This window comes from Vagococcus lutrae (genome assembly GCF_023299185.1).
Classification (GTDB): Bacteria; Bacillota; Bacilli; order Lactobacillales; family Vagococcaceae; genus Vagococcus_A; species Vagococcus_A lutrae.
This window is the reverse complement of sequence record NZ_CP097017.1, coordinates 346,028-403,698: the sequence shown is the minus strand read 5'-3', so window position 1 is coordinate 403,698 and position 57,671 is coordinate 346,028. Positions and strand designations below refer to the sequence as shown.

The 57,671-nt window shown below is 37.3% G+C and carries 58 protein-coding genes, 1 tRNA gene and 1 other RNA gene (2 of these 60 running past the window's edge); 43 read left to right on the top strand and 17 right to left on the bottom strand.

What is annotated here, in order from left to right:
- From obgE to nth, 11 genes are all read left to right on the top strand, one after another.
- Positions 1 to 142, top strand: partial view of a GTPase ObgE gene (obgE, locus tag M2919_RS01930; RefSeq protein ID WP_023606277.1) — the 3' end only. The gene continues 1,166 nt to the left of window position 1, outside the view; the window shows 142 of its 1,308 coding nt (coding positions 1,167-1,308); the start codon falls outside the window, past its left edge; it ends in the stop codon at positions 140 to 142.
- A gap of 79 nt (positions 143 to 221) precedes the next feature.
- Positions 222 to 1,166, top strand: a complete 945-nt coding sequence (gene rnz, locus M2919_RS01925) for a ribonuclease Z (RefSeq protein WP_248849066.1) — start codon at positions 222 to 224, stop codon at positions 1,164 to 1,166.
- Positions 1,163 to 1,951, top strand: coding sequence for an SDR family NAD(P)-dependent oxidoreductase (locus M2919_RS01920; RefSeq protein ID WP_248849065.1), 789 nt, complete (start codon positions 1,163 to 1,165; stop codon positions 1,949 to 1,951). The genes rnz and M2919_RS01920 overlap by 4 nt, the downstream gene beginning before the upstream one ends.
- A gap of 15 nt (positions 1,952 to 1,966) precedes the next feature.
- Positions 1,967 to 2,368: a LapA family protein gene (locus M2919_RS01915; RefSeq protein WP_248849064.1), complete on the top strand. Its 402-nt coding sequence runs from the start codon at positions 1,967 to 1,969 to the stop codon at positions 2,366 to 2,368.
- Between the two features lie 145 nt (positions 2,369 to 2,513).
- Positions 2,514 to 3,482 (top strand): CobW family GTP-binding protein, encoded by a 969-nt coding sequence (locus M2919_RS01910; RefSeq protein ID WP_248849063.1) that lies wholly within the window; start codon positions 2,514 to 2,516, stop codon positions 3,480 to 3,482.
- Positions 3,483 to 3,504: 22 nt separating this feature from the next.
- Positions 3,505 to 5,079 carry a zinc ABC transporter substrate-binding protein AdcA gene (locus M2919_RS01905; protein WP_248849062.1) on the top strand — a complete coding sequence of 525 codons (1,575 nt, stop codon included), beginning with the start codon at positions 3,505 to 3,507 and terminating at the stop codon, positions 5,077 to 5,079.
- Positions 5,080 to 5,153: 74 nt separating this feature from the next.
- On the top strand, positions 5,154 to 7,463 hold the full coding sequence (recJ, locus tag M2919_RS01900) for a single-stranded-DNA-specific exonuclease RecJ (RefSeq protein ID WP_248849061.1): 2,310 nt from the start codon (positions 5,154 to 5,156) through the stop codon (positions 7,461 to 7,463).
- 11 nt (positions 7,464 to 7,474) lie between these two features.
- On the top strand, positions 7,475 to 7,987 hold the full coding sequence (locus M2919_RS01895; protein WP_126761207.1) for an adenine phosphoribosyltransferase: 513 nt from the start codon (positions 7,475 to 7,477) through the stop codon (positions 7,985 to 7,987).
- Between the two features lie 92 nt (positions 7,988 to 8,079).
- Complete coding sequence (locus M2919_RS01890; RefSeq protein WP_248849060.1) at positions 8,080 to 8,697, top strand: lysozyme family protein; 618 nt, start codon at positions 8,080 to 8,082, stop codon at positions 8,695 to 8,697.
- Positions 8,698 to 8,714: 17 nt separating this feature from the next.
- Positions 8,715 to 9,440, top strand: a complete 726-nt coding sequence (locus tag M2919_RS01885) for a DnaD domain-containing protein (RefSeq protein ID WP_222317699.1) — start codon at positions 8,715 to 8,717, stop codon at positions 9,438 to 9,440.
- Positions 9,440 to 10,096 carry an endonuclease III gene (nth, locus tag M2919_RS01880; protein ID WP_023606267.1) on the top strand — a complete coding sequence of 219 codons (657 nt, stop codon included), beginning with the start codon at positions 9,440 to 9,442 and terminating at the stop codon, positions 10,094 to 10,096. Before M2919_RS01885 ends, nth begins: the two co-directional genes overlap by 1 nt.
- A gap of 28 nt (positions 10,097 to 10,124) precedes the next feature.
- On the opposite strand, the gene M2919_RS01875 is transcribed toward nth, so the two are convergent.
- Entirely contained in the window at positions 10,125 to 12,344 is a 2,220-nt protein-coding gene (locus tag M2919_RS01875) for a PBP1A family penicillin-binding protein (RefSeq protein WP_248849059.1), read from the bottom strand.
- 15 nt (positions 12,345 to 12,359) lie between these two features.
- Positions 12,360 to 12,953, bottom strand: coding sequence for a Holliday junction resolvase RecU (gene recU, locus M2919_RS01870; RefSeq protein WP_248849058.1), 594 nt, complete (start codon positions 12,951 to 12,953; stop codon positions 12,360 to 12,362).
- Between the two features lie 57 nt (positions 12,954 to 13,010).
- On the opposite strand from recU, the gene M2919_RS01865 reads away from it, so the two are divergent.
- The 5 genes from M2919_RS01865 to M2919_RS01845 all read left to right on the top strand — a co-directional run bounded on the left by M2919_RS01865 (position 13,011) and on the right by M2919_RS01845 (position 17,186).
- Positions 13,011 to 13,562, top strand: coding sequence for an SLOG family protein (locus M2919_RS01865; protein ID WP_248849057.1), 552 nt, complete (start codon positions 13,011 to 13,013; stop codon positions 13,560 to 13,562).
- 98 nt (positions 13,563 to 13,660) lie between these two features.
- Positions 13,661 to 14,023 carry a cell division regulator GpsB gene (gpsB, locus tag M2919_RS01860; RefSeq protein ID WP_248849056.1) on the top strand — a complete coding sequence of 121 codons (363 nt, stop codon included), beginning with the start codon at positions 13,661 to 13,663 and terminating at the stop codon, positions 14,021 to 14,023.
- 18 nt (positions 14,024 to 14,041) lie between these two features.
- An RNA gene (gene rnpB / locus M2919_RS01855) (RNase P RNA component class B) lies at positions 14,042 to 14,415 on the top strand.
- A 109-nt stretch (positions 14,416 to 14,524) separates the two neighbouring features.
- Positions 14,525 to 15,676, top strand: coding sequence for a THUMP domain-containing class I SAM-dependent RNA methyltransferase (locus M2919_RS01850; protein WP_376715811.1), 1,152 nt, complete (start codon positions 14,525 to 14,527; stop codon positions 15,674 to 15,676).
- A gap of 13 nt (positions 15,677 to 15,689) precedes the next feature.
- Entirely contained in the window at positions 15,690 to 17,186 is a 1,497-nt protein-coding gene (locus M2919_RS01845) for a carboxypeptidase M32 (protein WP_248849461.1), read from the top strand.
- A gap of 35 nt (positions 17,187 to 17,221) precedes the next feature.
- Here the strand turns inward: M2919_RS01845 and M2919_RS01840 are convergent, their stop codons facing one another.
- Both M2919_RS01840 and M2919_RS01835 read right to left on the bottom strand, forming a co-directional pair.
- Positions 17,222 to 18,397, bottom strand: a complete 1,176-nt coding sequence (locus M2919_RS01840; protein WP_248849054.1) for a dicarboxylate/amino acid:cation symporter — start codon at positions 18,395 to 18,397, stop codon at positions 17,222 to 17,224.
- Between the two features lie 89 nt (positions 18,398 to 18,486).
- Positions 18,487 to 18,882, bottom strand: a complete 396-nt coding sequence (locus tag M2919_RS01835) for a ribonuclease HI family protein (RefSeq protein ID WP_248849053.1) — start codon at positions 18,880 to 18,882, stop codon at positions 18,487 to 18,489.
- 77 nt (positions 18,883 to 18,959) lie between these two features.
- Here M2919_RS01835 and M2919_RS01830 point away from each other — a divergent pair, with 77 nt between their 5' ends.
- Positions 18,960 to 19,394, top strand: a complete 435-nt coding sequence (locus M2919_RS01830; RefSeq protein WP_248849052.1) for an EbsA family protein — start codon at positions 18,960 to 18,962, stop codon at positions 19,392 to 19,394.
- Between the two features lie 14 nt (positions 19,395 to 19,408).
- Here M2919_RS01830 and M2919_RS01825 read toward each other — a convergent pair whose 3' ends face one another.
- Complete coding sequence (locus M2919_RS01825) at positions 19,409 to 19,630, bottom strand: cold-shock protein (RefSeq protein ID WP_248849051.1); 222 nt, start codon at positions 19,628 to 19,630, stop codon at positions 19,409 to 19,411.
- Positions 19,631 to 20,086: 456 nt separating this feature from the next.
- Between M2919_RS01825 and M2919_RS01820 the strand changes: the two genes are divergently transcribed.
- The 21 genes from M2919_RS01820 to M2919_RS01720 all read left to right on the top strand — a co-directional run bounded on the left by M2919_RS01820 (position 20,087) and on the right by M2919_RS01720 (position 43,096).
- Positions 20,087 to 20,473, top strand: a complete 387-nt coding sequence (locus M2919_RS01820) for a hypothetical protein (RefSeq protein ID WP_126761179.1) — start codon at positions 20,087 to 20,089, stop codon at positions 20,471 to 20,473.
- Positions 20,470 to 21,171 carry a CBS domain-containing protein gene (locus M2919_RS01815; RefSeq protein ID WP_126761177.1) on the top strand — a complete coding sequence of 234 codons (702 nt, stop codon included), beginning with the start codon at positions 20,470 to 20,472 and terminating at the stop codon, positions 21,169 to 21,171. Before M2919_RS01820 ends, M2919_RS01815 begins: the two co-directional genes overlap by 4 nt.
- Positions 21,155 to 21,637, top strand: coding sequence for a signal peptidase II (gene lspA, locus M2919_RS01810; RefSeq protein ID WP_248849050.1), 483 nt, complete (start codon positions 21,155 to 21,157; stop codon positions 21,635 to 21,637). Before M2919_RS01815 ends, lspA begins: the two co-directional genes overlap by 17 nt.
- A gap of 3 nt (positions 21,638 to 21,640) precedes the next feature.
- Positions 21,641 to 22,543, top strand: coding sequence for an RluA family pseudouridine synthase (locus M2919_RS01805; RefSeq protein ID WP_248849049.1), 903 nt, complete (start codon positions 21,641 to 21,643; stop codon positions 22,541 to 22,543).
- Between the two features lie 209 nt (positions 22,544 to 22,752).
- The gene (gene pyrR, locus M2919_RS01800; protein WP_168413889.1) at positions 22,753 to 23,283 is read left to right on the top strand and encodes a bifunctional pyr operon transcriptional regulator/uracil phosphoribosyltransferase PyrR; all 531 of its coding nucleotides are present in this window, start codon (positions 22,753 to 22,755) and stop codon (positions 23,281 to 23,283) included.
- A 136-nt stretch (positions 23,284 to 23,419) separates the two neighbouring features.
- On the top strand, positions 23,420 to 24,712 hold the full coding sequence (locus tag M2919_RS01795) for a solute carrier family 23 protein (RefSeq protein ID WP_248849048.1): 1,293 nt from the start codon (positions 23,420 to 23,422) through the stop codon (positions 24,710 to 24,712).
- Positions 24,713 to 24,736: 24 nt separating this feature from the next.
- Positions 24,737 to 25,663: an aspartate carbamoyltransferase catalytic subunit gene (locus M2919_RS01790; protein WP_126761168.1), complete on the top strand. Its 927-nt coding sequence runs from the start codon at positions 24,737 to 24,739 to the stop codon at positions 25,661 to 25,663.
- Between the two features lie 3 nt (positions 25,664 to 25,666).
- The gene (locus M2919_RS01785) at positions 25,667 to 26,965 is read left to right on the top strand and encodes a dihydroorotase (RefSeq protein ID WP_248849047.1); all 1,299 of its coding nucleotides are present in this window, start codon (positions 25,667 to 25,669) and stop codon (positions 26,963 to 26,965) included.
- Positions 26,962 to 28,047 carry a carbamoyl phosphate synthase small subunit gene (locus tag M2919_RS01780; RefSeq protein WP_168413886.1) on the top strand — a complete coding sequence of 362 codons (1,086 nt, stop codon included), beginning with the start codon at positions 26,962 to 26,964 and terminating at the stop codon, positions 28,045 to 28,047. The genes M2919_RS01785 and M2919_RS01780 overlap by 4 nt, the downstream gene beginning before the upstream one ends.
- Positions 28,040 to 31,219 carry a carbamoyl-phosphate synthase large subunit gene (carB, locus tag M2919_RS01775; RefSeq protein WP_248849046.1) on the top strand — a complete coding sequence of 1,060 codons (3,180 nt, stop codon included), beginning with the start codon at positions 28,040 to 28,042 and terminating at the stop codon, positions 31,217 to 31,219. Before M2919_RS01780 ends, carB begins: the two co-directional genes overlap by 8 nt.
- A 20-nt stretch (positions 31,220 to 31,239) precedes the next feature.
- Positions 31,240 to 32,028 (top strand): dihydroorotate dehydrogenase electron transfer subunit, encoded by a 789-nt coding sequence (locus M2919_RS01770; RefSeq protein ID WP_248849045.1) that lies wholly within the window; start codon positions 31,240 to 31,242, stop codon positions 32,026 to 32,028.
- Positions 32,025 to 32,942, top strand: coding sequence for a dihydroorotate dehydrogenase (locus M2919_RS01765; protein ID WP_248849044.1), 918 nt, complete (start codon positions 32,025 to 32,027; stop codon positions 32,940 to 32,942). The genes M2919_RS01770 and M2919_RS01765 overlap by 4 nt, the downstream gene beginning before the upstream one ends.
- Before the next feature lies 1 nt (position 32,943).
- Positions 32,944 to 33,657 (top strand): orotidine-5'-phosphate decarboxylase, encoded by a 714-nt coding sequence (gene pyrF / locus M2919_RS01760; RefSeq protein ID WP_248849043.1) that lies wholly within the window; start codon positions 32,944 to 32,946, stop codon positions 33,655 to 33,657.
- A 1-nt stretch (position 33,658) separates the two neighbouring features.
- On the top strand, positions 33,659 to 34,291 hold the full coding sequence (pyrE, locus tag M2919_RS01755) for an orotate phosphoribosyltransferase (RefSeq protein ID WP_248849042.1): 633 nt from the start codon (positions 33,659 to 33,661) through the stop codon (positions 34,289 to 34,291).
- 25 nt (positions 34,292 to 34,316) lie between these two features.
- Complete coding sequence (locus M2919_RS01750; RefSeq protein WP_248849460.1) at positions 34,317 to 35,033, top strand: carbonic anhydrase family protein; 717 nt, start codon at positions 34,317 to 34,319, stop codon at positions 35,031 to 35,033.
- Between the two features lie 105 nt (positions 35,034 to 35,138).
- Entirely contained in the window at positions 35,139 to 36,971 is a 1,833-nt protein-coding gene (locus M2919_RS01745; protein WP_248849041.1) for a cation:proton antiporter family protein, read from the top strand.
- Between the two features lie 162 nt (positions 36,972 to 37,133).
- Positions 37,134 to 38,033 carry a phosphate ABC transporter substrate-binding protein PstS family protein gene (locus M2919_RS01740; RefSeq protein WP_248849040.1) on the top strand — a complete coding sequence of 300 codons (900 nt, stop codon included), beginning with the start codon at positions 37,134 to 37,136 and terminating at the stop codon, positions 38,031 to 38,033.
- An 88-nt stretch (positions 38,034 to 38,121) separates the two neighbouring features.
- Complete coding sequence (locus tag M2919_RS01735) at positions 38,122 to 38,841, top strand: response regulator transcription factor (protein ID WP_248849039.1); 720 nt, start codon at positions 38,122 to 38,124, stop codon at positions 38,839 to 38,841.
- The gene (locus M2919_RS01730) at positions 38,838 to 40,568 is read left to right on the top strand and encodes a sensor histidine kinase (protein WP_248849038.1); all 1,731 of its coding nucleotides are present in this window, start codon (positions 38,838 to 38,840) and stop codon (positions 40,566 to 40,568) included. Before M2919_RS01735 ends, M2919_RS01730 begins: the two co-directional genes overlap by 4 nt.
- 67 nt (positions 40,569 to 40,635) lie before the next feature.
- Positions 40,636 to 41,838, top strand: a complete 1,203-nt coding sequence (locus M2919_RS01725) for a chloride channel protein (protein WP_248849037.1) — start codon at positions 40,636 to 40,638, stop codon at positions 41,836 to 41,838.
- Between the two features lie 106 nt (positions 41,839 to 41,944).
- Positions 41,945 to 43,096, top strand: coding sequence for an amidohydrolase (locus tag M2919_RS01720; protein WP_248849036.1), 1,152 nt, complete (start codon positions 41,945 to 41,947; stop codon positions 43,094 to 43,096).
- A 32-nt stretch (positions 43,097 to 43,128) separates the two neighbouring features.
- Here the strand turns inward: M2919_RS01720 and M2919_RS01715 are convergent, their stop codons facing one another.
- Both M2919_RS01715 and M2919_RS01710 read right to left on the bottom strand, forming a co-directional pair.
- On the bottom strand, positions 43,129 to 43,728 hold the full coding sequence (locus tag M2919_RS01715; protein WP_248849035.1) for a class I SAM-dependent methyltransferase: 600 nt from the start codon (positions 43,726 to 43,728) through the stop codon (positions 43,129 to 43,131).
- Positions 43,729 to 43,981: 253 nt separating this feature from the next.
- On the bottom strand, positions 43,982 to 44,461 hold the full coding sequence (locus M2919_RS01710; RefSeq protein ID WP_248849034.1) for a hypothetical protein: 480 nt from the start codon (positions 44,459 to 44,461) through the stop codon (positions 43,982 to 43,984).
- Positions 44,462 to 44,785: 324 nt separating this feature from the next.
- Between M2919_RS01710 and M2919_RS01705 the strand changes: the two genes are divergently transcribed.
- From M2919_RS01705 to M2919_RS01690, 4 genes are read left to right on the top strand one after another with little or no spacing between them, the layout of a single operon-like run.
- Complete coding sequence (locus tag M2919_RS01705; protein WP_248849033.1) at positions 44,786 to 46,186, top strand: PTS mannitol transporter subunit IIBC; 1,401 nt, start codon at positions 44,786 to 44,788, stop codon at positions 46,184 to 46,186.
- Positions 46,187 to 46,217: 31 nt separating this feature from the next.
- A complete protein-coding gene (locus tag M2919_RS01700) occupies positions 46,218 to 48,287 on the top strand; it encodes a BglG family transcription antiterminator (RefSeq protein ID WP_248849032.1) in 2,070 nt (689 codons plus the stop codon).
- Between the two features lie 30 nt (positions 48,288 to 48,317).
- Positions 48,318 to 48,746 (top strand): PTS mannitol transporter subunit IIA, encoded by a 429-nt coding sequence (locus tag M2919_RS01695; protein ID WP_248849031.1) that lies wholly within the window; start codon positions 48,318 to 48,320, stop codon positions 48,744 to 48,746.
- A 1-nt stretch (position 48,747) separates the two neighbouring features.
- Entirely contained in the window at positions 48,748 to 49,908 is a 1,161-nt protein-coding gene (locus M2919_RS01690; RefSeq protein WP_248849030.1) for a mannitol-1-phosphate 5-dehydrogenase, read from the top strand.
- A gap of 35 nt (positions 49,909 to 49,943) precedes the next feature.
- Here M2919_RS01690 and M2919_RS01685 read toward each other — a convergent pair whose 3' ends face one another.
- Genes M2919_RS01685 through M2919_RS01670 form a run of 4 tightly spaced genes read right to left on the bottom strand, consistent with a single transcriptional unit; the run spans position 49,944 to position 52,840 of the window.
- On the bottom strand, positions 49,944 to 50,603 hold the full coding sequence (locus M2919_RS01685) for an amino acid ABC transporter permease (RefSeq protein ID WP_023606229.1): 660 nt from the start codon (positions 50,601 to 50,603) through the stop codon (positions 49,944 to 49,946).
- Positions 50,604 to 50,623: 20 nt separating this feature from the next.
- Positions 50,624 to 51,271, bottom strand: coding sequence for an amino acid ABC transporter permease (locus M2919_RS01680; protein ID WP_248849029.1), 648 nt, complete (start codon positions 51,269 to 51,271; stop codon positions 50,624 to 50,626).
- Positions 51,272 to 51,283: 12 nt separating this feature from the next.
- Positions 51,284 to 52,090: a transporter substrate-binding domain-containing protein gene (locus M2919_RS01675; protein ID WP_248849028.1), complete on the bottom strand. Its 807-nt coding sequence runs from the start codon at positions 52,088 to 52,090 to the stop codon at positions 51,284 to 51,286.
- An 18-nt stretch (positions 52,091 to 52,108) separates the two neighbouring features.
- The gene (locus tag M2919_RS01670; RefSeq protein ID WP_023606226.1) at positions 52,109 to 52,840 is read right to left on the bottom strand and encodes an amino acid ABC transporter ATP-binding protein; all 732 of its coding nucleotides are present in this window, start codon (positions 52,838 to 52,840) and stop codon (positions 52,109 to 52,111) included.
- Positions 52,841 to 53,162: 322 nt separating this feature from the next.
- Here M2919_RS01670 and M2919_RS01665 point away from each other — a divergent pair, with 322 nt between their 5' ends.
- The gene (locus M2919_RS01665; RefSeq protein ID WP_023606225.1) at positions 53,163 to 53,354 is read left to right on the top strand and encodes a hypothetical protein; all 192 of its coding nucleotides are present in this window, start codon (positions 53,163 to 53,165) and stop codon (positions 53,352 to 53,354) included.
- Positions 53,355 to 53,472: 118 nt separating this feature from the next.
- On the opposite strand, the gene M2919_RS01660 is transcribed toward M2919_RS01665, so the two are convergent.
- The 6 genes from M2919_RS01660 to M2919_RS01635 all read right to left on the bottom strand — a co-directional run.
- Positions 53,473 to 53,545, bottom strand: a tRNA-Ala gene (locus M2919_RS01660).
- 64 nt (positions 53,546 to 53,609) lie between these two features.
- On the bottom strand, positions 53,610 to 55,406 hold the full coding sequence (locus tag M2919_RS01655) for an acyltransferase family protein (RefSeq protein ID WP_248849027.1): 1,797 nt from the start codon (positions 55,404 to 55,406) through the stop codon (positions 53,610 to 53,612).
- A 195-nt stretch (positions 55,407 to 55,601) separates the two neighbouring features.
- Positions 55,602 to 56,642 (bottom strand): AI-2E family transporter, encoded by a 1,041-nt coding sequence (locus M2919_RS01650; protein ID WP_222317792.1) that lies wholly within the window; start codon positions 56,640 to 56,642, stop codon positions 55,602 to 55,604.
- 23 nt (positions 56,643 to 56,665) lie between these two features.
- Positions 56,666 to 56,902 carry a YozE family protein gene (locus M2919_RS01645; protein ID WP_222317796.1) on the bottom strand — a complete coding sequence of 79 codons (237 nt, stop codon included), beginning with the start codon at positions 56,900 to 56,902 and terminating at the stop codon, positions 56,666 to 56,668.
- Complete coding sequence (gene msrA / locus M2919_RS01640; RefSeq protein WP_248849026.1) at positions 56,895 to 57,422, bottom strand: peptide-methionine (S)-S-oxide reductase MsrA; 528 nt, start codon at positions 57,420 to 57,422, stop codon at positions 56,895 to 56,897. Before msrA ends, M2919_RS01645 begins: the two co-directional genes overlap by 8 nt.
- Positions 57,423 to 57,432: 10 nt before the next feature.
- A protein-coding gene (locus M2919_RS01635; protein ID WP_248849025.1) for a YpmS family protein crosses the window boundary here: on the bottom strand, positions 57,433 to 57,671 show its 3' portion. The gene runs 403 nt beyond the window's last position; 239 of the gene's 642 nt are visible here — the last part of the coding sequence; its start codon lies beyond the right edge, outside the window; it ends in the stop codon at positions 57,433 to 57,435.

Below are 57,671 nucleotides of genomic sequence, written 5' to 3'. Positions count from 1 at the left end.
AAACTTCGACCGCGATGAGAGTGTCATGCGTTTTGCAAGACAGTTACGTGGGATGGGTGTCGATGAAGAGTTACGCTTACGTGGTGCAGTTGACGGTGACCTCGTTCGAATCGAAGAGTTTGTATTTGAATTTGTTGATTAGTTGAAAATGAATGAAAGAATTCTGTGGTAAGCATAGAATTCTTTTTTCACTTATGATATGAAAAGAAAGTAGGGATGTTATGGAGTTAGAATTTTTAGGGACAGGTGCTGGAGTTCCTTCAAAACAACGAAATGTCACGAGTATCGCACTAAAGCTCTTAAATGAACGTAATGCTGTATGGCTTTTCGACTGTGGCGAGGGAACGCAACAACAAATACTCCGTACGGCTATTCGCCCACGTAAAATAGAGAAAATCTTTATCACGCACTTACATGGCGATCATATTTTTGGTTTGCCTGGTCTTTTAAGCAGTCGCTCTTTTCAAGGTGGCGAAACGCCTTTAACAATTATTGGTCCTAAAGGGATTAAAGAATTTGTCGAAACAAGTCTGCGTATTTCTGATAGTCGTTTGAAATATGATTTGATTTTTAATGAGATTGACCAAACAGGCATTATATTCAAAGACCATCAGTTTGAAGTAACCTGTCTTCCTTTAGATCACCGAATTACTTCTTATGGGTTTAGAATACAAGAGGCTGATCACCTGGGCGAATTGTTGGTTGAAAAACTACAAGAAGAAGGCATTACATCAGGCCCTATATATGGGAAGTTAAAAAATGGGGAGACCGTTACTTTAGAAGATGGACGTGTACTAGACGGAAACGACTTTGTCGGACCACGTCAAAAAGGACGTATCGTCACAATATTAGGGGATACTCGTGTGCATCCAAATGCTTATACGCTAGCTTCAGAAGCAGATGTTTTAGTCCATGAAAGTACTTTTAAACATGACGAAGAGAAAATGGCTAAGGCGTATTATCACAGTACGTCGGTACAAGCGGCTAAAATTGCGAAAGAAAGTGATGTCAAACAGTTACTACTAACCCATATTAGTGCCCGTTATTTAGGTCGGGATGTCGCTGCTTTGCAGAAGGAAGCCCGTCACGTTTTTGCTAACACACGTGTGATGCAGGATTTTGATGTGATAGATATTCCGTTTATTAAAGAGGGGGAACGACCATGACGCTAGATAACCGAGTTGTGATGATTACAGGTGCTTCTAGTGGATTGGGAGAACAAATCGCTTACGCTTCTGCAAAAAAAGGCTATCGCTTAGTTTTAGCTGCCAGAAGATACGAGCAGCTAGAAAAAGTCGCAACCAAGTGTCTAACTCATGGCGCGTCTTCAGTTAATATCTATACTTTAGATATTGGTAAGATTGAAACAATCGACCGTGTTTATGCTCAAATCAAAGAAGACGTCGGTCAAGTTGATATCTTAGTGAATAATGCAGGCTTTGGTCTATTTGAAGAATTAATTCATATCGACCTAAAAACGATACAAGAAATGTTTAATGTCAATGTAGTAGGACTAATTTATCTCAGTCGAATCGTCGTCGCTGATATGCTAGCTAAAGGACGAGGTCATTTGATTAATATCGCGTCTCAAGCAGGAAAAATGGCCACACCTAAGTCTACAATTTATGCGGCGACAAAACATGCGGTTCTTGGTTTTTCTAATGCTTTACGCTTAGAAGTTAAACCCTATGGTGTTCAAGTGACAACGGTAAATCCCGGACCCATAAAAACTGATTTTTTCGAACGCGCTGATAAGACCGGTCATTATTTGGACGATATGGGGATTTGGGTCTTAGATCCGAGTAAATTAGCCAATAGAATTGTGGCAAGCTATGATCATACGACTCGAGAAATTAATGCACCGTTTCTAATGAATCTGGGTGCTAATTTTTATACATTGTTTCCTCATCTAGGTGATTTTTTGGCAGGAACCGTCTTTAATAAAAAGTAAAGAGGAGTGATAAGGATGAAAAATGGAACACGATTTTTTATAGGTTTTGTCTTTTTAGTTTTAATCATTATTTTTGCGGTCATTAATACTGATGTCGTACATATTAATTTTGGAATTATGGCGGTTGCTATGCCTTTAATTTACGTCATTTTAGGGTCAACTGCAGTGGGTGCCATTATCGTCTCACTTTTATGGTTTAGCAGTTATTTAAATCAACGAAATGAAATGAAGCAACTTAAAGCAGATAAGGCTGAGTATGTTCAAAAGTTAGACCAAATGGTAGATCATGAAGTTCGGTTGAAAGAACAACAATTCACACAAGAAATAGCAGAGAAAGACCGTCGGATTGCGGAATTAGAATCAGAATTTAGTGCATTAAAAGGCGAACTGTTTGTACCAACTTCTGAGGATTATTAGAAAGAAATGAAAAACTTTGTGACTGTATGAAACAATACAGTTCACAAAGTTTTTTTATTTTTGTCTTGACATCAATTAAATAAACTGATAAATTTGTAAAGGTAAAGCGTAACGGTTACTATTTAATAACAAGAGGTGAATTTTTTTGGGAATACCAATAACAGTTGTTTCTGGGTTTTTAGGTGCCGGGAAAACAACTTTAGTAAATCAAGTACTTCAAAATCAATATTATTTACCGGAAGAAGTATTGATTATCGAAAATGAATTTGGAAGCGTGGGAATGGACCACGATTTTTTATTACATGTTGAGGAAAATATCTATCAGTTAAATAACGGCTGTCTATGTTGTAGTTTAAGAGGCGATTTAATAAACGCATTTGATGCGATTATTAAAACGATTTTAGCTAAAGGAGTTAAACTGAAATCATTTATTATTGAAACGACAGGTGTCGCAGATCCACAACCGATTATTCAAACGCTGATTACAACACCTTCTATTATGGCACATTTCTACATCGACAGTATTATCACTGTTATTGATAGCGACTATTATAACGACGCTGCCATTCACCCTGAAACGATTAAACAAGTCATGCTGGCTGACCGATTAGTGGTTTCAGAAAAAAGTGAATTGAGCAATGATGATAAAAAGAGAATAGAAGATGACTTAAAAGCACTAAATCCACTAGCAGATACGCTTTTTTATGATAAGCGAGATGGTTTTTCATCAGAGGATTTCTTTTCGTTAAATCGCTTTCGATTGGTGGAAGAAGTTGCACTGCCTAAAATGAATGAACAACATGAACATCATCATTCACACTCGTCCCACGAATTTGAGAGCTTTTACCTACCAGCACCAAATCATCTTAACCAAGCATTGTTTTTACGTTGGTTAGACTGGTTACTTTTTGAGTTTGACCAAAAACTATACCGTTTTAAAGGGATTTTAGCTTTTGACGAGTATGAGTTAGCTGTTCAGATTCAAGGAGTAAATCAACAAGTTTCTTTTGAAATGCGACCTGAGTTAGCCACTGAAGCCAAAACAGGTTTAGTTTTAATCGGTCAGGAATTAAATAGAGAAAAAATCGAAACGTCCTTTAAGGACTTAATTTAATAGAAAAGAGGCTATTTATTAAATGAAAAAATTATTAAAAGGACTGGCGCTATCAGCTATAACATTGTCATTACTAACAGCATGTCAAAGTCAGTCTAATCAATCAGACGCTAAGAAAAATGGTTTAAATGTTGTGACGACGTTTTATCCCATTTACGATTTCACGAAAGAAATTGTCGGAGAAGAAGGCGAGGTTTCGCTAATGATTCCGGCAGGGTCAGAACCACATGACTATGAACCTTCAGTTAAAGATATGGCGAAGCTCAATGACGCAGATGCTTTCGTTTACCATAACGAAAATATGGAAACTTGGGTACCTAAAGCACTAAAAAATGTGAAAGAAGACGATGTGGCAATTGTTAAAGGCACAGAGAATATGGTTTTAATGGCAGGAGAAGGCCATGATCACGACCATGGTGACAGTCACGAAGAACATGAAGAGCATGATGAAGATAATAATCATGACGAACATGAACATGGTGAGCATGATGAACATTCTCATGAATTAGATCCTCATACATGGGTGTCCCCAAGACTAGCAATGGAAGAAGTCGAAAGTATTACAGCGCAATTAAAAGAAGCTTTTCCTAAAAAAGCAGAGACATTTGAAAAAAATGCACAAAATTATTTGAAAGAACTAAAGCAGTTAGAAGAAGAATATCAAACGAGTTTATCCCAAGCGAAAAATAAAACATTTGTCACACAACATGCTGCGTTTGGTTATTTAGCTTTAGATTACGGGTTAAAACAAGTAGCGATTGCCGGTATGATTCCAGAGCAAGAAGCTGGGCCTGCTCGGTTGGCAGAGTTAAAAGAGTTCGTCCAAGAAAATGATATTCAATATATTTATTTTGAAGAAAATATGAACGACAAATACGCTCGCACCTTAGCAGAGGAAGCAAAAGTAAAACTAGAAGTTTTAAATCCACTAGAAAGCTTATCTAACGAAGATATAAAAGCGGGTAAAGATTATATCAGCGTCATGCGTGAGAACTTAAAAGCACTTGAAAAAACGACGAAACAAGCTGGAAAAGAAATGACAGAACATGATGACGCTGAAAAAACGGTTGCTGCTGGATATTTTGAAGATCATCAAGTGAAAGACCGTGACCTTTCCGATTATGAAGGAGATTGGCAGTCTGTCTATCCACTTTTAAAAGCAGGCCAGCTAGATGCGGTATTTGACTATAAAGCGAAACAAAAGCAAGATAAAACAGCTGAAGAATATCGTGATTATTATGAAAAAGGCTATCAAACAGATGTTGACCGCATTACGATTAAGAATAAGCACGTCACTTACGAAAAAAATGGTGAAAAAATGACCTATCCATATACATATAAAGGATATGAAATATTAACATATGAAAAAGGGAATCGTGGTGTTCGTTACTTGTTTGAAGCAACGGAACCAGCTGGAGAATTTCAATATATTCAATTTAGTGATCATCAAATCGCTCCTCATAAAGCAGAACATTATCACTTATACATGGGTGGAGACAGTCAAGAGAAGTTATTTTCAGAGTTAAGTAATTGGCCAACTTACTATCCTACCTCATTAAGTGCACATGAAGTAGCTCAAGAGATGGTAGCACATTAGTCTTAACAATTTTAGAGTCTGTGATTATCACAGGCTCTTTTTTCATGCTATAATAGTTGGGTAGGAGTGATGATGTGAAAGAAGCAATGTATACTTGGAAAAAATTACCGTTAGATAATCATAGTGACGTAGAAAAATGGTTAGCTGAACGAGATTTACCAACAAGTTTTGCACCTTTAGTGCAACAACAAGATATTAAAAATGAAGATGCATTAGATCAGTATCTAGCCCCTCGCTTGGATGAATTGGCTGATCCTTTTTTAATGTATGATATGGATAGAGCGATAGAACGCTTGCAACAAGCGATTATGGAAAATGAAAAAATCATCATTTACGGTGATTACGACGCAGACGGCATTACTAGTAGTACGGTGATGAAAGAAGCGATTGAGATGGTGGGTGGCGAAGTCGATGTCTATTTGCCAAATCGTTTTAAAGATGGTTATGGGCCTAACTTAGCCGTCTATGAGCGACTAGTAGCAGAAGACTATCAACTTATTTTGACCGTCGACAACGGCGTTAGCGGCCATGAGGCGATAGCGTATGCTCAAGCTCAAGGTGTTGATGTCATAGTGACGGACCATCACGCGTTGCCTGATGTATTACCTGAAGCGTATGCTGTGATACATCCTGCCCATCCCAAAGGAAGCTACCCTTTTAAAGATTTAGCAGGGGTGGGAGTAGCGTTTAAGTTTGCTTCTGCACTATTAGAAGACGCTCCATTAGAGTTGCTTGATTTAGTTGCGATAGGAACGGTTGCTGACTTAGTATCACTGACAGGTGAAAATCGGTTACTTGTGAAGCATGGTTTAGAAATTTTAAAACAGACGGAGCGAGTCGGTTTACAAGTGTTGTATGAGGAATTAGGAATTGACACCACTCAGTTAGGCTCAGAAGATATCGGCTTTCGAATTGCCCCCCGTCTTAATGCATTGGGCAGAATGGAAGAGGCTATTGTCGGCGTCGAGTTACTTTCGACCTTTGAACCTGAACATGCACGAATGCTTGTCGCACAAGTCGAAACAACGAATCAGGCGCGTCAAAAAACGGTACAACTCATCAATCAGGAAGTTGATACGTTAATAGAAGCTGAAAAATCAGATATCTATGTTCTCGCAAATAAAGGATGGCATGAAGGGGTTTTAGGAATAGTGGCGAGCTATGTTGTAGAAAAAACGCAACGACCGGCTATTATTTTATCAATTTCTGAAGAAGGCCACATAGCGAAAGGCTCGGCACGTAGTGTTCCAGGAGTCAATATTTTTAATCTATTAAAAGAAGTAGCACCGCTTTTACAACAATTTGGTGGGCATGATATGGCAGCAGGCTTAAGTGTTTCAGTAGACAAGTTAGCGGAGTTGAAAGCTGCATTAAATAAGCTCATCAAGACAGATAATTATGATTTAGAGCAAAAGGAGACATTGACCGTTTTAGAAGTCACACAATCAGAGATGTTAAGTATTGATTGGATTGAAAAACTTGCGGTATTAGAGCCATTCGGAACGGATAATCCTAAACCGTTATTATTGTTAGAAAAAGCTCGTCCAATGGATGCTCGTCAAATTGGCATTGACCATCGACATTTAAAAGCACAGCTTCAACATAAAGTAGCTGAACGCCCTCTAGATTTAATCGGATTTGGCTTTGGTGAAGCTTATGACAGCTTTAGCATGGCAGATGAAGTCGACGTAGTGGGTACATTATCGATTAACGAGTGGAATGGAGTTAGACAGCCACAGCTAATGCTGAAAGATTTTAAATTACAAGGCACGCAATTATTAGACTTTCGAGAGCAAGCTCATAAAGTAAAAGATATCATGCGTGATAACACTGTCTATTTCTATTTTAAAGAAGACACAGCTAAGCAGTTTTCTTTTATACCTACTGCACAATTAATCGCAGTGGATGAATCTCAGCCTATTGAACAGTTAGATATCGAAGCAGGGACTAGTGCGGTTTTTTTAGACTGTCCAGTCGAAGCAGAAACGTTACGTACGATAGTAAATCTGACAGAGTTTTATAAAATCTATTTAATACTCTTAAGTGAAACACAAGCCTATTTAACAGGTATGCCATCTCGTCAGGATTTTGCTGCCCTCTATCGCGTGATCCAATCCAGTCAGGAAATAGACGTGCGAAATAAACTACCAATGCTTGAGAAATATTTAAGAATTCCAATTTCTAAGATAAAGTTCATGATAAACGTGTTTTTTGATTTGAATTTTGTTACAATAGAAGATGGTTTGATGACAAAAGTAGCGGAACCAGTCAGCACACCTCTTGAAGAAAGTCGTTATTATAAAGAACGACAAAAACAAATGAAAACTGAAGAATTTTTATTATATGGTGATATCAATCAAATAAAAGATTGGTTACATCAATAGGAGGAAATAGTGTGAATTTAAAAGATTATATTGCAAGTATACCGGACTATCCAAAAGAAGGAGTTATCTTCCGTGACATTTCCCCGTTAATGGGTGACGGAGCGGCTTATCGAGAAGCGACGCATCAGATTGTAACTTATGCCAAAGAAAAAAATATTGATATGATTGTTGGACCTGAAGCTCGTGGTTTTATTATCGGCTGTCCAGTTGCTTATGAATTGGGAGTAGGGTTTGCCCCAGCGCGTAAAAAAGGAAAATTACCTCGTGAAACGATTGAAGTAAGCTATGGCTTAGAATATGGTGAAGCCATCCTAACCTTGCATAAAGATGCTATTAAACCTGGTCAACGTGTTTTAATTTGTGATGATTTATTAGCAACTGGCGGTACCATCGCGGCTACTATTGAAATGGTTGAAAAACTTGGCGGCGTGGTTGTCGGATGTGCCTTTCTAGTAGAATTAACTGAGTTAAATGGTCGAGATAAGATTAAAGATTATGATATTTTAACTCTTATGGATTTCTAAAATATGATAAAAGCGTAGGGAGCGTATTTTGTTCCTTACGTTTTTTTAAACAATGGGAGCCTGTTACCGACTGGGAAAAAGAAAGGATAGTTATGCGAAAAAAGAAAAAAATCGGAACGTTTTTAATTGGCTGTGTGCTCCTATGTTTTCTAATACTAAGTGGTATTTATCTTTACCGAGTAAAAAAGGGAATTCGAGAGTTAGAAAAATGGGAAGGGTATATTAATCAAATGGTCGTAAAATATGATATACCGGATGACAAGAAATTAGTAGAAGCGATTATTTTAACGGAAACTAAAGGACAACATATTGATATTATGCAAAGTAGCGAAAGTCAGACGGGAAATCCGAATACGATTTTCAGCTCGGAAGAGTCGATTGAATCTGGGGTTAAACATTTAGCCGATGTGATTCACTATGGGGAGCAAAAAGAGGTAGATAAGTGGACGAGTGTTCAGGCTTATAACTTCGGTAGTCAATATATAGATTATGTAAACCAAAGAGGGAATATCAATACATTGGATCTAGCGGAAGAGTATTCAAAAACCGTCTTAGCCCCGTCATTAGGAAATAAGGATGATACAACGTATCGTTATTTAACACCTAAAGCGATTTGGTATAATGGGGGCTACTTATATCAAAACGGTGGAAATATTTTTTATGCAGATCGCGTTAAATGGCATTTAACACTGATAAAATGGTTGGAATGAGAAATGGAGAGAAGTAAATGGAACTATCGAGCTATTTGAAAGCGGGAGGGACGTATGTCTCTAACTTAGTCCTTCAATACTATCGACATATTGGGTTAAATGAAAAAGAAGTCATGCTATGGATGCAAGTGAATCGGTTCATTCAACAAGGTGTTTACTTTCCTAACATGCAACAAATTAGCGATGAGACGGGCGTCCCTTCCGAAGAGCTGTATCATCTATTAGAAGAACTTGTGAATAAAAAAGTCCTTGCCATAGAGTCAGCGGTCGATCAACAAGGACGAACCTATGATCAATATAATGTGACGCTTATTTATCGTCAAATTGAAGAGTATTGTCAAGAAAGCATGCATCAACATCAAGTCGTTGAACAAGAAATCAGTGAAAAACAACTATTTCAAGAAATTGAAGTAGAATTTGGACGAACCTTGTCTCCTATTGAGCGAGAAACAATAGGTTATTGGTTAACAAAAGATGGTTATGGTGTAGAATTAATCTCGCTAGCGTTAAAAGAGGCAGTATTAAATCAAGCTTACAGCTTAAAATATATGGATAGAATTTTATTAAGTTGGGAAAGAAAAAACATTCGTAATGCGCAGGATGTCGAAAAAGAAAAACGTCGTTATGAAAACCAGATGACAGATAAACATACCCCTGACTATGAGGATCATACTCGAAACGCACCGCGAGTTCCATTATATAATTGGCTAGATCCTTCAAAAAATAATGCGGAGGAATCATAATGTTATCAAAGAAAAAAACATTAGAAGCGATAGATGTTATGGCTGAGATGTTTCCAAATGCCGAAGGAGAATTAATACATAAGAATTCATTCGAGTTGCTAATTGCTGTGATTTTAAGTGCGCAAGCGACCGATGTATCGGTTAATAAAATTACCCCTGCTCTGTTTGAAAAATTTCCAACTCCGCAGGCTTTTGTAGAGGCTCCTTTAGAAGAAATTGAGAATAGTATTCGCACTATCGGCTTATTTAGAAATAAAGCCAAGCACATAAAAGGGTGCTGCGAAATGTTAATCCGAGATTTCAATGGGGAAGTCCCTCAAACTATTCCTGAGTTAATGAAACTACCCGGTGTTGGCAGAAAAACAGCGAATGTCGTAGCAGGAGATGCCTTTGGTATTCCTGCAATAGCAGTTGATACGCATGTTGAACGTGTATCCAAACGGTTACGTATTGTTAAGCAATCAGCATCGGTTATAGAAGTTGAAAAAACACTCATGCAAAAAATACCGAAAGAACGTTGGGTAGATACACATCACCGCATGATTTTCTTTGGTAGATACCATTGTTTAGCACGTGCGCCAAAGTGCGAAACATGTCCATTGCTTTATCTGTGTGAAGAGGGACAAAAAAGATTAAATGTAAATGAAAAAAAGTAAGCAATGCGAAATCGCATTGCTTACTTTTTTAGTTATCCCGATTTGATTCAGTCGGTTTTTCTTCAGGCTTTTGTGTTGTCTGAGGCTGTGTTTGCTCAGTAGTCGGTGTTGTTTCGGTTGGTGCTTCAGTTTCAGTAGAAGTTTCAGGTGGTTCAGTGGCGGTGGTATCTGTTTCTTCTGACTGAGTTGTTTCTGTTTTGGATTCTTCTGTCGATGGTTTCGTTTTGGCAGTAGTTGGTGCTGGTTTCCAAGTCGTTTGATCTCTGACGTGGTCTTTTACATACAACTCGTTACCTATTTTAACGACACTATCTGGCATGACCCAATCTTTGGGTTCAGTATTTTCTGTTAGATATCCCATTAGATACTTATAAATAAGCATCGCAAGGTGTTGCTCTTGGTAAGGAATAGGACGATAAAAATCTTTATAACCCGTCCAAACTGAAATCACATAATCTGGATTATAACCGACGAAACTAATATTAGGCGCGCCAGTAGTATCACCTTTAATCTTATCCATGTCTTTTTCATCATAGTTAGACGTTCCTGTTTTACCTGCATGGAAAATGTAAGGAATATCTGCTTGTGCCCCAGTACCACGTTTTAGGACATCTTTCAACATATCTGTGACAATGTAAGCCGTTGAGTCTTTCATGACTTTTTTGCCTTTTTCTTTGAAGATTTCCTCTGTACCGTCTGGGTAGATGATTCGGTTAATATAGGAAGGTTTGTGATAGGTTCCTTCATTTGCTAATGCACCGTAAGCAGCCGCCATGCTTAACGAGTTTGTTTCTCCAAAAATAGCAGAGGAAGGATTTACGCCACCTGGATATTCCATATCAATACTTTCAAGAAATTCTGAAACTTTATCTAAACCAACTTCTTCGATTGTTTTTGCAGCAGGAACATTTCGCGAATCGACAAGGGCTTCACGAATAGTAATCGCTCCAAGATAACGACGATCGTAGTTATAGACATTCGTATTCGTATTAGGATACTTGTAAGGTTCATCTACAACGATTCTTGCACTTGAATAATTGAGAAATTCAACCGCAGGCGCATACACATTTATCGGTTTGACCGCAGAGGCAAAGTCACGTTTAGCTGACGTCGCTAAGTTTTCACCTAATTGAACGTCTTCAGGGACTTTACGTCCACCAATCTGAGCGATAACATCTCCCGTGTGAACATCTAAAATAGTAATTGCCGCTTGGAAATCGTCATTTGGGAATTGAATCTGTTCATCGCCATTGACTAGATTATATAAATATGATTGTGCATCTAAGTCAAGATTGGTATGAATTTCTAAGCCATCCGTATAAATATCTTTTTCAGATTTTTCTTTTGCTTCAGCAATCACTTCTTTAATATAGTTATCAATCATTCGATAGCTTTCCGACTGGTTTTCTAATGGTCGCAAGCCTTCTTCGATAGATTCATTAATTGCTGCTTGGTATTCTTCTTCATTAATGCGATTATCTCGCTTCATCTCACCAAGTACAATGTCCCGTCTTTTCTTAGCAAGGTCAGGATTGACGTAAGGGTCGTAGGTAGCAGGGGCTTGAGGTAATCCTGCTAACAGTGCCGTCTGAGCGAGTGTTAACTGGTCAAGGGATTTTCCAAAATAAATTTCAGACGCGGTTTCCATACCATATAAACCATTAGACATGTAAACCTTATTGATGTAATACGTTAAAATTTCATCTTTGGTTTTGCTACGCTCCAATTCAATTGCTAAAGAAGCTTCTTGTGCTTTTCTTTTTAATGTTTGATCTTCTTCTTTAGTTGAGAAGTAAGATAACTTGATAAGCTGCTGTGTTAACGTACTACCACCTTGTAATGAATCAGATGTTAAGTTTGAAATAGCAGCACCTACAATTCGAATTGGGTCAACGCCAATATGTTTCTCGAAGCGTTTATCTTCGATGGACATGATTGCTTCTTTTAATTGAAAAGGAACTTGTTCAGGCGCAACTGTTTCTCGTTTTTTTTCACCTACTTCATAAATAAGTTGGTCATTTCGATCATAAACTTTTGAAGATAGCGTGTCTTCTAGTTTTGCAACATCAAGCTCAGGAGCCCCTTTTGCATAGAAGATAAAGAGACCCACTCCTGATAAAAAGGCGATAGAAACAACTAAAAAAAGAATGAGGAGAATTCTACCAATCCATTTCTTTTTATTTTGTTTGGGTTTCTTTTTATTTTTTCTTTTTTGTCCTTGTGTGTAAGAACGCGTCTTTTCTGACATAATGATTAAACTCCTTTAAATGTATTGGTCGACAGCTTTTAAGTAGTCTAACCTTGGTTGGTACGACAAAGCAATTTCAGTGCCTTTTACTTCTATCTCTTTAAGAGGAATAGATTTACGACCGTTATTGATTTGTGAGTCCCAAAAGTCAAACAAAACTTCTCCCGGTAAGAAAAAGTAACGGTTTAATGTAGAGAAACTAATTAAAACAAACGTTATTCCTTGTTGCTTATGACAGGCTTTCATATGCTGAATCTGATGCTCATGAAAGTTGCTAAGAGGAAATGATGTTTTATTCTTTGTTTCTTTGGCTTCAAAATCTAAATATCTTCCTTTGTATATACCGTTAAAATCAGTCGTTGACGGCTGTTTGAAGTAGGCCTCTTTAATTATCGCCGCACTTCGTTTTGGATAGTCGACATTTACAATTTGAACGGGAGTGGGTTTTTTATGAATGACCGCAATCTCGCGCGTTAAATAGTAGGTATTAGAATCATTGATTAATGACTCTAACTGTTGACCACGATTTCCATGTTGAATCGGTTGCCTTAGTCGTTGATTCCCTTTATGATGGTGTTGAAGGCGACCGTTAGGATACTTTATTGTCATAACTCTCACTCCTAGCATGTATTATAGCAAAAATCAATTTAGAATGGAAAGGTTAGTGTGGTAGCATTGATAAAAAGATTGTGGTTATCAGGTTATCGTTCTTATGAACTCGGTGTTTTTAAGAAAGATGATCCGAAAGAAAAAGTTATCAAACACGTGTTAAAAGAACGTTTAATCCACTTAATCGAAAATGGAACAGAGTGGATTATTACTTCTGGCAACTTAGGTGTTGAGCTTTGGGGATTAGAAATAGCAGAAGAATTAAAGAAACTTTATCCAGAACTCAAAACAAGTTTGCTTTTTCCATTTGACGAATTTGGTAGTCAGTGGAATGAAACGAATCAATTAGCCTTAAGCACGGCAAAAAGCAAAGCGGATTTTGTAGACAGTGTTTCACATCAACCATACCTTTCGCCAAGTCAATTAAAGAATCATACGCAATTTCTAATAACGCATACAGACGGGGCATTATTTGTCTATGACCCTGAATTTGAAGGAAAATTATCCTATGCTTATCATGATATACAGCAAACACAAGAAACAAGTCCATATTTTTTAGAACTCATTTCTATGTTTGATTTACAAGATGCAGCTGAAAATAACATATAAGAGGTAATTGTTTTGTTTTATCGGTAATTCTGGTAGAATCAACTTGGTGAAATATGTTATAATGATTGATGAACATGAATATGAGTGAGGTGTGGGATATGGCAAACTATAATTATATGGCAAGAGATATATTGCAAAAAGAATTTAAAACAAAAATGCGTGGCTATGATCCAGTAGAAGTGGATGAGTTTTTAGATGGGATTATTAAAGACTATGAAACGTTTAATCGTGAGTTATTAGAGTTAAGAGAAGAGAATCATCGATTAGTTGCGAAAGTAGATCAATTAACTAAGAGTACAGAGTCTTTGACAAGAATGCGTCAAGAAACGCCTAAGACTGTCAATACAGCAACAAACTTTGACATCTTAAAACGTCTATCAAATTTAGAAAAAGAAGTGTTTGGTAATCGCTTAGTCGAGAGTGATGATCAAGATACATTAGATGAAACAAAACAGTTTTAATCAAAAAATGATTTGGTAGTTTTCGGGTAATTACGGTTAGCTTGACTAGCTGAGGAAAGTCCATGCTCTCACAAGCTGAGAGTGCTTGTAGTGTTCGTGCTTAGCGAAAAAATAAGCTAAGGCAGATGTGTTTCACATTTGACGGCAGTTAAAACAGCTAAGGCTCTAGGGCTATGCTGGAGTAGACTTGAAAGTGCCACAGAGACGAAGCAATATTAGAAATAATATTGGTGGAACGGGTAAACCCCACGAGAGAGCAACCCAAACATAAGGTAGGGGCACTTTTTTCTAGGAAATGAACGAAGAAAAGAGGCAGTCGTAAGATTGCAGACAGATTATTACCGTTACTTTTTGATCCTGAGAGAAAGTAATACAGAACATGGCTTATAGAAAACTACCCTTATCAGGAATGAACCTTCCGTTTTAAAAAATGGAAGGCTTTTTTTTACAAAAGTTGATGAGTGAAATCAGAGTGATGCTGATATGAGAAAGGAATCCAACATGAAACAATTTAAATTAATGGCGACAGCAGCAAGTGGTATGGAAGCACTTGTAGGACAGGAATTACGAGATTTAGGAATAGAGTGTCAAGTCGAAAATGGACGCGCAATTTTTTATGGCGATATGACGACAATTGCTACCGCTAATATTTGGCTACGCACAGCTGACCGAGTAAAAATTATTGTAGGCGAATTTGATGCTTATACGTTCGAAGAGTTATTTGAAAAAACGAAAGCATTGCCTTGGGAAACACTATTACCGATGGATGCACAATTTCCAGTTGCTGGTAAATCAATTAAATCAAAATTATACAGTGTCTCTGATTGTCAAGCCATTACTAAAAAAGCGATTGTCAATCGTTTAAGCGAATACTATCATCGCTATGGTCGTTTACCTGAAACAGGGGCGTTGTATCAATTAGAAGTCGCTTTACTAAAAGACAAAGTGACCATTACTCTTGATACTACTGGCCCAAGTTTGTTCAAGCGTGGTTATCGTTTAGATAAGGGCGGTGCCCCTTTAAAAGAAAATATGGCAGCAGCGTTAGTGAAACTAACAAATTGGCGAAAAGACCGTCCGTTCTATGATCCGGTTTGTGGTTCAGGAACCATTTGTATTGAAGCCGCATTAATTGGGCATAATATTGCTCCAGGTTTTAATCGAGATTTTGCTTGTGAAGAGTGGTCATGGTTTGATCCCGAGATTTTTGATAAAGTACGAGCCGAAGCAGATGAACAGGCCGACTATGATATTGAACTTGATATATTAGGTACGGACATTGACGCACGAATGATAGAAATTGCGAAAAAAAATGCAGCAGAAGCGGGACTTTCTGATAGTATTCAATTTAAACAAATGCAATTAAAAGATTTTACGACTGAAAAAGAATATGGCGTGATTGTGGCCAATCCACCTTATGGCGAGCGTTTGGGTGAAGAAGAAGCCGTACGTCGTTTGTATAAAGAAATGGGCGACGTCTATCGACCATTAGATACATGGAGTAAGTATATCTTGACTAGTGATTTACAGTTTGAAGAATTTTATGGCGCAAAAGCGACTAAAAAAAGAAAACTGTATAATGGCTCTTTAAGAACTGATTTATTCCAATATTGGGGTAAACGCCCACCAAGACCAAAACGGAATGAGGAGTAATAATATGACACATATGACAGAAAAAGCCTTTCTTGAGCATTTAAAGGAAATGTCTCTTATTTCGCAAACATTAGGATTATTAGAATGGGATGTTCAAACCGGTATGCCAGAAGCATCAGCGGAACATCGTTCGGAAGTTGTCAGTTATATGAGTGGCAAGCACTTCGATTTAGCGAATGGGGAAAAGATGACATCATTCATCGACTATTTTTCTGAGAATTTAGTGGAACTTTCGCCTTTTGCTCAAGAGGTATTTGCGGATGTAAAAGAGAGTTATGAGCTGAATAACAATGTACCTCAAGACCGAATTATTGCTTACAGTAAAGCATTGTCAAAAGCTCATCAATCTTGGGTACAGGCAAGAGATGCGAAAGATTTTGCTATCTTTCTACCAGCGTTAGAAGAATTAGTAGCATTTAATAAAGAGTTTATTCCTTATCGTCAAAAGAACCAACGCACAGACTATGATGTATTACTTGATTTATATGAGCCTGACATGACAGTAGCGAAGTTAGATGATATTTTTGAAACCTTAAAAGAGGGCATTATTTCTCTTAGAAAAGAAATTGCCGAAAAAGGAACGCCTCCTGAAACAAACTTTATACATCGCTATGTTAGTAAAGAAGCGCAAAAAGAGTTTGTCTTAGAAGTTATTGAACAATTAGGATACGACCTATCTCGTGGTCGTTTAGATGATACCATTCATCCATTTATGCTAGGTATCAATCGACAAGATGCCCGTATCACAACGCGTTGGAATGAACATGACTTTTTAATGGCGACATTAGGAGTCATTCATGAAGCGGGACACGGTATGTACGAGCAAAATATTGATGAAAAATATGATCATACACCGTTATCACGTGGAACGTCTATGGGAATTCATGAATCACAGTCATTATTTAATGAAATCATTGTAGGGAGTAGTCGGGCTTTTTGGCAACGTCAGTACCCACGTTTACAAGCAATAACTGGTGATACCTTTGCTGATATAGATTTTGAAACATTTTATCGTGGGATTAAACAAAGCAAATCGAGCTTGATTCGTATTGAAGCAGATGCTTTAACCTACCCACTGCATATTATCATCCGTTATGAAATCGAGAAAATGATTTTTAATGAGGAGATTAATCTTGCTGATTTACCACAAATCTGGAACGATAAATATGAAGAATATTTAGGCATTCGCCCCGAAAATGATTTGGAGGGGATTTTACAAGATGTTCACTGGGCTGGCGGTAGTTTTGGTTATTTCCCTTCCTATGCATTAGGCTTTATGTATGCAGCACAGCTTTATCATGCGATGAATCAGCAATTTGATGTTGAAGCAGTCTTGGCATCAGAGGACTATTCACGTATTATTGAGTGGAATAAGAAACATATTCATCAATTCGGTGCTTCTAAAAAACCTAATGAATTAATTTTAAATGCGACAGGTGAGGCACTCAATCCAACCTATTTAATCGATTACATGCGAAAAATATTTTTTGACGTGTATCAAGTACAATAAAAAAAGCCGATGAGTTTGCTCATCGGCTTTTTAGCCTAAACTAATTTCTTTTTGGAAGTTCGATTAGCAATCGCATCGACAATAGTTGCAATCGCTCCATCTCCAGTAACATTACATGCCGTACCAAAGCTATCCTGTGCAAGATATAAGGCAATGATTAATGATATCATGGCTGCATCAAAACCAAGAATTGATGCGAGAGGGCCTGTTGCAGCCATAACTGCACCACCAGGAACGCCTGGAGCAGCAATCATAATAATTCCTAAAACGAGAATAAAAGGTAACATCTCGCCAAAGTTTGGTAAGTGGTCTTTCATAAATAAAATGGCCATAGAACAGCTGACTAATGTAATGGTGCTGCCAGCTAAGTGAATATTAGCGCATAAGGGAATAACAAAGTCGACAATTCGCTCAGAGATCCCCGCTTTTTTTGCTTGTTGTAAAGTAACAGGTATAGTGGCAGCCGATGATTGTGTCCCGACAGCTGTAAAATATGCTGGCGCCATTGTTTTTAATAGAAAGAACGGATTTTTCTTATTCATTGATCCTGCAACTGAGTATAAGAAAATCAGATAAATGATATGTAAAATTATAATCATTAAAAAGACTTTCGCAAAAATGCTTAAAATTGTCTGAACTTGTCCGGCATACGTCATATTGGCGAAGATACCGAAAATATGGAATGGCAACAAAGGAATAATTGCTTTTTGCAACGTCCATACAACTATTGATTGAAATTCATCGAATACTTGAAATAATTGATTACTTTTTAAAGTACTTAGACCTAATCCTATCATAAATGAAAGCACTAAAGCAGTCATCACATCCATAATCGGTGGAATTTCTATAGTTAGTAAACTTTTGACAAGTCCTTCGCTTGGGTCACTAATATTTTTCATCATAGTTAAATGAAGCATTTTGGGATAAAGCAACCGTGCTACTGAAAATGCAAAAATGCCAGCAATAATACTTGATAGATAAGCGGTTAAGGTTGTCACCCCGAGAAGTTTGCCCGCATCTTGTGATAGAGAGCCAATCCCAGGGACAATAAAACCAATAATAATCAACGGAACAATAAATGATAAGAAACTTCCAAAGATCTGGTTAAATGTCGCACTAAGTTGAATAACTACCAGGGGGGCAAAGGTTCCTGTCATCACCCCTAAAATAACGGCGATAACAATTTTCAATAATAATGGTATTTTTTTCATAAAACATCCTCCTGGTTTCTCATTAGATTATTATGATTATATCATTATATTTTAATTTGTAAAGAGGGAATGAAAAAAATAATGTAAATTCATTTTTTATTCAAGGCTTGTCGAGCCAAGTTATCAGCGCCTTTATTTTGCTTTTCGGGAATCCATTGCAAAATAAAGAGATGACAGTGGTCTATCATATGATTGATACGTTGTAAATACGGTGCAAAATGTTGATTTTTAGTATGACCTCGCTCAATCACTTGACTGACTACTTTACTATCTGTGAACATAAAAATCGTTTGATTTTCCCATTGACGATTTAAGACATATTCCAACGCCCATTCAACCGCTCTAAACTCTGCTTCGTGGTTGCTCGTATCAGAAATAGGAATAGCATGTTGCTCGTATAGATTATGATCGCCAATCAGGACGATTCCAATACCACTAGGACCTGGATTGCCTTTTGTGGCTGCATCAACATAGATTTTTAACATAATTTACTCCTTTTTGCGTGTCAGTCTAATGTCGCTATGTTAAGATATAATAGAATGAGAAAAGGTGAGGAAGACGCGTGAATAAGAAAAACAGCACAGTTAAAATATACTGGCAGCCAGAATGGGCGACGAGTATTGTCTATTGGTCTTATACGATATTATTAGGTTGTTTAGCGCTGATTATTCAATTAGAATTAATTCGAGTAAATATCTATACCATTCTATTAGGAACAGCTAGTCTGATTTCTTTTGTAGTAGGAACTCAGCGTTATTTGATTGTCACTGAAAAAATTATTAAAAAAGTGCCATTGTTAAAGAAAAATACTCAAATTATTGAAATTTATCATATCAAAAGCATCGATATTTTAAACTTTTCAGTTACTATTACTCAACATGATGGCGCGAAGATGACCATGCTAATGTTAAAGAAACAGCAAGTAAAACTTATAGAAGCATTATCGGACAACAATAATTTTCAAGGTATTATAATAAATAGAAAAGACATGGGATGAGTCCCATGTCTTTTTTAAAGACTTTCAGAATCTATATCTAATATTTCTACATTTGTCGCTTGCTCACCACGTCGACCTTCAACAATATCGAAAGAAACGGGCTGGTTTTCTTTTAACGTTCTAAAACCATCACCTAAGATTCCTGTAAAATGAACAAAAACGTCCTCATCTTCGTGATAAGTAATGAATCCGTATCCTTTTTTGGCATCGAACCATTTCACTCTACCTTTTATCATTTTACATTCCTCCAATTAAAAGTATCGTACCTTTTCATTATAGAAGTAATTTCGAGAAAGGTCAATGATGAAACCTAATAGTAGCGCAACATTATCGAGTTTATGACATCTATGTTACAGACAGAATAAATTATATTACAAAGTCTAACAACTTGTTAACAACATCTCATTTTTTGCTATAATGATGGTGTTGAATACGTGTACAGGATGTGATAATGGTGCAGTCATGGAGAGTGTGGAGTTATAAATTAGGGTATGTTTGCGGTAAGTTTGTTTCGTTTTATCCCTCACAAATCAAAAAAACATGGGTTAAAATGACTGAGAAAACGACCGTTGTCACACGAAAATAAAAAATAGGGCTTACACGCCAAGTAGATTATCAATTTCTACTTGGCTTTTTTTGCTTTTAACGTTATGATAATAACGATACATGATATTGTAAGAAAAGGTGATAATATGAAAATAAATTTAAAACGAAAAGCAGGTTATATGGGGATAGGTTCTGCGATTAACGTATTAAAAAACAATCAAAAAATTGCTACGATTTCACCAGAAGAAACGATAGAAGTCGACGTTGAATCAGGGGACAAATTACAAGTAGTTTATGGTATTTTAAAAAGTGAAGTCTTTGATGTCACAGAAGAACATCAAGATCGTACTTTTGATGTTCATATGAATCCTGTCGTCTTTAATTTTTATGTGACTTACTTTACCTTGATTTTTATTATTCCGTTACTATTTAAATCATGGGTATTCGCAATAGCTTTAGTAGCCTTTTATGGCGTTTTCATTTGGTTAATGGGTAAGAAATTCTACATTATGGAAGAAGTGGCTGAAAAGTGACCTTAGCTTCAGATGAGTTCTTAGCTAGTTTTAATCGTATTGAAAAATGGTTACAAAAAGAATTACCTGGAGATGAACGCTTTGGTTTTTCAGAGTTAGTGCGAAGAGCAAGTAAGCAAAAGATTAGCGTTATTGAAGAGTATGAAGATGATTTATTGCAGATTGCACAATTACGAAATGCTATTATTCATGATCGTATTTCACCAGATTTTGTGATAGCCGAGCCAAATGAATGGGTGCTCAACCGTCTCATCGAAATTGAAAAACGCTTAACGCATCCAGAGATGGTTTTACCTCGTTACGAGAAGTATGTAACAGGATTTGAAGAAGATATACCGCTGACTGAGCTACTAAAAATTGTCGCGCAACATGGTTACTCACAATTCCCTATTTATCGTAAAGGGACATTTTTAGGCTTGATTACGGCGCATGGACTAGGTATTTGGATGGCAAAGCAACATAAAAATGATTGTTTACAAATCGGCGGTTTACACGCGAAAGATGTTTTGATTAGCGACCGTCGTAGTCAAAATTTTCGCTTTGCTTCTGCTACGACATTTGTATATGAAGTGACGCGTTGGTTTCATACAAATCCTTCTTTAGAGGCAGTTCTTATCACACGTGATGGTAAGCCTAATGGTAATTTATTGGGTATCATTCGTCCAAAAGATGTTTTTCAAAATGAATGGAGAAATTGAGGAAGCATATATGTGGTTTTTATTAATTATCGCAATCGTTATAGGGTTAGACCAGTGGTTAAAGTTTTGGGTAACAGAACATATTGGCTACGGTGAAACGCTATTTGACAATAATCCCATTTTGTCACTAACAAACATTCACAACGAAGGCGCAGCCTGGAGTATATTAGAAGGGAAAATGTGGTTCTTTTATCTCGTCACTTTTTTAACTGTTGGAGCGACATCGTTTATCTTAATTAAATATCGCTCTGAGTCTAAATGGCTAACGATTGGCCTTAGTTTAATTATTGGTGGCGCATTAGGGAACTTTATTGATCGTTTACGTTTAAATTATGTTGTGGATATGTTTCAAACAAATTTCATGAATTTTCCAATATTTAATATTGCAGACGTCGCTTTAACGATTGGCGTTATCTGTGTTTTTATTTATATTATGTTAGATGACGCATTAGAAATGGTAGGATAAAAAATGTTAGAACAATTAGAATTAATCATTAGTGATGAAAAGGGACGTCTTGATAAGGTGTTAGCGGATACGTATAGTGATTATTCCCGCTCACAAATCCAACAATGGTTGAAAGCGGGATATGTGACAGTAAACGATATGCCTGTTGCGGCTCGTTATAAGGTTGCTACCGGAGATAAAATTGTCATCTCAAGACCTTCACCAGAAAAGTTAACAGTTGAACCTGAAAATATTCCGCTAGACATCGTGTACGAAGATGACGATTTACTTGTCGTGAATAAACCACAAGGAATGGTTGTTCATCCGTCAAAGGGTCATGCTTCTGGTACCTTAGTAAACGCGCTTCTTTATCATTCGCGAGATATTGCTAGTATAAACGATGTCGTCCGTCCGGGGATTGTTCATCGGATTGACAAAGATACGTCAGGATTGTTAATGGTGGCGAAAAATGATGTGACGTTAAGAGGGCTACAACAACAATTACAAGCACATACTGTCAAGCGAGAGTATATTGCCTTGGCTCATGGTGTCATTGTCCACGAGCGAGGTAAGATTGATGCTCCTATCGGTCGAGATCCACACAATCGCGTCACTCAAACCGTCATTGAGTCTGGAAAGCCTGCCGTCACACATTTTCAAGTAATGGAGCGGTACCAAGACTATACATTGTGTCGCTGTCGTTTAGAAACAGGACGGACACATCAGATACGTGTGCATATGGCGTATATTGAACATCCTATTGCAGGTGATCCTGTATATGGACCTAACGTCACTTTAGAAGGAGCAGGACAGTATTTACATGCTGCGACACTAGGATTTACTCATCCGAGAACGAATGAAACACTCTATTTTGAAGCTCCTTTACCAACATATTTTGAATCAGCTTTAAAAAACTTAGCAAAATAGTTTGCAATTTAGATGAAAAACAGGTATGATAATTTTAATCAAATAGAAATCCTTTAAAGTGGTCCTGTGAGGCTAACAAGGAAAGACACGACACGATTAGTTTGTACCTTAGAGATACTCTAAGTATGCACTATTCTCAATGTTTAAACGTCCATCCTACTTCACAGCGAAGTAGGATTTTTTTATTATAAAGATTAGGGGGAAATGAGATGGCAAAGAAAGTGGTAGACGAGATGACGATGACACGCGCGTTAACACGTATCACGTATGAAATTATTGAAAGAAATAAAGGCATCGATGACATCGTGTTAGTGGGCATTAAAACACGAGGAATATTTTTAGCTAATCGAATAGCTGATCGTTTGGAACAGCTAGAAGGAAAGAAAATCCCAGTTGGTGAGTTAGATATTACGTTATATCGAGATGATAAGCCAGGAAAATCAGATAGAGATGCCCAAGTGAACGGGACTAATATTCCTGTTGATATTCAAGGAAAACAAGTCATCTTAGTAGATGATGTTTTGTTTACGGGTAGAACGATTCGTGCCGCACTAGATGCGCTTATGGATATCGGTCGCCCTGAAAAAATATCGGTCGCTGTTTTAGTCGATCGAGGCCACCGTGAATTACCAATTCGTGCGGATTTTGTTGGAAAAAATATTCCAACATCCCTAGATGAAGAAATTATTGTTAAGATGAAAGAAATTGACGGAGAAGATGGTGTAACCATCGCGAAATAAATTTGAATAGCTTGCTTTTTAATTGAGTACAGAGAGACGCAAAAAAGCGACCATTAACTTACTGACAGGATGAGTAGGTTTAATTTGAGCAGTCTCTATTGATAGAGGCTGCTTTTTTATTATGAAGGAGGACATTATGAAAACAACACAATCATTTAGAAACCCAGATGCTGTATTGGATATACAAGATAAACCGAAAGCGAGTCAGTGGTTATTACTTAGCTTTCAGCACTTATTTACCATGTTCGGTGCGACTGTTTTAGTGCCAATTTTAGTCGGAATCGATCCAAGTGTTGCTCTATTTAGTTCAGGTATTGGAACAATGGTTTATATTATCGCGACTGGGGCAAAAATCCCTGCTTATCTTGGCAGCAGTTTTGCCTTTATACCAGCAATGACGTTACTTTTAAAAGACCCCGATGCTGGCTACGCTGCAGTAGCGCAAGGTGCTATAACGACGGGACTTGTCTATATCATCGTAGCGATGATTATAAAGCGACATGGAGCAGATTGGATAGAAAAGTTATTACCTCCCATTGTCGTTGGGCCTGTTATTATGGTTATCGGTCTAGGTCTAGCTGCTAATGCAGCCAATAATGCGATGTTTGATATCAATGGTGATTACAGTCCAAAATATATCATGGTCGCATTAATAACATTGGGACTTACCATTATTTTTAATATGTTTTTAAAAGGATTTCTAGGATTAATTCCGATACTACTAGGTATCGTCAGTGGCTACTTTGTTGCACTAGGTTTTGGCATAGTAGATTTGAGTATTATCAAAAATGCCGCATGGATACAAGCACCTGATTTTCATTTTATCTTATTAGAGGGAAGCAAAGGGATTCAGTGGAGCGCGATCTTAATGATGGCACCGATTGCGTTTGTGACAATGACAGAACATATGGGGCATATCACCGTCTTAAATCGTTTAACAAAACGTGATTTTTTCCAAAACCCTGGTTTACATCGCACGCTACTTGGTGATGGGCTTGCTCAAATCACGGCTGGTTTAGTGGGTGGACCACCTGTGACAAGCTACGGAGAAAACATTGGTGTACTAGCAATCACTAGAATTCATAGTATCTTTGTTATTGGAGGAGCAGCCGTCTTAGCTATGATTTTAAGTTTTGTTGGTAAGGTTAGTGCAGTCATCCATAGTATTCCAAGTCCAGTTATATCAGGTATTAGCTTTATCTTGTTTGGCGTCATTGCTTCTAGTGGATTAAAAATTTTGATTGAACAAAAAATTGATTTTGATAAAAAACGCAACCTTATTATTGCTTCAGTTATTTTAGTAGTAGGAATTGGCGGGTTGATTTTTAAAGTAGGAACTTTTGAATTACAAGGAATGGCACTTGCAACATTATTTGGGATTATTTTAAATCTAATTTTACCGGAAGAAGCAGCGAGCGAAAAAGAATAAAGAATCAGAGAGGATGACATCATTGTGATTATCAATCGAGAACAAGTAAGTTTAAAACATTTATTAACTGTGGAAGCACTTAACAATCAGGAAGTATTAGGTTTGATTCGTCGTGCGCAACAGTTTAAACAAGGTGTGGCTTCACCTAAATTGAAACGCGATTATTATGCCGCAAACTTATTTTTTGAAAATAGTACGCGAACGCATAAAAGTTTCGACATGGCTGAGCGCAAGATGGGATTAAATGTGATTGAATTTGACACGTCTACAAGCTCAGTTAATAAAGGTGAATCCCTCTATGATACGGTTTTAACAATGTCAGCGATTGGGGTCGATGTGTGTGTGATTCGTCATTCAGAAGAAAACTACTATCATCAATTAATGGAAAGTAAAACCATTCGATGTAGTTTAATCAACGGAGGCGATGGAAGTGGGCAGCATCCAACACAGTGTTTGTTAGACTTGATGACGATTTATGAAGAGTTTGGTCGTTTTAAAGGACTTAATGTCGCGATAGTCGGCGATATTACGCACTCGCGCGTGGCAAAATCAAATATGCAAATGCTTAAGCGATTAGGAGCTAATGTCTTCTTCTCTGGTCCTGATGAATGGTACGACGCACAATATGAAGCATTTGGAACATTTATGGCATTGGATGAGTTAGTGCCTAACATGGATGTCATCATGCTCTTGCGTGTACAGCATGAACGGCATGACGGGACCGAGTTATTTGATAAGGAAGCTTATCACCAAGCGTACGGTTTAACAGAGGAGCGAGCAAGTCATATGGCAAAACATGCGATTATCATGCATCCAGCTCCTGTCAATCGAGATGTTGAATTAGCGGATAGTTTAGTTGAATCGTTATCTTCGCGGATCGTCATGCAAATGACGAACGGCGTATTTATGAGAATGGCAATATTAGAAGCAATCTTAGAAGGGAAGGCTTAAGACATGGCAATTTTATTGAAAAACGGCTTTTGTTTAAATGGACATAATGAATGGGTGGCAACTGATTTACTAATAGAAGATGGAAAAATTAGAGCGAAGGGACTAGCACTTGAAGATGTTAGAATTAACGGAAATCTAGAAATTATTGATTGTGCTGATAAGTTAATTGCTCCTGGGTTTGTCGACGTTCACGTCCATTTTCGTGAACCAGGTTTCACGCATAAAGAAACCATACAGACGGGAAGTGTTGCTGCCGCTCGTGGAGGCTTTACTACAGTCTGTGCGATGCCTAATCTTGATCCCGTCCCAGATAATGTTTCGGACTTTTTAGATATTGAGCAACGTATTGAAAAAGATGCTGTTATCGACGTTCGCCAGTATGCTCCAATTACCAAAAGCCTAAGAAGTGAAACGTTAGTGGATATGGCCGCTTTAAAAGAAGCTGGTGCTTTTGCCTTCACGAATGATGGTGTGGGAGTTCAAACAGCTGGCACGATGTATCTAGCAATGAAGAAAGCGAAAGAGTTAGAGATGAGTATTGTCGCACATACAGAGGATGAATCACTTCTCTTTGGTGGATGTATGCATCACGGTGCTCAATCGGAAAAGCTTGGTCTGCCTGGCATTTTAAGCGCAACAGAATCATCTCAAATCGCCCGTGATTGTTTACTTGCGGAAGAAACTGGCGTTCATTATCATGTTTGTCATGTTTCAACCAAAGAAAGTGTTCGAGTCATACGAGATGCTAAACGAGCAGGGGTCAATGTAACAGCAGAAGTCTGTCCACATCATTTGATTTTAACAGACGCTGCCATTACATCGGATAATAGTCAGTTTAAAATGAACCCACCTTTACGTGCGGAAGAAGACCGGTTAGCTTTAATTGAAGGTCTACTCGATGGAACAATCGACTGTTTAGCGACTGACCATGCGCCACATCATGCTGATGAAAAAGCTCTTTCCATGACAGAAGCGCCTTTTGGAATTGTCGGAAGTGAAACGGCATTTGCCTTGATGAATCATCACTTTGTAAAAACTGGGATTTTCACATTGCAACAAGTGATTGATTGGCTGACATACAAACCAGCTCGATTATTTAAGCTACCAGTGGGAACGCTAAATATTGGTGCACGTGCAGATATTACTGTGTTAGATGTTGAAAAACAATATGAAATTAACGAACAGGACTTTGCTTCTAAGTCACATAATACGCCATTTTTAAATCAAACGGTGACGGGACAAGTTCTATACACTTTCTCAAACGGTCAAAAAGTTTGGGATGAACAGGAGGAACGGTCATGAAACGATTTTTACTATTAGAAGATGGAACGGTTTTAGAAGGCAAAGCGTTTGGTTCTCTTAAACCTACAACAGGTGAATTAGTTTTTACGACGTGTATGACAGGCTATCAAGAAACGATTACCGACCAAAGTTTTAACGGTCAGATTGTTGTCTTTACATACCCTTTGATTGGTAATGTAGGAATTAATCGAGATGATTCTGAATCGATTCAACCAAGTTGTAAAGGGGTCGTAGTGAATGAATTAGCTCGTCGACCATCTAACTGGCGTCATCATCTTTCACTGGATGATTTTCTTAAGCAACGAGGAATTCCTGGGATTGCTGAAATTGATACACGCGCATTAACTAAACGTATTCGTGCGAACGGTACTTTAAAAGCGACGTTTATCAATGAAGGAGTCGACCTAGAACATGCGTTAGATCAATTAAGAGCGACTGTTTTACCAACACAGACCGTTGCTGAAGTTTCAACGAAAACTGCTTATCCAAGTCCGGGAACAGGTAAAAAAATTGTCGTAATGGATTTCGGTTTAAAACACAGCATACTTAGAGAATTAAACAAACGTCAATGTGATATTACTGTCGTACCTTATCATACATCAGCCGAGGAAATTGCTAGCATGAGTCCAGACGGCATATTATTAAGTAATGGACCGGGAAATCCGGCTGCTTTACCCACTGTTTTACCGGTTATTCAAACATTACAGCAACGCTTTCCAATGTTTGGTATCTGTCTAGGACACCAACTACTTTGTTTAGCTAATGGCGCAAAAACAGAACCTTTATCATTTGGTCATCGTGGTGGTAATCATCCTGTTAGAGAAATTGCTACAGGTGATGTTCGTTTTACTTCTCAAAATCATCAATATGTTGTAGCGAAAGATAGTTTAAGAGAGACACCACTATTATTAACCTATGAACATCTTAATGACGGAAGTGTCGAAGGGGTAAAACATCAAGAGTTACCAGTATTCAGTGTACAGTTTCATCCAGACGCTGCACCAGGTCCACACGATACTCTCACGATATTCGACGATTTTATGAGTTTGATTGAAAGTTGGAAGGAGCAAACAAATGCCTAAAAGAAATGACATCAAGAAAATATTAGTAATTGGCTCTGGCCCAATCGTTATCGGACAAGCAGCAGAATTTGACTATGCTGGAACGCAAGCCTGTCTATCGTTAAAAGAAGAAGGGTATGAAGTTGTTCTTATTAATTCAAATCCTGCAACGATTATGACCGACAAAGAAATCGCTGACCGAGTTTATATTGAACCAATCACGCTAGAATTTGTTTCAGCTATTATTCGCAAGGAGCGTCCCGATGCGCTTCTACCAACACTTGGTGGACAAACTGGTTTAAACATGGCCATGGCCTTATCAAAAGCAGGGGTTTTAGAACAATATGATGTAGAATTGCTTGGAACAAAACTATCGGCGATTGATCAAGCAGAAGATCGCGACCTTTTTAAACAACTTATGGAAGAATTGGGACAGCCGATACCAGAAAGTACGATTGTAACGACAGTCGAAGAAGCGTTAGCATTTGCTAGTGAAATCGGCTATCCACTCATCGTACGACCAGCATTTACTCTGGGAGGAACAGGTGGTGGAATGTGCGACGATGAAGAGAGCTTAATTGCTATTACGAAGAATGGCTTAAAACTGTCGCCAGCCACTCAGTGCCTCATCGAAAAAAGTATCGCAGGTTATAAAGAGATTGAATACGAAGTCATGCGCGATGCAGCTGACAATGCGATTGTGGTTTGTAATATGGAAAATTTTGATCCTGTCGGTATTCACACAGGCGATTCCATTGTTTTTGCACCAAGTCAAACTTTAACGGACGTCGAGCATCAACTGCTCCGTGACGCGTCATTAAAAATCATCCGTGCCTTAGAAATTGAAGGTGGCTGTAATGTACAATTAGCTTTAGATCCTAACAGTTTTAACTACTATGTCATTGAAGTTAACCCAAGAGTGAGTCGTTCTTCAGCCCTAGCTAGTAAAGCAACAGGCTATCCAATTGCCAAACTAGCAGCAAAAATCGCTGTTGGATTGACATTGGATGAAATCAAGAATCCCGTTACTCAAACGACATACGCCGCTTTTGAACCCACATTAGACTATGTTGTCAGTAAAATACCACGTTGGCCTTTTGATAAATTTGATAAAGGGGAACGTCGTTTAGGAACACAAATGAAAGCGACTGGCGAAGTAATGGCGATGGGACGAACGTTAGAAGAATCTCTTTTAAAAGCAGTGCGTTCATTAGAAATTGGCATGAAGCATCTCGATCTTCCAGAAGCACAAGAAGCGAGTGACGATGACTTAATTATAAAAATGATTAAACCGCAAGATGACCGTCTTTTCTACTTGGTTGAGGCGCTAAAGCGTGGCTATACAATTGAAGAGTTAAATCAATTAACTAAGATCGACTTATACTTTTTAGATGTCTTAGCGCATATTATTGAAATAGAAGAAGAACTAAAGGTTAAGCCTTTTGATAGTAGTGTATTAAAGAAAGCAAAACGCTACGGCTTAACTGATGAAATTATTGCCCAAATGTGGGAAACGGATGAACAGGTCATTCGCGACTTGCGAAAAAAAGAAAACGTCTTACCAACCTATAAAATGGTTGATACATGTGCGGGAGAATTTGATTCGGCAACTCCTTACTTTTATAGTACGTATTCACAGGAACAAGAAAGTACGCGTTCTGAACGACCATCCATCTTAGTTTTAGGTTCTGGACCGATAAGGATTGGACAGGGAGTCGAATTTGACTACGCAACGGTTCACTCCGTTAAAGCGATACAATCACTTGGTTATGAAGCAATTATTATGAATAGCAATCCGGAAACTGTATCGACGGACTTTTCTATCTCCGATAAACTTTACTTTGAACCTTTAACGTTTGAAGATGTCATGAATGTCATTGAATTGGAACAGCCTGAAGGGGTCATCGTGCAATTTGGTGGTCAAACAGCGATTAATCTGGCAGAACCGTTACATCGAGCTGGTGTAAAAATTATGGGAACGAGTATTGAAGATTTAGACCGAGCAGAAAATCGTGATTTATTTGAACAAGCCTTACAAGCATTAAACATTCCACAACCATTAGGTAGTACGGCAATGAAGACGGAAACGGCGCTTGAGATAGCGGAAAAAATTGGTTATCCCGTATTAGTTCGGCCAAGTTATGTATTAGGTGGTCGAGCGATGGAAATTGTCGATAATGAGGAAGATTTACGGGCTTATATGATAGACGCTTTTAAAGCCTCACCAGATCATCCTATCCTTATTGATCGATATATTACCGGACTAGAGTGTGAAGTTGATGCCATTTGTGACGGAAAGACGGTGTTAATCCCTGGTATTATGGAACATGTGGAACGAGCAGGTGTTCACTCAGGAGATTCTATGGCGGTCTATCCACCGCAAAGACTCTCAGAAAAAGTTGTCGCTAAGATTGAAACGTATACTGAAAAATTAGCATTAGGACTAAACTGTTTAGGAATGATGAACATCCAATTTGTCATAGACGGAGAAGAGGTTTATGTCATTGAAGTTAACCCTCGAGCGAGTCGAACGGTACCTTTCTTAAGTAAAGTGACCGATATTCCAATGGCTCAAATTGCCACTCGAGCAATTTTGGGCGAGCGCTTAATCGATATGGGGTATCAAACTGGATTGTATCCGAATCAGGAATTTGTTTCTGTTAAAGCACCTGTCTTTTCGTTTGAAAAGTTACAAGCGGTCGATAGTTATTTAGGACCTGAAATGAAATCTACTGGAGAAGTAATGGGAACAGATCGCACATTAGAAAAAGCATTGTATAAAGCATTTGAAGCGAGTGGTATGCATTTACCTGAGACAGGTGCCGTATTAATGACCATTGCCGATGAAACGAAAGCTGAGGCTTTAGAAATAGCCAAAGAATTTGACGCAATTGGTTATGAACTCTATGCCACAGCCGGCACAAGTCGCTTTTTAACTGAGCATGGCTTACGTACGACCGTAGTAGCTAGGATTAGTCAAGAAGCGGAAGAGACCGTTGTCGACGTCATTCGAACTGGAAAAGTCCAGGTCGTTGTCAATACAATGGATAAAAAAAGAACAGGCGCATCAGACGGCTTTATGATTCGACGAACAGCAGTTGAAAACGGTGTTCCTTTGCTGACATCTTTAGATACAGCCAAAGCCATTTTGAGTGTGATGGTATCACAACGCATGAGTGTTCAAGCATTATAATCAGTAAGGAGATAAACGAGATGAAACAAGAATTGATGAAAGTCGTATCACAACGTTTAATTGCTCATAATATATATGAAATGGTAATGACAGGTGAATTAGTTAAAGAAATGAACACGCCCGGACAATTTTTACATTGTTTAGCTCCAAGAGCCGATTTACTGTTGAGACGTCCTATTAGTATCGCTGATATTAATCATCAAGAGCAAACTTGTACGATTATTTATCGAGCAGACGGTGACGGTACACGCGCGATGAGCACTTTAGTCGCAGACGATACGATTGATATTATGGGACCACTTGGTAAAGGTTTTCCGGTTGAGGATATTAGTGAACGAGAAGAAATTCTGATTGTAGGTGGTGGAATCGGGGTTCCGCCTTTACATGAAGTTGCTAAACAAGCTTATTTAAGAGGCGCTAAGGTCACCAGTTTACTCGGATTTGCAACAGAAAAAGTAGTGTACTATGAAGAAGCATTTCGTCAATTCGGAGACACCCTTATTGTAACAGATGACGGTTCTTACGGATTTAATGGTCATGTTGGACAATTACTCGCCAAACATTTGGAAGAAAATCCGACCGAATACAGTGCTATATACGCTTGCGGTGCCAAAGGGATGTTAAAACTGATTTCAGACTCGTTTGGTTATCATCCGCGTGCCTATGTTTCTATGGAAGAACGAATGGCTTGCGGTATGGGAGCTTGTTACGCTTGTAATTGTCAAGTGAAGCAAGCGGATGGGTCTGTTACAACGAAAAAAGTTTGTGATCAAGGACCTGTTTTTAAAGCAGGGGAGGTGGTATTATGAACCGACTAAAAGTAGAATTACCGGGACTCTCTCTTAAAAATCCGATTATGCCAGCTAGTGGTTGTTTTGGATTTGGCGAAGAATATGCCAAATACTACGATATCAGTCAGTTAGGTGCCATTATGGTCAAAGCGGCTACTCTGGAACCACGAGCAGGAAATCCGACTCCGCGTGTAGCAGAAACACCAAGCGGTATGTTGAACGCTATTGGCTTACAAAATCCGGGGCTTGATGTGATTATGAATGAAAAATTACCTGCGATAGAACAATATGATGTGCCGATTATTGCAAATGTCGCAGGTTATACGACGGAAGATTACGTTGAAGTATGTCGTCGCATTGGCGATGCGCCAAACGTCAAAGCGATTGAATTAAATATTTCCTGTCCGAATGTAAAATGTGGCGGGATTACGTTTGGAACAGATGCACAAGTAGCTGGAGAGTTAACGAAAGCAGTTAAGGCGGTCGCAAAGGTACCCGTCTATGTGAAATTGTCTCCGAACGTTACCGACATTGTGCCGATTGCAAAAGCAGTAGAAGAGGCTGGTGCTGACGGAATAACAATGATTAATACGCTCTTAGGAATGAGAATAGATTTAAAATCACGTCAACCTGTTTTAGCCAATCAAACGGGGGGATTGTCAGGACCAGGTATTAAACCTGTAGCGATTCGGTTAATCCACCAAGTCTCTCATGCAGTTTCTATTCCAATTATTGGAATGGGGGGCGTTATGACAGTCGATGACGTACTTGAGATGTTCCTTGCAGGAGCAAGCGCTGTCGCTGTGGGGACAGCAAATTTTACAGACCCTTATATCTGTCCGAAGTTAATCGATGCTTTACCTCAGAGAATGGACGAGTTAGGCATTGAAAGCATTGAACAATTAATTGCTGAAGTTAAGGAGGCACGTTAATATGCACAGACCGATAATCGCCCTTGATTTTCCTAACCAAAAAGAAGTCCTGAGATTTCTTAGTCAATTTCCTGATGACCTATCACTCTTTGTAAAAGTCGGTATGGAGTTGTTTTACCAAGAAGGGCCGTCAATTGTTCACTTGTTAAAAGAAAAAGGGCACGATGTCTTTTTAGATTTAAAATTACATGACATTCCCAATACAGTTCAGTCTGCTATGAAAGGAATCGCAAAGTTAGGTGTGACGATGACGAACGTTCATGCGGCAGGAGGAGTCGCTATGATGGAAGCGGCTTTAGCAGGACTCCATGCCGGTTCGCAGTCAAAACAAAAAGTACCGATTTTGCTGGCGGTTACTCAATTAACCTCAACTAGCGAAGAAATGATGCAAGCTGATCAGGGAATAAAGATGTCTCTAAATGAGAGTGTGTTACATTATGCGACGCAGGTGAAAAAAAGCGGATTAGATGGCGTCGTTTGTTCTGCGTTAGAAGTTGAGATGTTAAAAAATCATATAGGGGAATCATTTGTTTGCTTGACACCGGGTATACGTCCGACTGACAGTCAACAAGGCGACCAAAAACGCGTTGTTACCCCTAAACAGGCTAGACGTATCGGTTCAGATTATATCGTGGTAGGCCGTCCTATCACACAGGCGGCAGATCCGTATGCTGCTTATCAACGCATCACAGAAGAATGGAGTGGAGTGAAATAATATGACAAATGCCAAAGAAATTGCCAAACATTTACTTGATATTAAAGCGGTTAGTTTAAGTCCTACAGCGCCTTTTACTTGGGCGAGTGGCTTGAAAAGTCCTATTTATTGTGACAATCGAGTGACGATGAGCTATCCAGTAGTTCGTCGTCAAATAGCACAAGGATTGGCGCAGCTCATTCAAGATACATATGGAGAAATCGATGTCGTTGCTGGAACGGCTACGGCAGGTATCCCACATGCAGCGTGGGTAGCGGAAATTTTAGATTTGCCGATGATTTATATTCGAAGCAGTGCTAAAAAACACGGAAAAGGCAATCAAATTGAAGGAGTGCTACATGAAGGACAACGTGTGGTCGTCATTGAAGACTTAATATCAACAGGGGGAAGTGTTTTAGAAGCGACAGATGCTGTAGAAAATGCCGGTGGGAAAGTTTTAGGCGTTGCTGCTATCTTCACTTATGAATTAGCACAAGCAACAAAGCAGTTTTCTGCTAAAAATATGGCGTTTACAACCCTTACGCAATATTCAACTCTCATTGAAGTCGCACGTGAAAATAGCGTTATTTCAGAAAATGAGTTAAAATTACTTATGCAGTGGCGCGAAAACCCGCAAGAATGGAATGCCCTGTAACGCTAAAATGAAATGAGTGAGGATTATGAAAAGTACCGCTTCAAATTTAATACTCCCATGGGATTATCATAATAATGGACCCGAAAAGTGGGCGACCTTGACAGATGAGTTTAAAAAGGCGGGTGAAGAACCGCTTCAATCGCCAATTGCGTTAGGTAAAAGCGAACTAACATCTGGAGCTTTACCCGATTCCTTGACTTTCCATTATCAAGCGACCATTTTTGAAAAATCCTTACAAACCTATACGTTACATTTACTACCAACACATCAAGAGAATACGATAGTTTGGCAAGATGTCACTTATATCTTAGAAGATGTTCACTTTCATATTCCGAGTGAGCATACATTGGATGATAAGGCTAGCGAAATCGAGTTTCATTTCGTACATCGTAACCAACAAGATGAGTTACTTGTAATCGGTTGTTTATATAATCAGAGCGAAACAATCTCAGGGTTGTTTGATACAGGTCTTTCCGAAGAACAACATTGGTATGAGTCAGCTGACAACATCTCTTTTGATCCACGTATGTTATTACCTGTGTCACCAAGCTTCTACTATTATCACGGCTCCTTAACGACCCCTCCAACAGTTAGTGGTGTGAAATGGCTCGTTATGGATGATATTTATCATATACAGCCGCATTTATTTTTACAGCTAAAAGATTTTTTACAAAGTACACACAATAATCGACCATTACAACCAGCTTTTCATCGTATGGTGTGTCATTGTCCTAATCATTAATAGAAAGAAGAGTCTATGCTTTATGCCATGCAAGACTCTTCTTTTTGTTTGACTTTTTATACGAATTCACGTAACTTGTTAAGAAAATAAGAAAGGACGTTTGATATGGAAAAATTACCATTGGTCATTGTGTTACTAGCGGCGCTTTTAATTCCACTTATGATGGGGAAATTTAAAATTAATGTCTTTCCATCGATTGTAGCAGAAATTATTGTCGGAATTATTTTAGGAAAGAGCGTTTTAAATATTATTGAAATTGGGGATTATTTGGAGATATTTTCATCCTTTGGGGTCGTGTTTTTAGTATTTCTTAGTGGGATGGAAATTGACTTTTCTTTATTTAAAAAGAAAGAAGAGACATCCGATGAGGACACGAAAGCAGTTAATCCTTTGAAGATAGCTCTGACAGCATATTTGACTATGCTAGTCCTATCGTTTGCTGTCAGTTACTTTTTTCATTTTAGTGGTTTATTTGAAGATTACTGGTTGTTATTTATTATTTTCACCTCTATTGCCTTAGGAATTGTGATTGCTTCACTAAAAGAAAGAGAACTTCTCAGCCAGCCTTTTGGACAAACTATACTTCTGATTGCAGTGTTAGGTGAGATTACGCCATTGGTCTTATTAACGGTTTATTCTTCCGTATTTGGCTCGGCCGATAGTAATTTATGGATGATCCTTTTAATATTAGGTGTAGCAGCCTTATTATTACGTTTTAAGAAAGTTTATACGTTTTTTGAAGAAATCGATAAAGTTACCACGCAACTCGATATTCGTTTAGCCTTTTTTATTATTTTGACGCTGGTTGCAGTTGCTGAAGGAACTGGAGCTGAAAGTGTTTTAGGCGCCTTTTTAGCTGGGATTGTAATGAAACTATTAAAACCACGTGAAAGTACCGTTGAAAAACTGGATTCTTTTGGCTATGGATTTTTTATTCCGATTTACTTTATCGTGACAGGTGTTAAGTTAGATTTATCTTCTATTTTTTCAGATGCCAAAACGTTATTACTTATTCCATTATTCTTTATTTCATTTTTCTTAACGAGAATATTGGTTATTCCAATTTTAAACCGTCATTTTAAACGCACCAATGCCTGGGCAGGGACTTTTTTATCTGCTACTACTTTAACGCTTATTCTTCCAATTTTGGAAGTGGCCGAGCAAGTGGGCGCAGTGAATGACAACGAAAAGGGTGCGTTGATTTTAGCTTCTGTTTTAACTTGTGTGTTTTTCCCACTTTTCTATAATAAACTATATCAAAAAGAACCAACGGAAAATCGCCCAACTCGAGTTAGTATTATTGGTACCAATTCATTAACCATGGCGGTAGCCAATGAGCTATTAAAGAAAAACTATGAGGTCAATCTTCTCACAGATGATGAACAAGCCTATCATACTTTCAATAGTGAAGGACGCGTGCAATTAGTTAGTTCTATGGTTGAGCACTTTCCTGAACATTTAACGCCTACAACGACCGATGTTTTAATTATTAATTACGACGATACGGACAATGAAAGTCAAATGGCACGGTTAGCAAAAGAACGAGGAATTGAGCGAGTTATCGTTCATTTCGAGACTAATAATATTGTAGAAGATACCTATAGTGAACTAAGTGATTATGGCATTGAAATCTTTAGTACATTTGATGCACAGGCTAGTTTGTTACGCACGATGGTAGAAACGCCGTCGATTATGAAAATTATTGATGATACAGAAACAGGTTTATATGAAGCAACGGTTAAAAATAGTCGCTACGCTGGTATTCCGATTAAGCAGTTACCATTTGTCGATGCGATGACAATTAGTAATATTAGAAGAGGAGATCAACTCTTAACACCGCACGGAAATACGATAATTGAGCTAGATGACCATTTAATTTTCACAGGTCAAAAAGAAGAAATTACAGGTATCAAACAACAATTAGAACGAAAAAATTAAAGATAAAGCAAGCAAGTGAGTGAAGACACTTGCTTGCTTTTTATCTTTACGTAAACTTTACAATAGTCTGACACGAGTTTTTACATCTAGACGTTATGATAAGTATGTGGTTGAGAGACATCACTATCATAAAAACACAGAGTAAAGGAGACGCGTAAAGTAATGAAAAAAATAGGTGTCGTAACACTATTAGCAAGTTTTGCTCTAGCAATGGCTGGTTGTAGCAGTGGCGGTCAAACGGAGGAACCGGCAACTAATAGCAGCAAAGCAGCAAGTAAGGGAAATGAAAAGGTAGAGATTAGCGCAGTCGGTTCAACAGCGCTCCAACCGTTAGTTGAAAATATAGCCGATATTTATATGACGGATAATCCCAATTACACAATTGTTGTGCAAGGTGGAGGAAGCGGCACAGGTTTAAGCCAGATTGTAGCAGGCGCAGTGGATATCGGAAACTCTGATATTTTCGCAGAAGAAAAAGATGGCATTGACGCGAGTGAATTAGTCGATAATCAAATCGCTGTCGTTGGAATGGCTCCTGTTGTGAATAAGGATGCGGGAGTTGAAGATTTAACTACTGAGCAGCTGATTGATGTCTTTACTGGTAAAGTGACAAATTGGAAAGACTTAGGTGGAAAAGACCAAGATATACTTGTTGTTAACCGTGCTCAAGGTAGTGGAACACGAGCTACTTTTGAAAAATGGGCGTTGGATGGAGCTCAATCGATTGCTTCACAAGAACAAGATTCTTCAGGTACCGTTAAAAAAATCGTAGCTGAAACACCCGGTGCTGTTAGCTACCTTGCCTTTTCTTACTTAGATGATACACTGACAACGTTAAAAGTTGATGGCGTTGAAGCGACAACAGAAAACGTTGCAACAAACGATTGGAAAATCTGGTCATATGAGCATATGTATACAAGAAAAGATGCAAAACCAGAAGTAAAAGAGTTTATTGACTACATTCTATCAGATGATGTACAAAAAAATGTGGTAGAAAAGTTAAACTATATTCCAATAACATCAATGGATGTCACGCGTGATGTCGACGGTAATATCAAATAATCGTCACTCTAGATTTTCTCAGAGATTGATGACTATGTTATAATAATAGGACAATAGATCATCTTATAGTCTGAGAGGAGCGAGTAGCTTGAAACATATTTTGGTTGTTGATGACGAACCGTCAATTACGACGTTATTAAAATATCATCTTGAAAAAGAAAATATGACGGTGACGGTCGTTCATGATGGACAGGCTGCTTACGACGCAGCGTTAAACTATTCATTTGATTTTATTATATTAGATTTAATGTTACCTAAGTTGGATGGTTTTGAAGTAACCCAACTTTTGCGAGCTGAGCATATTATGACCCCCATCATTATGCTTACCGCAAAAGAGGATACCGTTGATAAAATTATAGGTTTAGAAATGGGCGCCGATGATTATTTAACCAAACCATTTAGTCCACGCGAGTTAATGGCACGACTTAAAGCGGTTGAAAGACGTGGTTCTAGATATAAAGTTGAGCAGGTTCAACCAACAGAGCTTAACAATGATTCCCCCACAATCGTTGTTGGCGAGTTGATTGCCTATCCAGAGCAGTTTACCGTTTTGAAAAATGATGTCCCCCTATCATTAACTAAAAAAGAGTATGAATTGCTCATCTATTTTATGAAACGAAAAGGTCGAATTATTGACCGAGATACGTTAGCTCAACAACTTTGGGAAGATGAACTCTATCAACACTCTCGGACGATAGATATTCATATTAGTCATTTACGCGAAAAAATTGAAGACGCACCGAAAAATCCTCAATACTTAATAACGGTTAGAGGGTTTGGTTATAAATTACAGGAGCCGACACTATGAACCAACAACGTTATCTAAAAAAGAAAATAACTTATGTGATTGGTTTTATGATGCTTATTTTGTTAAGCATCATATTAACCAATCGTTTTTTTAATCAACAACAACTTGCAAACCAACAAGCCCAGCTGACTCGAGATGCTGAATGGATGATGCGTGTATTGGAACTCGAGAATCGTGAACGCTGGGAAGCTGGTCACTTAGAAAAAGCGAAACGTTACTTGGCTGCTAATCAACACCTTGATTTTTATGATCCAACTGGAGAGAAAATAGGCACAGATGTACAGGAAAGGGGATTTCCACCAGAAATTCAAGCGATTTTAAATCAAAATCAAGAGCGAGGAAGCGCGGTGCGTAATGTTTATCAAGCAACCTCGTACGTCTATTTAGCCTATCCAGTAAAATTCAATCACGAATTACAAGGAATAGTACGCATTAGTGAACCCTTAAGTACACCGAACAAGAGAGTGAAACAATTTCAATATGCATTAATCGGCATCGAAATTTTATTGTTTTTACTCGTATCTCTTTCACTTTGGATTATTGACCGACACAAAAAAGCCCCATTACAATATGCCGTTCCTATCTTAAAAGATTTTTTATCCCATCCTGAAAATCATCATGAATTAAGTGAGAACTCACAAGAGTGGGGCATACTTTACGAAGTCTTAAATGATGTGATGAAGGAAACAAATGATATGTATTATCAAAATCTCATTACGGAAGAACGGTTTTCATTCTTATTAGAACACCTATCGATCGGTATCATCGTACATCACGAGCAACTGAATGGTGACGTCCGCGTGACGAAAAATTCTGTGGCAGAAAAGTGGTTGTATCGTCAAAATGGACTTCAAGGGCAATTGGATGAGATGATAACAAACTTAAAACCTTTAAGACGAGATTGGGAAGAAGAAATCACGCTTAACTATCCAGAATTTCAAGTCATAAATGTATCGCTAAAATGGTTGAATACCAGTAATGCTATTGAGCGAGATGATTATGTTATAATGCTTTACGACTTAACGCCTATAAGGAAAATAGAACAAATTCAACACGACTTCATCCGCAATCTATCACACGAGTTAAAGACTCCGATTACTTCAATTATTGGATTTTCAGAAACATTGTTAGATAGTGCGCTAGAAGAACCCGAAGTAGCGCGCGAGTTTGTTCAAATTATAGAGAAAGAAGCGAAACGTTTATCACGGTTAATCCAAGATATGTTGTTACTATCTCGAACCGTAGAAACATTTGACGAACAGATAGCTCATAAAGAATCCATCGAGCAGTTGATAACAGAAGAAATCAATCTGTATCAGCCACTCATCAAACAAAAAAATCTATCTGTCATTGCAGAACTAGATGATGAAAGTCATCATTGCTTATTTCCATCTGTTTTTTTACAACCCATTATTAAAAATCTTCTGGAAAACGCATGTCTTTATACGGCCGAATCAGGTACGATTAAGATTCAAACGACGGTTTATGAGAATGAATTAATCCTGACGGTGACGGATGATGGCTGTGGTATACCTGAAGAGGAGCAAAATCGGATATTCGAACGTTTCTATCGTGTTAGTAAATCACGCCAACGACACACTGGTGGCTCTGGACTGGGACTTGCGATTGTGGCACACTATGTGGAATTGTTGGAAGGAAGTATTGAATTAAAAAGTAAATTAGGAGATGGCACTACGTTTAAAGTGACTCTCCCTATAACAAATTAACTTTACAACACCCTTTTCTTTGATAAACTAGAGAGGGTGTTTTTATTTTATTAGAGGAGGGAAGACGGTGCAGAGACAACAAGTATCTCAATACATCAAACTATTTTTTTCTGTTACCTTGATTAGCATAATCATGGGGGGATTAGCTTCTTTCTTTTTGAATAGTCTTACGCTAGTAAATGACATACGTTTACGTCATAGATGGTTAATTTATTTATTACCGATTGGTGGCATGATAACCAGATATTGTTATTTAAAATATGATAAAATGGCGGCTGAAGGCGTTAATCTTGTATTAAACCGTGCTAGAGGTCATCAAAATAGGATTCCAATCGGTATGTTACCACTCGCACTCTTTGGAACACTTTTAACTCATTTGCTTGGTGGTTCGGCAGGAAGAGAAGGGACGTCCGTGCAGATGGGCGGAGCTGTGGCTGAAGCCATTACCACGAGATTTGGCTTAGAGAAAGATAAAAGATATCAACGCCTGCTCATGATGACAGGCATAGCGGCAGGTTTTAGTGCAACGTTTGGTACACCGCTAGCTGGGACATTTTTTGCTTATGAAGCACCACGTTATCGTCATCTTCCGAAGATACAACCCTTACTCATTATTTATGCCAGTTTCCTTTCAAATATGATAGGCGAATTAGTGGGAGCGACGCATCGATTGTATCCTGTTGTCAATCTAGATCATATTTCGTTGAAAAACTTACTGTCCTTAGTCATATTGGGCATACTAGCTGGGATAGTCGCGTTTCTTTTTACTTTTAGCCTTACTATGTTAAAAAAAGTTTATCATGACTTAATAAGTAAACCGATTTTAATCAGTGCGATTGGAGCGGTTATATTCATATTCATTATCACTCTTTTCAAATTGGAAGATTATCAGGGGCTGAGTCTGCAGCTGTTTGATCGAGCTTTTTCAGAACAATCTTCTGGGTGGGACTTTTTAAAAAAATTAATGACAACCGTCTTAACACTTGCTGCAGGATTTCAAGGGGGAGAAGTCACCCCATTATTTGAAATCGGTGCTAGTCTTGGAAACGTCCTAGTTCATCAAGGTTTAACACTCTCTATTACGACAGCGGCTGCGTGTGGCTTTATCGCTGTGTTTGCAAGTGCTGCCAATATTCCAATAACTGGATTTATTATGGGAATCGAATTATTCGGTTGGGGTATTTTACCTTATTTATTTATTGTAATCCCTATTAGTTATTTAATCTCTACTTCAAGAACAATATATACGTCTCAATTAAAACCGTTGTAAATAGAAAACATCTATATTCTTCATTATATCCGTAATAATTTTTTATTAAACGCCATAAGGAATACTAGGAACTGACCCATTAAAATGGGACAGTTCCGTAACAGAAATGATACTAAAAGAAAAAGACTTTCTCGTTGATTTTAGACAAGATTTACATCAACATCCCGAATTGTCTATGGAAGAATATGAAACGACTAAAAAAGTCGCAAGTGAACTTGATAAACTAGGTGTTCCTTATCGTTTGACAGAACCTACTGGACTTATTGCAACGATTAAAGGCAATCAGGAAGGAAAGACAGTATTACTAAGAGCCGATATGGATGCACTTTCTGTACCAGAATTGAATGAAGGACTATCATACACATCACAAACTGATGGAAAAATGCATGCTTGTGGTCATGATTCACATACGGCTATGCTTTTAACAGCAGCGAAAGTTCTTGTTCAATTAAAAGAAGAATTAAACGGCACCGTACAGCTTGTATTTCAACCGGGAGAAGAAGTCGCTAAAGGTGCTAAAGTAATGATTAAACAAGGGGCTTTAGAAGGAGTCGACAACGTTTTCGGATTACATATTTGGTCACAGTTACCAAGTGGAGTTGTAGCATGTGATCCAGGTCCTAGTTTTGCAGCTGCTGATGTCTTAAAAATTCATTTTGAAGGGAAAGGTGGGCACGCTGCAATGCCACAACAAAGTGTGGATGCTGCAATAATGGCTTCCCAATTTGTTGCAAATGCGCAAGCGATTATATCACGAGAAATCGATCCATTAATGCCTGCAGTCTTAACGATTGGTAAAATGGAAGTTGGTCAACGATTTAATGTCATTGCTCAAGATGCTGTTTTAGAAGGAACTATCCGTACATTCCACAAAGAAGCTCGTGATACGGTGGAAGAAAAATTGCGCTGCTATGCGAATCAAATTGCAGCGATGTATGGTGGTAAAGTAACGATTGATTACGAACGCATTACTGAAGTAGTCGACAATGAAAAACAATCTGCCGAACTTGTAAAACAAATAACACGAGAAGCCTTCGGTGAAGAGTCAATAGCGAATCCTGCACCAACCATGGGCGGAGAAGATTTCGGATTCTTTATGACTGATACACCGGGAGCTTTCGCTCTAGTGGGTTCAGGAGATCCTGAAAAAGATACATGCTGGCCACATCATCATGGACGTTTTAATATCGATGAAGATGCCATGTTAGTTGGTGCAGAGTTATACGTTCAATATGCTATGAAGTATTTAGGTCAATAAGAAATAACCACTCTCTATTAGAAAGAGAGTGGTTATTTCTTTTTTAATACTAAACTATATGAAAAATGTTTCTTTATCTCATTGTGAGAGCATACATAAAATCCAGCTTTCTGAGCGAAACGAATTAAATCTCGTGTTCGATAAATAGATAAACCAAACTTATCAGCATGCATAAAAGAAAGGTACTGTTCATCCAGATAGATTAAGATGACTGTTCCATTTCTATTTAAGATACGAGCTAACTCTTTCAATACGATAGACAGATCCGACCAAAAGTAAAGCGTATTAATACTATAAATCATATCAAATTGTTCACTTAGATAATCTGTTTGATGAATATCACCTAAAGAAATATTAAGATTGGGCAAGGGATATATTTGTTTAGCATGAGTGACCATATCTGGAGCGTATTCAAGACCATAAAAGTTAGCATGATTTGAGTTTGCTAGTTGAGCTAATAATGATCCATTACCAAAACCAACTTCTAAAACAGATGGAGGTTTAGAATAATCAATCATATCAATAATAAAAGAGCGTTCACGATGAGTTAAATGTGACATCATGAAGGTACTAATGAGCCCAATATAGCCAGTTGGTTTAGCAAATGGTCGTGCAAGTTTTGATATTGTCATAAAATCATCCTTTAATTTTAACTATATAGTCACACTATAACATATAACTAGCAAGCAATCGTTTTAGCAGTAGGAAGAGCATATAGTAGTAAAATATTTTTAAAATCTTTGATTTTTTTAAAATAAGCTAAAAAATTAAGAAAAAGAGAATAATAGCGAGGGAATGACTACTTTATTTTAATAAATTATTATAGGTTTACATAATATATATTATACGAAGTAAAGTTTATTTTTATTATTAAACGTATAATCCTTAAGGTGTTTCTAAAATCAATTGATACTCTATTTTAGCATCATCTATTAATCGTAATGGATTATCAGGATTTCTTTTAAACGTCTTTTTAAAATCTTTACTTTGAAGCAAAACATATTTGTCTGTTAGTTTTAAACTGACGTCTTCAAAATTGTACGTTAATCGACTTGACTCCAAGTCAGTTTCTGTTAATTTAGTGGTCAAAAATTCTTGATTAAATCGATTGAGGTCATTATTTACAATGTCTGAATCTGGTTCATCAGTCACATACTGAAATGAGACGTACAATTTACCATTTTCATAATTATAGACGCCATCATGTTGATATGTATAAGAATCGGCCCAAACTTGCATGATACCAGCTTTAGAAATGTTGCTGTTACCACGATGTAATTTACTTTGATAGGACATTAATAAAAAGGATAAGGCAGAAATTAGCACGACGATTCCAATAATTTTAGATTTTTTATTAGTTTTCATCTAACAAAATCCTCCTTACATTAATCAATAGAAAACGCTTAAAAATACAACGAAAGCATTTTATTACTTATTTTAAGTATATAATATTTATCGTTAGGTTTCCAAATAATAACGTGCTATTCTATCAATGATTGTCCATAAATATTAGACTATGTTACTTTTGTCCGACAATCATGGACAAAACAGTTATTTCATTAGATTGTTATTCACATAGTAAAGCGGTTACTATATAGATGAACGAATTAGATAACGTTCAGTCTTCTTTTGCGCAAAAGAAACAATTCGTTTATTTACTCAAAGGAACTCATCATAAGGAGGAAAAAAATGAATAGTTCAGGAAATTTTAAAGTAAAAGTTCAACAGTTTGGTAGTTTTTTAAGTGGCATGATTATGCCCAATATTGGAGCATTTATCGCATGGGGTATTATTACAGCATTCTTTATTCCAACAGGTTGGTGGCCAAATGAAGCATTAGGTGAAATGGTAGGACCAACGATTACCTACCTCCTCCCTATCTTGATTGGTTACACAGGTGGTTCTTTAATTCATGATAAACGTGGTGGCGTTGTCGGAGCCATGGTTACGATGGGTGTCATTGTAGGAATAGATATACCAATGTTCTTAGGTGCCATGATTGTCGGACCACTATCTGCATGGTTAATGAAAAAATTCGATGATGCTATTGAAGGAAAAGTCCCTGCTGGTTTTGAAATGCTCGTCAACAACTTTTCTGCCGGTATTCTAGCAGCTATACTCACTATCGTGTCATTTTGGGCAATTGGACCTGCAGTTGAAACGCTTAATAAACTTTTAGCTAGTGGTGTTGCCTTTCTTATCGACCACTCTCTCCTACCCCTTGTTAGCTTGTTCGTAGAACCAGCTAAAGTGTTGTTTTTAAATAATGCGATTAATCACGGGGTGTTAGGACCAATTGCCATTGAACAAGCTAATGAAATTGGTAAATCCATCTTATTCTTAGTGGAAGCCAACCCTGGACCTGGTCTAGGTATCTTACTAGCATACACTGTTTTTGGAAAGGGCTCTGCAAAACAAACCGCACCGGGTGCAATGATTATTCATTTCTTAGGTGGGATTCATGAAATCTACTTCCCTTACATCTTAATGAAGCCTGCTTTACTATTAGCAGCGATTCTAGGTGGAATGTCTGGTATCTTTACGTTCTCACTTTTCAACGTTGGACTTGTAGCTCCGGCATCACCTGGTAGTATCTTCGCTCTACTAGCAATGACACCAAAAGGCGGTTACTTAGGTCTACTCGCTGGCGTTTTTGCTGCAGCAGCCGTTTCATTTGTTGTATCTGCCTTTATCTTAAAAACATCTAAAAATGATACAAAAGACTTAGCAGAAGCTCAAGCGGAATCAAAATCACTTAAGCAAACACGTGTCACTGCTGACAACGTTTCTGTTGAAAAAAATACGACTAATTTCGCAACACCAGACTTAATTGTTTTCGCTTGTGACGCTGGTATGGGCTCAAGTGCTATGGGGGCTTCAGTTCTTCGGAAAAAAATCAAAGATGCTGGTCTTGATATTAAAGTGATCAATAAAGCCATTTCTCAAATTCCTGAAGAGGCAGATATTATTATCACGCATAAAGATTTGACTCCACGCGCCAAAGAGAAAAAAGCAGATGCCTACCATATTTCAGTCGATAATTTCTTAGCAAGTGATAAATATGATGAATTAGTTAATCGCTTAAAATAAAATAAACATCAGAAAGGATTTGTGAATCGATATGTATTTAACAGCACGTTCTCGCCTTATTTTAGAACAGTTACTTTTAACTAAAACATATCATGACGTGACAGAGCTAGCTGAACGTTTTGAAGTCAGTGAACGCACGATTCGTCGTGACTTAAAAGAAGTAACTGAACTTTTAGAAGAAAATGGTTTAACCTTGAAACGTGACAAACAAGCCATATCGATTCAAGGATCCGAAGAAAAAATCGAGGCATTTAAATGGCAAGTTTTAGATTTAACTTACAATGATTATACTCCTGACGAACGTCAACAGTATATTTTAAAAGAACTTCTAAAAGCGACCGATAGCATTAAACTTGTCGCGCTTGCTAATGATTTAAATGTGACCGTCGCAACGGTTAGTAATGACCTTTCTAAAATTGAGAACGATTTTTTCCTTGCTAACAAGATTATTAGAAAGCCTGGTCTTGGTATTTATTTAGATATTGATGAAAAGTCAAAGCGTCAGCTTTTAAGTGACCTTTTTTGGAAAAGAATATCGCATAGTCAATTTATACAGCTTTATAATCAACGAAATACCAATGCTTTTTTTGAAGAACGTCTCGATTTCTTATTTGAAAATATAGATATTAAAATTATCGAACGTGGCTTGTCATATATAAAAGAAGTGTTTGGTCCTGGAATTTCAGATGATGCTTATTTTAATCTTGTGATTCATTTAGCCGTATCAGTAGAACGGATTTTAGAGGGGAATGCCTTACCTGTTCCTGAAAACTTATCGGATTTAAAACAACTACCTGAGTATCAGATTACCCGTGACCTTTTGGAACAGACATTAGCAGACGTATTACCCACCATTCCTGAAGGAGAAATTGCTTTTCTGACCACTCACATTCGTGGAACGAAAACTTACGGTGTCACTGAGTATTACAGTGAAAACGAACACTTCTATGCGACAACGTTAGCTGCCCAGCTTATCCGTCTTGTTTCAGAAAATGTAGAGCAAGAGCTTTACACGGAAACGTTGTTAAAAGGTTTAACCGCACACTTGCGTCCGACATTAAGACGGCTGCAGGATGGGTTAAGTATAAATAATCCACTTTTAGAAACGATAAAAGAAGATTATCAAGACTTATTTTATGTGATCAGACATATCTTTGATACTCATTATCCTGAAATGACTATTCCTGATGAAGAAATCGGATTTTTGGTCTTACACTTTGGAGCAGCTATTTTACAAAATTCGCAAAAGGCAAGTCTTTCAGGTTTAGTCATCTGTGCAAGTGGCATCGGCACGTCAAAAATGTTAGTCACACGCTTAAAAAAGGCGATTCCACAATTAAAGTATTTAAAGACGATTTCTCTTTTTGAATTAGAACGCAATCTAGCGTCACATGATTATGACGTTATTGTATCGACTATCGATTTAGGTAAAGTACCCTATCGTTATTTTTTAGTCTCCCCTATCCTAACCGATCGAGAACTTTCAAAAATTGAGATACATTTACAATCAAAAATATCAACATACGCGCGTCGTACGACGTCTGTAGTTAACGACGTGACGTTAAATAAGCATGAAGCTCTTCACTTTATTCAAAAACAAGAAGAAAAACTTAAAGTAGTTCATTCTCTTATGAAACGTTTTGAGGTTCACCCCATCAATAGTCCCAAAGGAACGCAAGAGGATGTACTACGTGCGATGTGTACTAACTTACTACACTATGAAAGAAATCTAGATATAGAGGCACTAGTCGCCTCTATGAGATTAAGGGAAGAATGGAGTGGCTTTGGCGTGACTGGGACACAAATTGCACTCTTTCATGCTAGAACTGCTGAAGTCGATGAACCTGTTTTCCAACTCTTCCCTATTTTAAATGGCACGATGTTAATACCAGGTATGGACGGAAAAGAAATTGCTGTCAATACGTTGGTTTTATTACTCGCACCAGAAAAATTTGAAACAGAAGGCTTAGATATTTTAAGTCAACTAAGCTCTATGCTAATTGAAAATCAAGAAACGATAGACTTGATAGAGTCCGGTAACACAGAAGAGATTTCCTCTTTTGTGATTGCAAAACTCTTATCTTTTTTAAACGAATCTTGATAAAGGTATTTAAACACTGGAGGAACGCATATGTTATTACAAAAAAAAGATTTACGATTAAATCAACATTTTACAAATAAAGAAGAAGCAATCCGTATGGCCGGACAATTATTAGTCGACAATGGTTACGTCACCTCTGATTACATTGACAGCATGGTAGCGCGTGATGCGTTAACATCCACGTATATTGGCAATATGGTAGCCATCCCTCACGGTACAGAAGGCTCGCAAGAAAGTATTATCGAATCAGGCATTGTCTTACTACAAGTACCTAACGGCGTTGAATTTGACGGAGAAACCGTTAAAATTGTGATAGGTATTGCCGGCAAAGGTGATAGTCATTTAGATTTGTTATCTAACATTGCCATTGTTTGTTCTGATCATGAAAACGTGGAAGCACTTGTTGCCGCAACTTCTGCTGAAGAAATCATCGCTATTTTTAATGAAGGCGGTGAGTAATATGTCAAAACCAATTGCAATTCAGTTTGGGGCCGGCAATATTGGACGAGGTTTTATCGGTTGGTTACTCCATGAATCTGGTTACCATGTTATATTTTCAGATGTAAATGCCGATTTAGTCGATGAAATCAATCGACAAAAACAGTATAATGTTATCTTAGCTGAAGAAAACCAAACGACGACGGTTATTAACGATATTTCAGCAATTAATAGTCAAAAAAATCCAGAGCAATTACAAGCAGCGATTAAAGAAGCAGAAATTATCACCACCGCAGTTGGTCCTACTGTTCTTCCATATTTGGCTGAAAATCTAGCAGCTGGTATCGAGTTAAGAGCAAACGAACAACCATCGTCACTAGTAATTATTGCCTGTGAAAATATGATTGGCGGTTCAGAAAGCTTAAAAGAAGCCGTCTACCCTCTTCTATCTGACAAAGGCGTCGCTTATGCTGATAAATACGTACGCTTCCCTAATGCGGCAGTCGACCGTATTGTACCTGACCAACATCATGATAATCCACTAACGGTTATGGTCGAACCTTTCTATGAATGGGTCGTAGAAAAACCAAAAGATGAAAGTATCACCATACCTACTATTAATGGAATGAAACTTGTAGATGATTTAGAGCCATATATCGAGCGTAAATTATTTACTGTTAATACCGGCCATGCAGTGACAGCCTATCTGGGCTATATGAAAGAAATTGAATCAATAGAAGATGCTATACATAATGAACGCATTCTTTTTGCAGTTCGAAGTGCCTTAGAAGAAACAGGTGCTCTTTTAATTAAAAAATATCAATTTTCTAAAAAAGAGCATGAGAAATACATTGATAAAATTATTAATCGCTTCAAAAATCCTTATATATCAGATTACGTCGTGCGCGTAGGGCGTTCGCCTATACGTAAAATTGGCGCTAATGACCGCTTTGTCATGCCAGCCAAGCAATATGTCGAAGCCTTTAATACAACACCAAAAGCTCTTTCGCATGCTATTGCTGCAGCACTACTTTTCACTTATGATGGTGACCATGAAGCAAATGATTTACAAAAAGCTATTAAAGAAAATGGTCTGGATGCTACAATTACAGCCTATACAGGCATAGAACCTTATACCAAACTATTCGAAGAAGTAAAAGAAGCTTATCTAGAATTAGCCTAAAAAAAGAGAGTTTAGCAATTTTGCTAAACTCTCTTTTAAGCTGTCGCCCATCTTTTTTCCAATTCTCTTGAAAGAATTGAAAGTGAATAACAAATAATAAAGTAAAAAAATGTCATAGCGAGAAACATTGGCAAAACAGCATTAGGCTGTTGAGCATAAATAATTTTGGCATTGTGTGTTAACTCTGGTAACGAAATAATTACCGCTAATGAAGTGTCACGTATTAAAGAAATAAATTGACTCACAATGGGTGGAATCATAATTTTTAACGCTTGTGGAAAGATGATATACCATAATGTTTGGAAATAGTTTAATCCAGTAGAACGTCCTGCCTCCATTTGTCCTTTTGGAACGGCCACTAATCCTGCTCGTATGATTTCAGAAAGCATAGCCGATTCAAATACCGTTAAAGCTACGACTGCCGACCAAAATATATTAAACTGTATCCCTATTTGTGGTAAAGCAAAATAGGTAAAAAAGATAATTAATAATAATGGTAAGTTTCGGATGATGTCAATAATAATACCGACAATTAAAGAGACGTATGGAATTTTCATATATCTGACAACCCCAAGTAAACCGCCAATAATAAAACTTAGAACAATAGAAACTAAGGCAACTTTTACTGTAACCGCTAGTCCATCCAGTAAAAAACGAATGTTAATCCATGAATATGCTTGTAGAAAATTTGACATTGTATAGCCTCCCTTCACGATTAATTAGAATGACGTAATTGATTTTCAATATAACGCATTAAGTACGATAACGGTAGTGTTAAAAACAAGTAAAACAATCCAATTAGTGAGTATGTTTCAATAGTTTGAAAAGTTGTCGTTGCAATTAAATCACCTTGATACATCAAATCTAAACCTGTCACCATGGCCAAAATAGACGAGTTTTTGATTAAATTGATAAACTGATTGCCTAGTGGTGGAATAACCACTTTAAACGCTTGTGGCAAAACAATATAAAACATTGCTTGCATGTAAGATAGACCTGTCGAACGTCCCGCTTCAAGCTGACCTTTAGGAATACTTAGGATACCTGCACGAACAGTGTCCGCTATAAAAGCTGAAGTATATAAAGTTAATCCAATTGTTCCTGCCCAAAACCCATCAAAATTAACACCATAGATAGGCATCACAACAAAGAAAAACATCACAACAATTAGTAACGGGACATTTCGAAAGAAATCGACATAGATTGCCCCTATTTTTCTTAAAAATTTTATGGGAGAAACTTCTAAAAGTGCCATAAATGTTCCTATGATTAAGCTAGAGACTAAGGCTAATAGACTTGCTGTCAACGTCACTTTTAGCCCTGATAATAACATATATTGATTATTTAGGAATATATCTTTCATCGTATCTCCCTCCTATTTTCTTTCGACATTTGGAAACCATTTTTGATAAATTTTATCATAAGTTCCATTTTGTTTAAGTGTGGTAAGTGCTTCATTTACAGCCTTTAAAAAATCATCTTGATTCTTATTAATTGCAATACCATAAGGTTCATCAGTAAAGATATCTCCTGCTAAACGATACCCCTCATTCTCCTCTGCAATTCCTAACAAAATACTATTATCAGTTGTCATGGCGTCACCCTGTCCGGATTGTAATGCCGTGAATGCTTCTGAATAGTTTTCCAACTCTAATACTTTTGCAGTTGGTGCTTTTTCGCGTATATTGACCGCAGATGTGGAACCTTTTACTGCTAAAACAGTCGTATTTTCATTTAAGTCTTCAATCCCATTAATCGGGCTTTCTTCTTTAACTAATAATGATTGCCCCGCATCAAAATAAACATCTGAAAAATTGACAACTTTTTTCCGTTCATCGCTAATCGTCATCGTAGCAATGATGGCATCAATATTCCCGTTCTTTAATAATGGAATCCTTGTCTTAGATGTCACTTCAACAAAAGCTGCTTCTCCATCATTTGGTAATAACTCTTTCGTAATGGCTTTTGCAATATCAATATCAAAACCTTCAACTTCACCGGTTTCAATATTCATTAAACCAAACAAGCGAGTATCATTTTTTACTCCCCAAATGATTTTGTTGGCATCTTGTGAACGTTCTAAAACATCTTGTTCTGCTAAACTTGTTTTACCACAAGCAGTGAGAAGAATGATTAAAAGTGAAGACATTACTAAGGTAATTATTCGCTTAAATCGTTTCATAGCTAACGTCCTCCTTTATTAATGATTAATAATTTTACTTAAAAATTGTTTTGCTCGTTCTTCTTTTGGATGATCAAAAAAAGTATCCGCGTCAGTGTCTTCCAAAATCTGTCCATCAGCCATAAAAATAACACGATCGGCAACTTCACGTGCGAAGCCCATTTCGTGTGTTACTACGACCATGGTCATCCCTTTTTCACGTGCTAAGTTTTTCATAACTTCAAGTACTTCGCCAACCATTTCGGGGTCTAAGGCTGAAGTCGGTTCATCAAACAGCATAACCGAAGGGTTCATTGCTAAACTACGTGCGATTGCCACACGCTGTTGTTGCCCTCCCGAAAGTTGTGAAGGGTAGCTATCTTTCTTATCTGCTAATCCAACTTGTTCTAAAAGTTCCATTGCTTTTTTTGTTGCTTCCGCTTTCGATACTTTTAACACTTTCATTGGTGCCAAAATCAAGTTTTCTGTCACCGTTTTATGAGGGTATAAATGAAAGTGCTGAAAAACCATCCCTAGATGTTTACGTACTTCATTTAAGTTCGTCCGTTGATCGTGTAAATCTACATTGTTAACTAATAACTGACCGGTTGAAATTTCTTCTAATGCATTAATACATCTTAGTAACGTACTCTTTCCGGATCCTGAAGGACCAAGTAGTACAACAACTTCACCTTTTTCAATATGTAAGTTAATATCCTTTAGTGCATGAAAGTCACCATAATATTTATCGACTTGTTTAAATTCAATCATTTTAAGACCTCCATTTATAATATTTTTCTGAAGTTATTGCTGATTTCAGAAACCAGTTCTTCAAGTATAAACTAAATAACTATGATTTGTAAAGTCAAGCATTAAAAAATAATGAGCTAATAATTAACTAATTTTAATTTAACTCTTTTTATTCTAGGTAAATTATAGATTATAGCGTAAATACAATCAGTTTTCATAAGTTTTTTTCAACAATGACTTTTCGATTACAATACAATTAGAGAAAAGAATAAAGAACAAGGATTACCATAATAGTGTATAAATAGTTGTTTTTTTGATATGATACTAGTAAGTAGGTGATGAGATGCTTAAAAAAATTAAAAATGCGCTTATTGTTACCGTTGTATATTTAGTAACGGCAAATATTGGGAACTTTATTTTCGATACGCACAATGCAATAGACTGGACATCTACTCTTTGGGAAGCTATTTTTTTCTTTATTTTCATCCTACTATTGCAACAATTTCGAACATTTCCTCAAGACGATGAGCAATAAAAAGAAAACGAGTCCTTTTCAATATCACGAAAAAGACTTGTTTTCTTTTTTTCAGCCTGTTTATTTTTAAATAGAAAAAGAACCAAGTTAAGTGTTTAAACCTAAAATGATTCTTTAATGGAGACAAGGGGGATCGAACCCCTGACCTCTTGCATGCCATGCAAGCACTCTCCCAGCTGAGCTATGCCCCCGTACAGACTCTATTATACGATAATATAAAAATTTTTCAAGTCTGCATAAGTTTACATAATAAAATTATGGTTTCTCTAAATGAATATCAAAAGATTGAAGTTGTTGTTGTATTAAATCAACATAGACTGAAGCCCCATCAGGATTTAAATGTACTCCGTCTTCTTCTAATAATTGTAAGTTACTCTGAGCTACCGAATACCAATCAACTAATGTTAATTTCTCATCTTCGTGTGTCGCCGTCCATAAAAGCTGATTAACTTCATCTTGCCAATTAAGTGGTACATAAGCATTAATAAACATCACATGACTATTACCTGCTAGAGATAATAAATGATTCAAATCACGCTTTGAAAACGGACCATTCGACCCTAACTCGACAATCAATAATGTTTCTTTTCCTAGCTCTTGATGATACTTTTCCTCTAGCAAAACAATACCTTCACTCATTTGTCGACCCACATGTGCATCAACTATGATTCCTGGAAAACGTTCTTTTAGTTCATTTTCTGCCCCTAGAATAATGGAATCACCAATCACTATCATTTTATTAATCGATTGCTTTTTAATAGGTGCCGTCTCTTGTGTCTCTTCTCCGGTTTCTTCTTTTACTGCTGTTTGATGTGTGACTGCTTTTTTCTCCGCTTGTTTCTCAACAGTCTTTGCCGCAACCACATTAGTGCCAACAATTAAAGATAACAATAAGAACGAACCTATCAAAAGATTAAATGCAATCCTTTTATTATCATAATAAGCTTGCTTCATATCAGGTCCCCATTTTTTTAAAGGAGAACGTTTAAGAGGTTGTTCAATAAATAAATAAGAAAAATGTGCTAGTACAAAAATTAAGAGACATTGTAATAATATTAATACAAAATGTTGTGTATATGTAAGTTTGGATGGTGTTGTCAAAATAATAATGGGATAATGCCATAAATAAATACTATATGATCGCTGCCCAATCCACCTTAACAAAGGACGCTCAAAAAACAAATGGACTCTTGAACCTGGATGAGCGATAACCGCAATCAATAAAGCAGAAAAAACAGACACTACTATAAATCCAACCGGATACATCCATTTTTGAAACTCAGTCACGCGTATCGCTAGTAACATTAACACAGAGAAACTAATAATTCCTGTAATATCTAAAACACGTGTCACCGTTTGCGGAGGATTCGCATTAAGTCGCCCCCAAGGCCAAACTGTTCCCAGTATCGCTCCAATCATAAAAGAAAAGAAACGGGTGTCGGTACCATAATAGACACGATCGAAAGATTCCGGCTGATAAAGCAAGCCCATTAGGATAGCAGAAATCAAGGCAAAAATCCCCCAAAATTTCCAAGTCTTTACTGCTTTGTTTTCTTTTCTTTTGAGGTAAACAAAGATAAAAGGATAGATTAAATAAAATTGCGCTTCAACTGCTAAAGACCATAAATGTTTGAGTGGTGTCGGCTGAGTAAAAAAATCAGCATATGGAACTTTTTTATAGATGTACCACCAATTACTAGTGTACGTCAAAGCTGCCACACTATCTTTTAATTGATTCAACCATGAGTTTCCGGAAAAAAATAAAATCGCAATAAACGTCACGAGAATGACTGCTACAACTGCTGGAATCAAGCGCCGAAATCTGCGTTGCCAAAAGGCTTGGATATCAATTGTTTCTTTTTTTTGCCATTCATCGTTTAGTAAATTAGTTATTAAATAGGCAGAAAGAACGAAAAAAATATCAACTCCTATAAAACCACCTTTCACAAAATGTGAACGAAAATGATAAGTTAAAACCATTAGAACAGCGATCGCACGTAAGCCGTCTAAACCATCTATATAAATGCGTTTCTTTTGTTGCGATATCGGCATATGAAATCCCCCTTTAATATAACGATGCCTTTACCTATTGTAATACAAATGTAACATCATAGCAATAAAAAATAAGCATTAAGACAATTGCGTTACAAGTGTTTCTTAAGTATTAATATTCACTCTATATATAAACTTTTTTATAAACTTTTTGCCATTGTTATGCTAATAATAAAAAAAATAACACAAAATGTGTTATTTTTCTTTAACTTTCAATATTTTAGTTTCGGGCATTTTTACTTCTAATAAATCTAGAATAAAGACGAATGTCGGAATTCCTAGAACCAGCCCCCAAACGCCAAAAAACTTTTCGGAGAACATTAAAACGATAAACACATAAAACACTGGTAAATTCGTTTTACTGCTCATTAATTTAGGATTTAAGAAATAAGATTCAATAGCATGGATTACGGCAATCACAATTAACACGTAAATAACGTCTTGAATTCCACCAATAGAATAAGCAATTAGTGATAAAGGAATACACGAGATGATGACTCCTGCTACTGGTATCAAACTTAAAATAAAAATCATCAGTGCTAAACTTAATAATTGTGGGAACTTCATTAATGATAAAGCAATAGTCGTTAAAACAGTATTAACGAGAGCAATAATGAACTGTGCTTCAAGTACGACACCAAATGTGTTAATAAACTTTCGGCCGAGGTAAGACACATCTTCACTGAAAAGGGCTATTTTACTATTTTTAAATCCTTTAGAAAAATCTTTAACCCATTCTTCTTCAATTAAGAAAAAGAAACTCAATACAAAGGCTAATAAGAATGTTAAACCTATCGAGCCAATACTTGAAATCGTATCAAAAACAACTCGAACTCCCGAAGTAATCTGGTTTTTAATATCTGTTAAGCCAACATTTTCACTCAACCAATGCCACAATCCCTTTGCACCAACTTGATTCTCTGGATGTTGGTAAAAAGCAAAAACAGATTCAATCATCGAGATGGTTTGGTTAAAAAGTTTCGGTACGTATACAGTAACCGAAAAATATAACCCTAATACAATGAGCAAGTAGGTCAGTATTATGATAACTTGCTTTGGAATTTTTGTTTTTTGATACAAGACATTTACTAGACGAGTCAATAAATACGTCAAGATAAATGTAATAAGTAAAAGATTAATAATACTTCGAAATATATACAACAATATGCCAATTAAAACTAATACAAGCGTGCGACGTAGTGTTGTTTGTTGCTTGATTTTATTCCACCATTCCATTTACAATACTCTTTTCTTCATATTTAATATTTACTGTCTGTTTGTTTAGTTGCGATTAAATAATCTTCCCACAGCAAGTCGAAGACATCCATCGTCTCAACATAGTCACCATAGTCTTCTAAGTATGAACTAATACGATGATAACTGCTATCGTGTTTAGGAAATTGAGAATCTTGAGCAAGCGCTTCGCAAAGTCGTGACCGTGCAGTGTCAATACGTGCTTGCCTTTGCGATAAAATATAATCGTAAAAACTACGCATTCACGTCATCCTTCCAAACCTTTTTTAAAAATTGTTGACGGCTTCTACTACTCATCTTATATCGTGAAGGATCTTTTTTATAAAAATCTTGATGATAGTCTTCCGCCGGATAAAATGGTTGTTTAGGCTCAATTTTAGTAACTACCGGTGTACAATAACGTCCTGATGCATCCAAAGCTTGTTTACTTTTTAGGGCAATGTTTTTTTCTTCCTCATTTTCATAAAAAATAACTGGACGGTAGCTATCTCCTCTGTCTTGAAATTGACCACCGATATCCGTAGGGTCTGTTTGCTGCCAATAAATTTCTACTAACTCCTCATATGAAATTATATCATCATCATAAGTGATTTCAACGGCTTCTGTGTGCCCAGTGTTTCCCGTACAAACTTCTTCGTAAGTTGGATTCGGTACATGTCCTCCAGTATAGCCCGAAATCACTGAAATAATGCCGGGTAATTCATCAAACGGTTGTACCATACACCAAAAGCATCCTCCGGCAAAAATCGCTTGTTTTCTCATGTTATCCCTCCTACTTATTTTCTATGGGTAAATAAACACTCATTCGAATATCATCATCGACTAAATTAATGCGATCTGCTTTTAATTGAACGCCATTTTTTAATGGTAATTGATCTAAATGAACGATAATATATGTTTCTTCTGAGTTAAACTCAACCCATTTTGGTATATCTAAGCCATGTTCTAATTGTTTCATTACATAACTTATAGGTAATTGTAAACTACCTAAAGAAATATTGCGAGCCTTAA

Bases quoted from the DNA above. Each gene is read 5' to 3' on its own strand.
- msrA (WP_248849026.1), bottom strand. From the start codon at position 57,422: ATGAGAAAACAAGCGATTTTTGCCGGAGGATGCTTTTGGTGTATGGTA.
- M2919_RS01670 (WP_023606226.1), bottom strand. From the start codon at position 52,840: ATGATTGAATTTAAACAAGTCGATAAATATTATGGTGACTTTCATGCA.
- nth (WP_023606267.1), top strand. From the start codon at position 9,440: ATGTTATCAAAGAAAAAAACATTAGAAGCGATAGATGTTATGGCTGAG.
- M2919_RS01770 (WP_248849045.1), top strand. From the start codon at position 31,240: ATGAAACAAGAATTGATGAAAGTCGTATCACAACGTTTAATTGCTCAT.
- M2919_RS01915 (WP_248849064.1), top strand. From the start codon at position 1,967: ATGAAAAATGGAACACGATTTTTTATAGGTTTTGTCTTTTTAGTTTTA.
- M2919_RS01890 (WP_248849060.1), top strand. From the start codon at position 8,080: ATGCGAAAAAAGAAAAAAATCGGAACGTTTTTAATTGGCTGTGTGCTC.
- M2919_RS01780 (WP_168413886.1), top strand. From the start codon at position 26,962: ATGAAACGATTTTTACTATTAGAAGATGGAACGGTTTTAGAAGGCAAA.
- M2919_RS01750 (WP_248849460.1), top strand. From the start codon at position 34,317: ATGAAAAGTACCGCTTCAAATTTAATACTCCCATGGGATTATCATAAT.
- M2919_RS01885 (WP_222317699.1), top strand. From the start codon at position 8,715: ATGGAACTATCGAGCTATTTGAAAGCGGGAGGGACGTATGTCTCTAAC.
- M2919_RS01650 (WP_222317792.1), bottom strand. From the start codon at position 56,642: ATGGAATGGTGGAATAAAATCAAGCAACAAACAACACTACGTCGCACG.
- M2919_RS01850 (WP_376715811.1), top strand. From the start codon at position 14,525: ATGAAACAATTTAAATTAATGGCGACAGCAGCAAGTGGTATGGAAGCA.
- M2919_RS01805 (WP_248849049.1), top strand. From the start codon at position 21,641: ATGTTAGAACAATTAGAATTAATCATTAGTGATGAAAAGGGACGTCTT.
- rnz (WP_248849066.1), top strand. From the start codon at position 222: ATGGAGTTAGAATTTTTAGGGACAGGTGCTGGAGTTCCTTCAAAACAA.
- M2919_RS01785 (WP_248849047.1), top strand. From the start codon at position 25,667: ATGGCAATTTTATTGAAAAACGGCTTTTGTTTAAATGGACATAATGAA.
- M2919_RS01680 (WP_248849029.1), bottom strand. From the start codon at position 51,271: ATGAAAGATATATTCCTAAATAATCAATATATGTTATTATCAGGGCTA.
- M2919_RS01875 (WP_248849059.1), bottom strand. From the start codon at position 12,344: ATGTCAGAAAAGACGCGTTCTTACACACAAGGACAAAAAAGAAAAAAT.
- M2919_RS01645 (WP_222317796.1), bottom strand. From the start codon at position 56,902: ATGCGTAGTTTTTACGATTATATTTTATCGCAAAGGCAAGCACGTATT.
- recU (WP_248849058.1), bottom strand. From the start codon at position 12,953: ATGACAATAAAGTATCCTAACGGTCGCCTTCAACACCATCATAAAGGG.
- M2919_RS01665 (WP_023606225.1), top strand. From the start codon at position 53,163: ATGCTTAAAAAAATTAAAAATGCGCTTATTGTTACCGTTGTATATTTA.
- carB (WP_248849046.1), top strand. From the start codon at position 28,040: ATGCCTAAAAGAAATGACATCAAGAAAATATTAGTAATTGGCTCTGGC.
- M2919_RS01795 (WP_248849048.1), top strand. From the start codon at position 23,420: ATGAAAACAACACAATCATTTAGAAACCCAGATGCTGTATTGGATATA.
- gpsB (WP_248849056.1), top strand. From the start codon at position 13,661: ATGGCAAACTATAATTATATGGCAAGAGATATATTGCAAAAAGAATTT.
- pyrR (WP_168413889.1), top strand. From the start codon at position 22,753: ATGGCAAAGAAAGTGGTAGACGAGATGACGATGACACGCGCGTTAACA.
- M2919_RS01820 (WP_126761179.1), top strand. From the start codon at position 20,087: ATGAAAATAAATTTAAAACGAAAAGCAGGTTATATGGGGATAGGTTCT.
- M2919_RS01690 (WP_248849030.1), top strand. From the start codon at position 48,748: ATGTCAAAACCAATTGCAATTCAGTTTGGGGCCGGCAATATTGGACGA.
- pyrF (WP_248849043.1), top strand. From the start codon at position 32,944: ATGCACAGACCGATAATCGCCCTTGATTTTCCTAACCAAAAAGAAGTC.
- M2919_RS01715 (WP_248849035.1), bottom strand. From the start codon at position 43,728: ATGACAATATCAAAACTTGCACGACCATTTGCTAAACCAACTGGCTAT.
- M2919_RS01705 (WP_248849033.1), top strand. From the start codon at position 44,786: ATGAATAGTTCAGGAAATTTTAAAGTAAAAGTTCAACAGTTTGGTAGT.
- M2919_RS01655 (WP_248849027.1), bottom strand. From the start codon at position 55,406: ATGCCGATATCGCAACAAAAGAAACGCATTTATATAGATGGTTTAGAC.
- M2919_RS01710 (WP_248849034.1), bottom strand. From the start codon at position 44,461: ATGAAAACTAATAAAAAATCTAAAATTATTGGAATCGTCGTGCTAATT.
- M2919_RS01720 (WP_248849036.1), top strand. From the start codon at position 41,945: ATGATACTAAAAGAAAAAGACTTTCTCGTTGATTTTAGACAAGATTTA.
- M2919_RS01730 (WP_248849038.1), top strand. From the start codon at position 38,838: ATGAACCAACAACGTTATCTAAAAAAGAAAATAACTTATGTGATTGGT.
- M2919_RS01685 (WP_023606229.1), bottom strand. From the start codon at position 50,603: ATGTCAAATTTTCTACAAGCATATTCATGGATTAACATTCGTTTTTTA.
- M2919_RS01745 (WP_248849041.1), top strand. From the start codon at position 35,139: ATGGAAAAATTACCATTGGTCATTGTGTTACTAGCGGCGCTTTTAATT.
- M2919_RS01675 (WP_248849028.1), bottom strand. From the start codon at position 52,090: ATGAAACGATTTAAGCGAATAATTACCTTAGTAATGTCTTCACTTTTA.
- M2919_RS01740 (WP_248849040.1), top strand. From the start codon at position 37,134: ATGAAAAAAATAGGTGTCGTAACACTATTAGCAAGTTTTGCTCTAGCA.
- M2919_RS01695 (WP_248849031.1), top strand. From the start codon at position 48,318: ATGTTATTACAAAAAAAAGATTTACGATTAAATCAACATTTTACAAAT.
- M2919_RS01700 (WP_248849032.1), top strand. From the start codon at position 46,218: ATGTATTTAACAGCACGTTCTCGCCTTATTTTAGAACAGTTACTTTTA.
- M2919_RS01835 (WP_248849053.1), bottom strand. From the start codon at position 18,882: ATGTTAAAAATCTATGTTGATGCAGCCACAAAAGGCAATCCAGGTCCT.
- M2919_RS01905 (WP_248849062.1), top strand. From the start codon at position 3,505: ATGAAAAAATTATTAAAAGGACTGGCGCTATCAGCTATAACATTGTCA.
- M2919_RS01765 (WP_248849044.1), top strand. From the start codon at position 32,025: ATGAACCGACTAAAAGTAGAATTACCGGGACTCTCTCTTAAAAATCCG.
- M2919_RS01825 (WP_248849051.1), bottom strand. From the start codon at position 19,630: ATGATAAAAGGTAGAGTGAAATGGTTCGATGCCAAAAAAGGATACGGA.
- pyrE (WP_248849042.1), top strand. From the start codon at position 33,659: ATGACAAATGCCAAAGAAATTGCCAAACATTTACTTGATATTAAAGCG.
- M2919_RS01920 (WP_248849065.1), top strand. From the start codon at position 1,163: ATGACGCTAGATAACCGAGTTGTGATGATTACAGGTGCTTCTAGTGGA.
- lspA (WP_248849050.1), top strand. From the start codon at position 21,155: ATGAATGGAGAAATTGAGGAAGCATATATGTGGTTTTTATTAATTATC.
- M2919_RS01845 (WP_248849461.1), top strand. From the start codon at position 15,690: ATGACAGAAAAAGCCTTTCTTGAGCATTTAAAGGAAATGTCTCTTATT.
- M2919_RS01840 (WP_248849054.1), bottom strand. From the start codon at position 18,397: ATGAAAAAAATACCATTATTATTGAAAATTGTTATCGCCGTTATTTTA.